The following is a 57671-nucleotide window of genomic DNA, read 5'->3' as shown; positions in this document are numbered from 1 at the left end:
CGACGGGCGATCCGAAAGGCGTCTGTCGAACACATCGCGGGGAGACGATCCACGCCTATCTGACGGTCGCCCACCAGGAGATCAGCGACGACGACGTCTACCTGTGGACGCTGCCGATGTTCCACGCCAACGGCTGGGGCCACATCTTCGCCGTCACTGGAATCGGTGCGACCCACGTCTGTACGCGCGGCATCGACGCCGCAGAGATCTTCGAGACGGTCCGCGAGGAGCACGTCTCGTACATGTGCGGCGCGCCGACGGTGTTGAACATGCTGGTCGACTACTACATCGAACACGAACCCGAGACGACTGGCGACGCCCCGGTCCGACTCGCGACCGCCGGCAGCGCGCCGCCGGAGGCGACGATCCGAACCGTCGAAGACGAGTTCGGCTGGTATCTGAAACACGTCTACGGGGCGACCGAGACGGGACCGCTGATCACGACCTCCGACGCCGGACGACTCTTCGAGGCAGACAGCGACGATCGGTTCCGAATCAAGAAACGGCAGGGGTTGGCCTTCTTGGGAACCGAGATCAGAGTCGTCGACGAGGACGGCAACGATATCCCGAGAGACGACGAAACGCTCGGCGAGGTCGTCGTCCGTGGCAACCAGATCATGGAAAAATACTGGGGCAAACCCGACGCCACCGAGGAGGCGTTCACCGACCGTATCGAGGGCTACTACCACACTGGCGATCTCGCGACGATCGACGAACACGGCATGATCGCGATCCAGGACCGCAAAAAGGACATCATCATCTCCGGCGGCGAGAACATCTCGAGTATCGAACTCGAGGACACGCTGTTCGACCACCCCGAGGTCTCGGACGTGGCGGTGATCCCAGCACCGAGCGAGAAATGGGGCGAGACGCCGAAGGCGTTCGTCGTCCCGACGAGTGGCGATCCCGACGAGCCGGGAGTCTCCGAAGAGGACCTCGTCGCCTTTACCCGTGACAACCTCGCGGGCTACAAGACGGTCCACCGGATCGAGTTCGTCGCGGAGTTGCCGACGACGGCGACAGGGAAAGTCCAGAAGTACGAACTCCGAGAGGAGGAGTGGGAAGACGAAGACCAGATGGTCGGGCAGGGATAACGACGCTTCCAGCGAGCGGCTGATACGGTTTCGGTCCCGATGTACCGGTTGGATCACAGGACGGATCGCGATCCCGCCGGAGCTGGCATACAGCAGACAGTATGAATCCGTCGACGACAGAGCTCCGGTTCGGAGGGGGCCGTCGAGGCGTGGCAACGGCTCACGACGCAAAAAACTGTAAACAGTTATCCGACTGGGGGCTCAATCCCCCCACAAGATGGCCAAGGACGTCAAGCCCACCCGCAAGAACCTGATGGAGATCGAGGATCGGATCGAACTCTCCGAGCGCGGGCATGGCACCTTAGAGAAGAAACGGGACGGGCTGATTATGGAGTTTATGGACATCCTGGACAAAGCCCAGGACGTTCGCGGTGACTTAGCCGACGACTACAACGCAGCCCAGAAGAAAATTAACATGGCGCGAGCCATGGAAGGCGACGTCGCCGTTCGCGGGGCCGCCGCTGCACTGCAAGAACACCCCGAGATCACCACCGAGTCGAAAAACATCATGGGCGTCGTCGTCCCGCAGATCGAGTCCTCGAGAGTCTCGAAGAGCTTAGATCAGCGTGGCTACGGGATCATGGGCACCTCTGCCCGCATCGACGAAGCCGCCGAAGCCTACGAAGACCTCTTGGAAAGCATCATCCTCGCCGCCGAAGTCGAGACGGCGATGAAGAAGATGCTCAAAGAGATCGAGACCACCAAGCGCCGTGTCAACGCACTCGAGTTCAAACTCCTGCCCGACCTCTACGAGAACCAGGAGTACATCGAGCAGAAACTTGAGGAACAGGAACGCGAGGAGACGTTCCGTCTGAAGAAGATCAAAGAGAAGAAAGAACAACAGGAGAAAGCAGAGCGGGAGGCTGAAGCAGAAGCCGCCGAGGCCGAGGAGGCCGACGAGTCGGAACTCGAACAGGCACCCGCTGGCGACGACTGAGCACGTCTGCGACCGACGATGGCCTGTTCAGAGTGTGGAACGTCGACGATCGTCTTTTCGGTCCCCGAATCGTACCGACAGTATACGCCGGCGAACGCGACAGTCACAACGTTCTGTCCGCGCTGTCTCACCGTCGAGGCAGCCGAGTCGGCCGAGCCCGCCGCCGAGCCGGATTTCACGCGCGTCAGTGATGCGTTTCCGACGACGGCGAGCGCCGCGGTCCCACTGGCGCTTGCACTGGGGCTGTGTTCCTCGCTTGCGACCAACCGATCGGCGATCGAGACGCTGCTCGAGGACGTCGAGCGGGCGGGAACGGACCCGCTGTTGGTCCTCGATCGACTCAGTGCTACTCCCACGGTGGAGCCAGCGATCGACCTCGAGCGACGACGACACCAACTCGAGCAGCTACTGTATTGAGTTCGCGACGACGACTCGAGCCATGGCTGTTCGGTTGGTGAAAACGTGTGTGGGCACGATGCCCGAGAATCGAACGCGGGGTTACTTCGCGGTCGGGGTGACGCTGTCGCTGACGGCCTGTTTGACCTGCAGTGCGGCGCTTGCAGCGAGGCCACGGGCGACCTCGTCGCGTTCGGCAGCAGTGATGACTTCTTCGGCCGCTGGGACTTCGTCGACGTCCGGGGTAAAGCCAGCGCTGACGGCGTGGCCGATCGGCGGTCGGACAGCGACGGTGACCTGTGGACCGGTCAGCCCACTGGAGATATCGGAGTCGACGACGTATTCGTCGGGGAGGAACTCTCGCGTACGGGCAGCGATTCGCGAGACATCACGGTGAAGCAGACGTTTCTGTGCCCGCGAGAGGTCCGGAACGTCCGCCGCGGCACGCTGACCAGCACCCGTTTCTCCCGGCAGCCCTGCGTACGGCGTATTTCCGTTCATGAGAAGTGTGTACCCGGACCAATGGGCTGGCGGGTAAAAAGGATTCGCCTTCGGACAATTCGGACAGACCGACTTGTCACTGATTAACAAATCGGGTCGCTGTCGCCGTACACCGCCAGCACGAGCGCTGTTGTGTACGTTCCCGACTCGGCCTGCTCGCTCTCGACGACGACGTTCGGGTCGGTGAACGTCCAGTCGCGCAGTTCCTGACCCGCGCGCAGTCCCTCGTGAACGCGCCGGTCGACGTCCGTGGCGTCAGTCTCACCCGCGACCTCGTAGAACAGCCCCGGCCCGTCGTCGACGGACTGTGACCACGCGAGCGCCGCGGATACCTGTCCCGGGCCGGCCGTGGTGGCTCGAGCCTCGACGACGGTCAGCCGTTCGCCGGCAGGGCCGAGGTTGGGTGCGGTACCGACGGCTTCGACGGCAGTTGCCGCTGGAATCACGGAGGAGACGGAGACGAGGTTGTAGTTTTCGACACCAGCCGCTGCGAGTGCAGCGTCGTACGAGGCCATTTCGGTCGGCGCAGATGCCGATCCCCAGACGACTCGAATCTGACTCATGTCCGTGTTCGGGGACGGACAGCGTAAGGCGTTGCGATCCGGCTGAAAAACCCGTCAGTAGCCCTACTGGTAGAAGTAGCCGGCCGAGGAGACCACGTCGCTCGAGTCGTCGTTTTCGATTTTCTCTAGGGCCTCGAGGAAGTCCTCGTGGTGGACCTCGTCACGGTCGTCGCGGATAGCAAACATGCCGGCTTCGGTGGCGAGGCTTTCGATTTCGGCCCCGGAGTAGCCTTCGGTCTCTTCAGATAGTGCCTCGAAGTCGACGTCGTCGTCGACGTTCATGCCGCGGGTGTGAATCTGGAGGATCTGCTCGCGACCGTCGCGGTCGGGTTCGGGCACCTCGATGAGGCGGTCGAACCGGCCGGGGCGGAGGATCGCGCGATCGAGCATGTCGAAACGGTTCGTGGCGGCGATGATACGGATCTCGCCACGGGCCTCGAAGCCGTCCATCTCACTGAGGAGTTGCATCATCGTCCGCTGGACCTCGGCGTCGCCGGAGGTTTTCGACTCCGTCCGCGTGGTCGCGATCGCGTCGATCTCGTCGATGAAGATGATCGCCGGCTGGCGTTCGCGGGCCATCTCGAAGAGGTCGCGGACGAGCCGGGAGCCTTCGCCGATGAACTTGCGGACGAGTTCCGAGCCAGCCATCTTGATGAACGTGGCGTCGGTCTCGTGGGCGACAGCTTTGGCGAGCATCGTCTTCCCGGTCCCCGGTGGCCCGTACAGCAACACGCCGCTTGGGGGCTCGATACCGACTTCGTCGAACAGTTCGGGTTCGGCAAGCGGCTGTTCGACGGCCTCGCGAACTTCACGAACCTGCTCGTCGATCCCGCCGATATCGGCGTAGGTGACCGCCGGCTTCTCGGTGATCTCCATCGACTGTGCACGCGCGTCAGTCTCGGCGTCGAGAATCGTCTGGATCGCAAACGAGTCGTTGACGGCGACGCGATCACCGGCGCTGACTTCCTCGAGAATGCGCGGCGAGACGTCGGTGAGCACCTCCTGGTTGTTGCCGTGTTGTTTGACGATTACCTCGTCGTTCTCGAGGACGTCCTCGACGGTGGCGATGTACAGCGAGGAGCTTTTGAGCGCCTCGTTTTCGCGCTCGATGCGGTCGGCACGCTCGCGGAGTTGTTGGCGGCGTTCGTCGGCCGCCTCGAGTTGGTCGGAGAGCTGTTCGTTGACGTCCACGAGATCGGCAAAGTGCCCGCGGAGCGCCTCGAGCCGCTCATCGTCGGGAAGATCGGGGTCGATATCGCGGTGAGGTCGGTCTGGAATAGACGGGCTTCGAGACATCCTGACGTACGCTCGTAAGTCCCCCACGATAAATGTGCCTTTGGGTCGCGGACGGTTTTCGCGTGCTACTCGAGCAGCGCGTCCATCTCCTCGAGTCGCTGGCCGTAGGTCTCGAGCGCCCGGTCGATCGGTTCGGACGTGCTCATGTCGACGCCGGCGATCTGGAGGAGTTCGAGGGGATACTCGCGGGAGCCACGGCGGAGGAACTCGAGGTAGTCCTCGGCCGCATCCCGGTCCGGCTCGCCGCCGGCGCCGTTGGGCAGAATTTCGTCGACGATGGCCAGCGCGGCGGAGATCCCGGTCGCATACTGGTAGACGTAAAACGCCCGATAGAAGTGGGGAATACGCATCCACTCAGTGGCGATGCGGTCGTCGATGGCTGCTGGCTCGTAATACTCCGTTTTGAGCCCCTGATACAGCTCGTCGAGTCGGTCGGCCGTCAGCGGCTCGCCCGCTTCCTCGAGTTCGTGGGCTTTGTGTTCGAACTCCGCAAAGAGCGTCTGCCGATACAGCGTCGAGCGGACGCGTTCTGCGAACTCGTTTAAGACGTGTTTGCGGAACTCGGGGTCGTCGACGGTCTCGAGTAAGTGATTCGTCAACAGGGCTTCGTTGACCGTGCTGGCGACTTCGGCGACGAAAATCTCGTAGCCGGAGTAGATAAACGGCTGTTCGTCTTTCGTGAGCTCCGAGTGCATCGAGTGGCCGAGTTCGTGGGCCAACGTGTACATCGAGGAGATGTCGTCCTGATAGTTCATCAGGATGAACGGCTGGGTGTCGTAGGTGCCACCGGAGTAGGCCCCGGACTGTTTGCCCTCGTTCTCGTAGACGTCGACCCACTGGGAGTCGAGTCCCTCGGCGACGCGTGATTGATACGTCTCGCCCAGCGGCTCGAGCGCGTCGACGACGTACTCGGTCGCCTGCTCGTAGTCGACCTCGGGGCCTTCGTCACCGGTCAGGGGCATGTAGATGTCCCACATCTGAAGCTCGTCGACCTCGAGCGCCTGTTGTTTGAGTTCGGCGTGGCGGTGGAGCTTATCGAGGTTGTCGTGGACGGTGTCGACGAGCGTGTCGTAGACGTCGACGGGGACGTTGGGACCGTCGAGAGCGGCTTCGCGGGCGGTGTCGTAGTTTCGCGCCTGTGCCGTCTTGACGTCGGCTTTGACGCTGTTTTTGTAGGTGGACGCGACCGTGTTCCGGACCGACGCCCACTCGTCGAAGTACTCCTCGTAGACCTGTTGGCGAAACTCCCGGTCGGGGCGTTTGAGCAGGTTGACGAAGTTACTCTGTGTGATTTCGACGGCCTCACCGTCTCGCGGCTCCTCGACGGTGGGGAACTCCATATCGGCGTTCGAGAGCATCGTGTAGACTTCTCCCGTTGCACCCGTGACCTCGCTCAGATCGGCGAGCAGTTCCTCGACTTCCGCCGAGCGGGTGTGGGGTTTCATCCGGAGGACGTCGTCGATGTAGTGGTCGTAGGTCTCGAGGGCGGGTTCGGCCTCGACCATCGTCTCGAACGCCTCGCGGGTCAGTTCCTGAATCTCGGGTTCGATGAAGGAGGCTGCAGACTGGGTGTCAGCCGCAAGCGACTGCGAGCGAGCAGTCAGCGCCTGATACTCCTGATTCGTCGTGTCTTCGTCGCGGCGCATTCGGGCGTAGGCGGCGACCGTCGACACCTCGCGCATGATCTCGTCGCGTAACTCGAGCACGGCGAGAAGCGTTTCGGCGTCGTCGATGACCTGTCCCTCGTAGGCAGCAAGTTCGTCGACGCGCTCGGCGACCGACTCATAGGCGGCCTGCCAGTCGTCGTCGGTCGCGTAGATGCTCTCGAGGGCCCAGGTATACTCCTCGTCGATCTCGGAGCGTTCGGGAACGGAACTCATACCACCGATTTCGGAACGAAGGTGGTAAAACGTGTCGAACACCGAAGATACCGGACAGCGGTACTGTCGCCGACCAGTGGCGGAGCCGAACCCACCCGTTCAGACGGTCTGCTGTATTGTCAGTACCGGTGGGACCGCGACCCGTTTGCAGTTACAGCAGTCCGTCTCAGAACGGGACGTCGTCTGAGATGTTTCGTGAGGTTCCCTCGGTTAGTCCGTCGAATCCGGTCGTCACCGAGACGTGGTCGATCTCGTCGATCTCACTCGGCAGTCGCCGTTGAATCGCCTGCGTCGTCATCGGGCTGACGCCACAGCCGCTGCAGGCTCCCGTGAGGTTGATCGAGACGTGTCGCTTCTCGAGGTCGACCTCGGTGATCGAGGAGTCGCCGCCGTGGGCCTGAATCTGGGGGAAGTTCCGCTGGAGGAACAGGGAGACGGCTTCTCTGACGGCGTCTTCCGAAGACTGCGTGTTGGCAGAGTCGTTCATGGGAACACGAACGGACTGGGACGATAAATCTCTGTTCACCGGTCAGTTGCGCAACTCGGCGTCGACGGCGGTTCGGACGGCGCGGGCGAACCCGAGCATCGCGATGAACGTACTCGCGAAAACGACCGTAACGAACAGAAAGACGCCGAGTCCGACCGCCCCGGCATTGGGATGGGAGAGCAACGGCGACGTCAGACGATACCCGAGGAACCCGAGTACGATCCCCGCGGCCACGTAGACCGATGCCCGCCAGTAGGCACCGTACTCTTCGGGTGACAGTTCCATGCGCTGAACAATTAGCTCTGACCGTAAAAACCGCTCGTCCACTTACTGGATGCCGTCGGCGACCTGCCCCGCGACCCGCGCACCGGTTCGATGGTCGATCCGCCGGGTCTCGAAAACCTCCCGTGCGCTCGAGGCAGCGTCCTCGTCGACCGTGAACTCGAGGCCCGGATAGTCGACATCGGCCAGCACGAGCGGCTCCGCCGGCGCGGGGGCGATCCCCTCGTGGCCGGGCAGTGGGTCGGGCGCGAACGCTCGCTCGATTTTCTCGAGCGAGGCCGCGCCGGTACTGACAGCTCGGGCGAGCGAGACGAGTCGCCGGACGAGTTCGCGGGCGAAGCCGCCGGCAGTGACGGTGACGACGAGATACTCGCCGTCGCGGGTCGCCGACAGCGTCGGCGAGCGCTCGGTGTTGTGATCGTCCGGCGTGAGGTTGTGAAAGTCGTGCGATCCCGACAGGGCCTCACAGGCGGCGTGGAATCGGTCGTCGTCGATCGCCCGGTCGACGCCACCCGGCGTTGTACTCGAGTCAGCCGCGCCCGGGGGGGCGTACAGGTGATACGTGTAGGTTCGCCGCGTAGCGTCGTGGGTGGCGTGAAACGAGTCGTCGACGTCGGCGAACGCCCAGGCGCGAACGGCGGCGGGCAGTTCGGCGTTGAGTGCCCGTGGCGTCAGCCACTCCGGTCCCTCGAGGGTGATCGTCTGGGCGAGCGCGGAGACGCCGGCGTCGGTTCGGCCGGCGGCAGCGTAGCCCGCCGGCTTGTCGGCGTCGGGGGCAAGGACCTCGAGCGAGCGAAGGGCATCGAAGATCGTGTCCTCGACGGTGGCGACGTCGGGCTGGCGCTGGAAGCCGTAGTAGCCGGTGCCGTCGTAGGCGATCCGAAAGGCGCGCATCGGTTCAGTTCCGTCGACGAGCGCGGCCGTGTTAGGGCCGTCGACTCGGCGGCACGAGGGGTCAGCGACTGTCGTCGACCGACGACAGGCTGAGTTCGTCCCAGTCACCCGGCAGGACTGGTCCCTCGAGCAGCGGATCGTTCGTCTCGGTCAACCACTCGCGTAGCTCCTCGCGGAGGCGGTCTCGAGTTGTCCCAAGGTCGGGGTCGGTGGGGCCATTCTCGGCGAGGAGATTGTCCTGTTCGAGCGGGTCGGCCTCGAGATCGTACAGCTCCTCGTAGGCTCGCTGGGTGCCATAACAGTCCTCGTGGACCTCGCGGCCGGCATCGCTGCAGTAGATGTCGGTCGTCAAATAGACCTCGGGGAGGTGCCAAAGATTGCGCACGTACTTCCAGCGCTCCGTTCTGATCGCCCGAGTCGGGTTGTATCGGTCGTGCCAGGTCATGCCAGCGAAGACACGATCACGCGGGTCGTAAGCGTCCGCACCCGCCCCGTCGACCAACAGTGGCGCGAGACTCCGGCCAACGATTCCGCCATCGTCGGCGTCGAGATCGGGTTCGGCCACGTCCGCAAACTCGAGCAGCGTCGAAAAGACGTCGACGTTGCTCACGAGGTCGTCGACGACGCGACCCGACTCGAGGACGCCCGGATACCGCGCCAGAAGCGCTGCCTCGATGCCGGGATCGAAACAGCTCCCTTTCGCCCGTGGCATGGCCAGCCCGTGTTCGGTCGTGAAGACGACGAGGGTGTCCTCGGCGAGCCCAGCGCGCTCGAGGGCGTCGAGGATCGTCCCGACGCCGTCGTCGATCGCCGACAACATCCCCTGCATCTCGGCGATATCCGACCGAATGCCGGGCCGGTCGGGGAGGAACTCGAGTGGATCGACCGTCTCGGGGGCGGGCGTTTCGTAGCGGTCGCCGTCGAAGCCGAACTCGCCGTCGTCCCCGACACGGTGGAGTTCGAAGAAGCCGACGGAGGCGAAAACGGGGTCGTCGTGGTCGCCCTCGGCGAGCATCCTCGCGAACGCGTCGGCAACGGTTCGCGCGCGCGCCGTTTCGTGGATCGACGGCGGCGTGTCCGCCGTCAGCGGCTGGTCGGTGTGGATACGGTCGTAGCCGAGTCTGTCGGGATACTCCGTGACGTGCTGGAGGCCGAACAGGTGGGTGTCGTAGCCGGCCTCGGCGAGCAGTTCGGGGAGGAGGCGCTCGTCGTCGTGTAGCTCCCAGTCGGCGTGTGCGAGCCCGAGCATCCCGTTCTGGTGTGGATGGCGACCCGTGAACAGACTCGAGCGACTAGGCGAACACTGCGGGGCGGTCACGAAGTGGCGGTCGAAGCGAACGCCGTCGGCCGCAAGGGCGTCGATCCGCGGCGTGTCGACGGCCGCGCCGTAACAGCCAACGTATTTCCCCAGATCGTGACAGTGGATGAGGACGATGTGTGGCGAGGGCATGACAACAGGCTACGGTGACGACGAGAGTAAGCGTTCGGACGAAAGCAAGCGGGAGAGTGTCTCTCGGCGACGACTGTCGGGCGATCGTTAGTCACCAGTTGAGTGATCCACCTGCATACTCCGGGCTGATGATCTTCCCGACGAGGGGCGGAGTTGTGCTATCCATGGCGGAATCCAACGGACACGAATCAGTGTCGGCTAACGGACGTGACCCGGAGTCACATTCGACTGTGCGGAACGTCGTGTGTGTCGTGCTCGATACCGCTCGAGCGAAAAGCACCGGCCCGGAGACAACCCCAACGATGACCCAGCTCGCGGCGGAGGGCACGACCTTCGAGAACGCCTTTGCAACGGCCCCGTGGACGCTGCCGTCTCACGCCTCGATCTTTACGGGAACGTATCCCTCCGAGCACGGCACCCACGGCGGACACACGTATCTCGACGACGACCTGCGGACGCTCCCCGAGGCGTTTGCCGACGCGGGGTATGAGACCGTCGGCGTCTCGAACAACACGTGGATCACCGAGGAGTTCGGCTTCGACCGCGGCTTCGACGAGTTGCGCAAGGGCTGGCAGTACGTCCAGTCCGACGCGGATATGGGGGCGGTCGTCCGTGGCGAGGACCTCCGAGAGAAACTGCAGGCCACGCGACGACGGCTTTTCGACGGCAACCCGATCGTCAACGCGGCGAACATCCTCTACAGCGAGCTGTTCCAGCCAGCCGGCGACGACGGGGCTGACCGATCGACGACCTGGATTCGCAACTGGCTCGAGGGACGAGACGACGACCGTCCCTTTTTCCTGTTCTGTAACTTCATCGAGCCACACGTCGAGTACGATCCCCCGAAAGCGTACGCCGAGCAGTTCCTCCCCGAGGACGCGAGCTACGAGGAGGCTGTCGCGATCAGACAGGACCCGCGGGCCTACGACTGCGAGGACTATACCCTCTCAGATCGTGAGTTCGCGCTACTTCGGGGCCTCTACCGGGCCGAACTGGCCTACGTCGACGACCAGCTCGCCGAGCTTCGGACGGCACTCGAGGACGCCGGTGAGTGGACGGACACCCTGTTCGTCGTCTGTGGCGACCACGGCGAACACGTCGGCGAGCACGGCTTTTTCGGCCACCAGTACAACCTCTATGACACGCTGCTCAACGTCCCGCTGGTCGTCCACGGCGGGCCGTTTACCGATGGCGGCCGCAGACGCGACCTCGTCCAGTTGCTCGATCTCCCCGCAACGCTGCTCGAGAGCGTCGGCATCGACGATTTGGCGCTGCTCGAGCAGGGATCGGGACGTTCGATTCATCCGCAGTCGGCGGCGGAGCCACGAGACGCCGTCTTCGCCGAGTACGTCGCTCCGCAGCCCTCGATCGAACGACTCGAGGCACGGTTCGGCGAGATTCCCGACCGCGTGCGGGCGTTCGACCGGCGACTGCGAGCCGTCCGCACGGCGAAGCACAAGTATGTCCGGGGTGACGACGGCTTCGAGCGTCTGCACGACATCGAGTCGGACCCGCTCGAGCACGTCGATATTGCGGCCGACGGCCCCGAACAGGTTCGAGCGCTCCGTGAGCGCCTCGAGGAGCGGTTCGAACCGCTCGCGGATGCCGAACCGGCGGCTGCCGTCGAGATGCGCGAGGGGACCAAAGAGCGACTCGCGGATCTCGGTTATCTGTAGCGGCGACCGGCGCGGGCGTGGTCACAGTTATTGTTCTCGAGGGTGGATGTCGCCGTGTGAGCGAGCAGCGAGCGGGAAGCGACCGCTGTCGCCTCTGTGGGACGACAGTCACCGAGACGGCTACGGAGACGCGAGACGACGGCCCGTTCTGTTCGAGGGGCTGTCGTGACATCGCCACGACGCTCGGCTACGGTGACGACGAACACGCCGATGTGGCCGTCACGGAACGGAGTGGCGACGCCGACGTGGAGAGCACGCGCACGTTTTTCCGGGTCGATGGGATGCACTCGGCGCTGTGTGAGGCGTATCTCGAGGCGGTCGCCGACGACATCGACGGCGTGTCGGACGCCGATGCGAGCTACGTCACGGAGGCCGTACGGGTCGACCACGATCCCGATCGCGTCTCGGCGGCGGCGCTCGAGGACGCCCTGACAACGACCGGCTACACGGCATACCGTCGCGAGGAGGCGACGGACGAGGCCACCGGCGATGACACGGCGGCCGACTCGAGTCGGACGCGGCGGTCCCGCGAGATGCAGGGGATGCGAAAGCGCCGTTCGGAAGACGTCCTCGAGGTTCGATACATCGTCGGGATCGTCTTCGGATCGTTTCTGCTGGTGCCGTACGTCACGGTGTTGTATCCGGCGTATCTCTCCGCGTACACCGACTACTGGCTGTTCGAGCGCTACGGCGAGACGTTCGCGAGTTTCGACGGGATGTTGTTCCTGCCGATTTTCCTCGTGGTGACCGGGGCCGTCCTCTATCTGACTGGGATGCCGCTGTTGCGCGGGGCGTACGTGAGCCTGACGCTCCGGCGGCCGAGTACACACCTGTTTGCGGCGCTCTCGATCATCGCTGCCTTCTGCTATGGGACGCTCTCGTTTGTCGTCGGCGACCCACGGATCTACTACGATCTGACGATCCTCATCGCAGCCACCGTCATGGCCGCGATCTTCTACGAGGAGACGGTCAAACGGACGGCGGTGAACCGACTCACCGACCTCACGGTCTCGCAGGTCGGAACGGCTCGCGTTCTCGAGGCCGACGGCTCGACCCGTGAGACGCCAGTCGAAGACGTCGCGGCCGATGATCGGCTGCTGGTTCGGGCGGGCGAGCGAATTCCGGTCGACGGGACGCTCGTCGACGGCGAGTGTACGGTCGACGAGGCGATCATCACGGGGGAGTCGCTCCCGATCTCGAAATCGACCGGCGATCCGGTCGTCGGCGGCTCGGTCGTGACAGGCAACGCCGCCGTCGTCGCCGTCGGCGAGCGAACGACGAGCAGCATCGAGCAGTTGACACGCATCGTCTGGAACATTCAGAGCGCCGACCACGGCGTCCAACACCGGGCAGACGCACTCGTCGGGCGACTGGTCTTGCCTGTCGTGGGGATCATCGTCGCCGTCGGACTGGGCTCAGTCTTGCTGGGCAACGGACTCCTGTTTACCACAACGGCCGTTCTGCTGGCCGTCATCGCCGTGAGTCCGTGGGCGCTCGCGCTTGCGACACCGTACTCGGTCGCCACCAACATCCGGGACGCACTCGAGGCCGGGATCGTCGTCTTCGACGAGAGCGTCTTCGAACGGCTCCGCGCGATCGACGTCGTCGTCTTCGACAAGACGGGGACGCTGACGACCGGCGAGATGACCGTCCTCGAGGCGGATGCGCCACGTGATCTCCTCGCGGCGGCCGGCGCGATCGAACGCCGTGGCGCACACCCCGCCGCCGCGGCGATCGAGACCGCCTTCGCCGACGGACTCGAGCGCGACCCGACACGGGCCGACGGCGGTGTCATGGACGAGGGCGCAGACGACGAGCGCGAGGGACAGATTCAGGCGTTCGAACGCCACGCGACCGGCGTCGAGGGGACCGTCGACGGCGAGCGAGTGCTCGTCGGCCATCCGGACCTCTTTCGCGACCACGGGTGGGTCGTCGAGGACGGCCTCGAGCAGCGTGTTTCGGCCGTTCGAGACGACGGTCACCTCCCCGTCGTCGTCGGGCGCGACGGCCACGCCGAAGGCGTCATCGTCGTCGGCGACGAACCACGCGAGGCGTGGGCACGGACGGTGACGGCGCTTTCCGACGCCGGTCTCGACGTCGTCGTCCTCACTGGTGACGACGACTCGGCGACAGCCCGGTTTCGGGCCCACTCGAGTGTCGACCACGTTTTCGCGAACGTCTCACCCACGGGGAAGACGGCGGCGATCGGACGGCTGCGGGCCGACAACCGCGTGGCGATGGTCGGCGACGGGACGAACGACGCGCCCGCGCTGTCCGCCGCGGATCTGGGCATCTCACTCGGTGGCGGGACGGCGCTCGCCGCCGATGCGGCCGATCTCGCGATCGTCGAAGACGACCTCGAGGCCGTCGAGCGCGCGTTCGAGCTCGCGCGTGGTGCCCGCGAACGGATCGTCCAGAACCTCTGGCTTGCGCTCGCCTACAACGCGGTCGTGATCCCACTCGCGCTGGCAGGGCTGTTGACCCCCGTTGTGACGACTGTGGCGCTGGCCGCAAGCGCCCTCTTGATCGTCGGCAACGCCTCGCGGTCGCTGCTCGAGGAGTAGTCCAGTTTCGAGACGGTCAGGGCAATGACGGCAGCATTTGATAGCACTCCATCACGAACCTAGCGTATGACCGTCCTCGAGAGTGTCGTCCGTCCGCCCGAGGGGGTCGTCCCGGTCGATCACACGGCTCGACTCCGCCGAGGTGGTCGCTGATGGCGCGTGTGCTCGTCGTCTACGGCTCGAGCGAGGGCCAGACGGCCTCGATCGCCGAACGGATCGGTGACGTCCTCGAGGCAGCGGGCCACGACGTCGTCGTCGTAAACACGAAACACCCGCCAGCGGAGCTCGATCCGGGGCGCTACGACGGCGTCATCGTCGGCGCATCGGTCCATATGGGGTCTCACCAGTCGTCCGTCGAATCGTTCGTCGACAAGCACAGCGAGGCCCTGAACCGCGTCCCGTCGGCGTTTTTCTCGGTCAGCCTGACGGCCGCACACCCGGACCCTGACGACCGCGAGCCGGCCCAAGAGATCCTCGAGGAGTTCCTCACGGAGGCGGATTGGGAACCGAACACCACGCTGCTGGTCGGCGGCGCGCTCAAATACAGCGAGTACGGCCTGTTGAAACGCGTCGTCATGCGCCGAATCGCGGGGAAAGCCGGCGGCGACACCGACACCGCACGCGATTACGAGTACACCGACTGGAACGAACTCGAGGCGTTCGTCGACGAGTTCACGACGTTGCTTCCCGACGCGCCCGAACAGCCCTGATCAGAGGCCACCGACCGAACTCGCGATGAGGAGTGTCACGACCAGCAAGGCGAGAACCGCCCCGACGGCCAGCGGGACGTTTTCCTGTGCCTTCTCGAGGACGGACATCTCGTCGTACTGTTCGCGAAACGCCTCGAGGTTGGCCTCGTCGGAGAAGTACTTCGTTTTGAACGCGAAGCGTTCGGTGACGGCACAGCCGTGACAGACCGGCTCGCCCTCGAGTCGCTCCGTTTCGATGTGGTCGTCACAGTTGATGCTCCCGCAGTTGGCACAGTAGGTGTAGGACTCGTTCGGGCCGGCGGTCTCGCAGTGAACACACCCATGAAGCTCGTTCGTCGTCGTCGCTCTCGAGGGGCCGGCGGCGTAGTAGCTGTACTCGTACTCGTAGGAACCGAGCGAGAGCAACGAGCGGACGTGCGGGACGTACACTGGGTCGATCTCCTGAACCGAGATATCCGAGTGGGCCGGCGTGCAGGTCTTCTCGTAGTCGACGTTGTTCCCGCCCGTGTAGTGGACCGTCGTTGTCTGTGCCTGCCGGAGGCGGTCGATCGCCCACTCCTTGTACGCGGTCTCGGTCTGCCCGAACCGCTTGCGCTCGACGCCGTCGAACGTCGCCTCGAGCGCCGCGTCCTCGAGGTCGATCCGGGGTGCCGTCGGTGTGGCGACGAGGTCTCGCAGATCACCGGTCGCCACCGCTGGCGCGTCACGGGCAGCGTGGACGACGAGGTCGTTCGTCTCGTCGATCCGGTGGATGACGCCGACTGAGGTTTCGAACGTCGCATCCGTCGTCGCACGGACAGTCACCATCGGCTCGAGTGAGACCGTCGTCTCCGGCGTGGGGATGGTCACGGCCTCGAGATTGTCGATCTCCCGGACGGCCTCGAAGACGGGGGCGTCCCGGCCAGCGGTGGGGTGGACCGGCTGGAGGGTTTCGGTACAGAGGATCTCGATCCGGCCGTTGTAGAGGTCCATGCCGATCTCCTCGCCGATCGCCCGGAGGTCCTGCCCGTCGAGGAGTTCGACGCCGCCGTCGCCGGCTCCCAGTTGGCGGGCGTACTCGCGGGCGGGGTCGGTGAATCGGCCGGTCGTCGCCACCATCCCGCGAACCGGGCCGTCGTAGTCGTAGGTCGCTGCCGCCGAGTGGAGTTTCTGGATCACCGGGCGGCTCACGGTGGCCGTGTGTTTGCACTCGACGACGACCGCCCGCCGGGTGCCGTCGACGACCTCCTCCATCAGGATGTCTCGGCCCTCGTCGGCCGTGCGCCGTGATTGACGGACGTTCTCGTAGCCGAGGTGTCGAAACACGTCCTCCATCAGGTCCTCGAACTCATAGCCCGAGAGGTCGTCGAGTATCGCCATCGCGTTCACGACCGACTACCGAGTCGACCGCCGATAGCGTTTCGACTCGAGACAGTCACGAGTTCCGACCGTCGGAACCCGTCGTCGCACCTGAACCGTCTTCAGCGTGTTCGTGGTCCGACGGATCTGCCGACCGATCCCGACGACCTCGAGTGAAGCGACGCCGAAGACCGACTTCGCGAGGCCGGCCCGAGGAGTAAGCGATCGACCGCTGGGAGGGCCTGTCGAAGCCCGCCAACCGCACGAATACGTGAACAGTGTCACTGCCCGTGTCAGTCAGTCTGAATACCAACTGTTTTCGCGCTCGTCGTTGCATCGTCCGCTATGGCTGACCGGTACGACGTGATCGTCCTCGGCGTCGGCGGCATGGGCAGCGCGACTGTCGCACACCTCGCTGAACGCGGTGTCGACGTACTTGGCCTCGAGCGCTACGACATCCCACACAGCTACGGCTCCTCACACGGGAACACCCGGATCATCCGGCTGGCCTACGCCGAACATCCCGCCTATGTCCCGCTGTTGGAACGGGCGTACGAACTGTGGGACAACCTCGAGGCCGACCACGATCGGCAGCTCCGCTACCGAACCGGCTCGATCGATGCCGGGCCGGCCGGCGACCCGCTCGTCGAGGGATCGAGACGTTCCTGTGAGGAACACGGCCTTACGTACGAACAGCTCTCGGGTGCGGAACTCGGCGAGCGATATCCGGGCTACGGGTTGCCCGAGGACTACGAAGCGATCTACCAGCCCGACGGCGGCTATCTCGTCCCTGAGCAATGTATCATCGCCCACGTCAACCGTGCCCACCGGGCAGGCGCGACGATCCGCGCTCGAGAACGCGTCGTCGACTGGCAGCCAACGGCCGACGGCGGCGTTCGCGTCGAAACCGATTACGACCGATACGAGGCGGACAAACTGGTGCTCACGGCGGGTTCCTGGGCGGCCCAGTTCGTCGACGCACTCGAAGGAGTCGCGGTCCCCGAACGGCAGGTCCTCGCGTGGCTCCAGCCCCACGAGCCCGACCTGTTCACGCCAGCGCGGTTCCCGGTCTGGAATCTGCAGGTTCCAGAGGGCCGTTACTACGGCTTCCCCGTCCACGACGTGCCGGGGTTCAAGTTCGGCCGCTACAACCATCGCGAAGAAACGGTCGATCCCGATGCCTTCGAGCGCGAACCCACACAGGCGGACGAACGACTGCTTCGGACGTTCGCCGAACAGTACTTTCCCGAGGGAGCCGGGCCGACGATGCGACTCCAGACGTGCCTGTTTACCAACACGCCTGACGATCACTTCGTCCTCGATACGCTGCCCGACCACCCACAAGTCGCCGTCGGCGCTGGCTTCTCGGGCCACGGGTTCAAATTCGCCAGCGTGATCGGCGAAATACTAGCTGATCTCGCACTCGAGGGGGAGACTGACCATCCGACCGACCTGTTCTCGCTGGATCGGTTCTGACGCGTCGACGCGCCGCTACAGCCACTCGATAATCTCGTCGGCGAACATCGACAGCGCTGCTTCTGTGTCGTCGTTTTGAATGCCGACGATTGCGTGATCGAGGCCGTACTCCTCGAGTCGCCGGAAGTAGTCTTGGAACCACTCGACGCCGGCGTGAAAGCCAAGGTGGAGTGGCTCCGGCTCCGCCGTTGGGTCGTCGGCCAACTCGACGCGGATCGCGATCGCGAACGGTTTCTCGCCCGCCGACTCGCGCCAGTCGACGAGGTAGTTCTGGAGGGTGCGCTCGGGCAGGTGATAGAACAGCCAGCCGTCGCCGTGGTCGGCGATCCACTCACGCGATTGGCGAGCGTGCCCCGTCGGCAACAGCGGAATCGTCTCCGTCGTCGGCTTTGGGACCACGTCGAGGTCGCCCTCGAGTCGGCCCCACTGGCCCTCGAGGTCCGGGAACTCCTCGCGCCAGACGGTTCGCATCGCTTCGACGGACTCACGGAACAGTTGCCCGCGGTCTTCGCGGTCGACGTCGAACGCCGGAAACTCGGGGTCCCGGTCCCCGGAGGCGACGCCGAGAACGAGTCGGCCATCCGAGAGTTGGTCGACCGTCGCCGCGGATTTCGCGACGTGGAGCGGGTGACGAAGCGTAAGCACGACACTCGAGGTGCCAAGTGCGATGTCGTCGGTGTGGGCAGCGACGTGGGAGAGCCACGGCCAGGTGTCGAACGTCTGGCCCGCGTCGCCGAACTTCGGCCAGTAGGTCGGGACGTCGCGGGTCCAGAGGCCGTCGAAGCCGACCGATTCGGCGTGCGTTGCGAGTCGCAGTTCCTCGGTGACGTCCGGCGTCGATCGGTTCGTCCCCGTCAGCGGAAAGCCAGCGCCGAACGTCAACCCCTCGTGGTCGAACAGCTGTCGGTAGCCGGCGTTTTCGTATCCAGTCGACATTCGAGTGCGCTATCGGACGCGGCCCTATGACACTGCCGTTGTCGGTTCGGTTTGCTGTCCCGGAACTGGTGGACTGCAGTTTGTCGGATTATCGTCGGTGTCGCCACCTGCGACCGATGAACGTGGCTGTCGCTCGAGCGGACACCGAAAAAGTGGAAAACCGATCGTCGCAGTGTGCCGATCAGTCGTCGGCGGGGGCAGCGCCGCTTGCGCCTTCGGCCTGTTCTTTCGTCCAGGCGAGTTTGCCACCGGCGGCGAGGATGTCGCGCTCGCGCTCGGAGGCGTCCAGCGTGGCGGTGTACTCTTCGCCACCGACGCGGACCGTGAACTCTTCTTGGCCGCTCGTGACGGCCTCGTAGACGTCGTCGACGATCTCGATCTCGTCGCCCTGATCGATCGACTCGTAGGTGTCCTCGTCGATCGTCAGCGGGACGATCCCGAAGTTAAAGAGGTTCGCGCGGTGGATGCGTGCGAAACTCTGTGCGAGGACACCCTCGATGCCGAGATACATCGGACAAAGCGCGGCGTGTTCGCGCGAGGAGCCCTGGCCGTAGTTCTCGCCGGCGACGAGGAAGCCGCCGTCGGCCTCGAGGGCGCGTTCGGCGAACGTCTCGTCGACACGCGAGAGCGTGAACTCGCTCAGTTTGGGGACGTTCGACCGGTACATCAGGATGTCCTGCGTTGCAGGAATGATGTGGTCGGTCGTGATGTTGTCCTCCATCTTGAGCAGCGCTTCGCCGGAGATATCGGTGCCGAGCTGGTCTTTCAGCGGGACATCGCCGATGTTCGGACCCTTGATGAGCTCGTCGTCGACGGCCTCGTCAGGGGCGATGAGGTCCGTCTTGGAGCCGTCGTACTCGTCGGGAAGCTCGACGCCGGGTGCCTCGAGGTCGCCGAGTTCGTCGGCGAGGTTGCGCGGATCGATGATTTCGCCCTTGAGCGCCGCGGCGGCCGCGACCTCTGGCGAACAGAGGTAGACGTTGTCGTCTTCGATACCCGAGCGACCCTCGAAGTTACGGTTGAAGGTTCGCAGCGAGACCGAATCGGAGGCAGGCACGTGGCCGATACCGATACAGGCACCACACGTGGCTTCCGAGAAGTTGACGCCAGCAGCCATCATCTCCGCGACCCAGCCCTCACGGGCGAGCATCTCGGAGGCCTGCTTGGAGCCGGGAGCGACGATCGTCTCGGTCTCCATCGAGGTCTCGCGACCCTCGAGCATCTTGGCGACGGGGAGGATGTCCTCGTAGCCACCGTTCGTACAGGAGCCGACCATGACCTGTTCGACGGACTCGCCTTCGACTTCGCTGACGGGAACGACCTTGTCCGGCATCGAGGGCTGTGCGATCAGCGGCTCGAGATCCGAAAGGTCGACGACGATCTCGTCGTCGTACTCGGCGTCGTCGTCGGGCTGGAGTTCGACGTACTCCTCGCCGCGGCCGACGCGCTCTAAGTAGTCCTGGGTCTGTTCATCGGTTGGGAAGATCGACGTCGTTGCGCCGAGTTCCGTTCCCATGTTGGTGATCGTCATCCGCTCGGGTGCGGTGAGCGTCTCGACGCCGGGGCCGGTGTACTCGAGGATCTTGCCGACGCCGCCTTTGACGGAGAGGCGACGGAGCAGCTCCAAGATGACATCTTTCGCGGTGGCCCACTCGGGGAGTTCGCCCTCGAGACGGACGCTGACGATTTCGGGCATCTCGATGTAGTAGGGTGCGCCACCCATCGCGACGGTGACGTCGATCCCGCCGGAACCGATGGCGAGTTCACCGATTCCACCGGGCGTTGGGGTGTGGCTGTCAGAGCCAAGCAGCGTCTTCCCGGGGGCTGCGAAGTTCTCGCGGTGGACGTTGTGACAGATACCGTTGCCGGGGCGAGAGAAATGAGCGCCATATGTGCCGGCAGCGGAGCGGAGGAAACGGTGGTCGTCCGTGTTCTTGAAGTCGAACTGGTAGGTCTGGTGGTCACAGTACTGGGCCGCGATTTCGGTCTGGACCTCGTCCAGTCCCATCGCTTCGAACTGGAGCCAGACCATCGTCCCGGTCGTGTCCTGGGTAAGTACCTGGTCGATCTCGATTCCGATCTCCTCGCCGGTCTCGAGTTCGCCCTCGACTAAGTGGTCGTCGAGAATCTTCTCGGTGAGAGTCTGTCCCATAGCACTACGAAATGCGCCGTCCGTCCTGATAAATCCAGCGTGTTCCTACGAGGAAGCGGCCGTTTCGAGTGTACCCGGGGAAAAGTCTCCGCGTTTCGAGTAATTATTGCCATCGGCGTGGACACCCGTACGGGAAACAGTGCATCCGCTCGACGAGTCGAAAAACTGGACTGTTCATCGAGTTGATTGTGACGCGTACACGTCCCGAACGGGCCGTGATGAACGGATACCCTTTTCTCTCCGCCGCGGTGTTCTCCGTACATGTTCCGTTCCGGTGCGTTCGTTGCCGACCACGTTTCGCCGACGGCTGTCGAACAGGTACAGCCCAACGGCGTCGACCTCACGTTAGACGTCGTTTTCGAGCAACTCGAGCCGGGGCGTATCGGTCGCGACGGCAAAGAGATCGGCGACCGTATCGCGCGCCCACTCGAGGAACTCGAGCAGAAAGACCCCGATACCTTCTATCTGCCCGAAGGGGCCTACGTCGCCCGCTACGATGAGCGGATTCGGATTCCTGAGGGTCACATTGGCTTCGTCTACCCGCGCTCGTCGCTGATGCGTAACTCGTGTATGTTGAATACGGCCGTCTGGGACGCGGGTTACGAGGGCCGCGGCGAGGGGCTGTTGCAGGTCCACCACGACATCGAGATTGAACGCGGAGCCCGGATCGCCCAACTGGTCCTCGCCGAGGCCGACCACGAGGACGTCTACGACGGCAGTTATCAGGGCGAAAACCTCGAGTAGTCCCACAAACCACCGGGTCGCGTACTGTTTTGGTCGTTCCCGTCGGACGTTCGAACGATGATGGCGACCACACACGTCTTCGCCGGGCTCGCTGTCGTTGCCCCGATCGCTTACGCCGTCCCCGAGTTTACAATGGCGCTTGCGGTCGGGGCGATCCTCGGCGGGCTTGCTCCGGATTTCGATCTCGTCGCTGTCCATCGACGGACGCTCCATTTCCCGCTCAGTGGGCTCGCGGTGGTCGTCCCAGCGGTCGGCATCGCGGTCAGTGTTCCCTCGAGTCTCACCGTTGGGCTTGCGGCGTTCGCCGTCGCCGCCTGGCTCCACGCCGCGAGCGACGCCATCGGCGGCGGCCCCGAGATGGACCCGTGGAACGACCGAAGCGAGCGAGCCGTCTACGACCACGTTCGCGGGCGGTGGATTCGGCCGCGGCGATGGGTTCGCTACGACGGCGCGCCCGAAGACGCCGCACTCGCGGTCGTCCTTGCCGTCCCCGCGGTGCTCGTCTTCGATGGGTGGGTCAGCGCCGTGGTCCTCGGCGGCGTCGCCGTGTCGCTCGTGTACGCACTCTTTCGCCGGGAGCTGGTCGCATGGGTCCCCGACTGGCTCGAGTGAGCGACCGCGGCGGCTGGTCGGCGGTGAGTCGGAACGCTGATACGCCATCTCTCCAAGGGACTCGGTATGGTTGATACGTTCGTGGCCCAGACGATCCATCTGATATTCGCTGCCCTCTGGGCTGGCAGCGTCTGTTACGTCGCAGCGGTCGTCTTACCACTCGCCCGCGATGGCGCGTTCAATACGACGAAGCCCCTCGAGGTCATCTCGGGGAAGCTCACGATGCTTTCGCGCGTGAGCGCACTGGTCTTGCTGGTGACCGGCGGGCATCTCGCAGGTACGGGATACACCGCAGAGCGTCTGTTTAATACGACCAACGGACAGCTCGTGCTCGTGATGGTCGCGCTGTGGGCGATCCTCGCTGGGCTCATCGAAGTCGGTGCGAAGCGCTTCGAGGCGGGACTCAACGGGAAGAAACTGCGCGAACCGGCGGGCGACGCCTTGCCGCTGTACCGCGCAGCAGCGGTCGTCTCCATCGCGTTGCTCGTCGTTGCTGGCCTGATCACGACGAACGTCGCGCGGCTCATGTAGGCCGGCCACTACCCCGTGTTCAGTTCCCCAACTGACATTTCGGAAGCGCACATTCTTACGAAAGATACTTAGTCAGTTACTGTAACGTACTCCCATGATGATCAGGGGAAAAGAACTGGCGCTGTCGGCACTCGCAGTCGGGGCGGCTGCAGCTGTCGGCTATGCACTTCGCTCGAGCCAGCAGGCCGACCGCGCCGCACGGTCGAAAGCCGACCTCGGCGCACGGATCGTCGACCACGACGAGATCCCAGCGGAGGCCACCATCGTCGACGGTACCTCTCGCCGACTGCGCGAGATCCCCGGTGCACGGCGTGCGATCGACCGCGCCGTTCGTAACAACGCCCACGACGAGTGGGAACACGTCACCATCGAGCACGATGGTGCCTGGTCCGTCGTCGACTCCATCCGTGGCTCGCTGCCGTATCACGACGGCGACCGAACCGAGTACAACGGTGTCTACGTCCACTCCGGCGACCGAATCGTCGTCCTCGATGCGATCGGCTGGGCGCGACTCGAGGAGCCGATTCAGTAGTCCCGACACACTGTCTTCGAATCACCTGCGTCGGCGACCACTGCGATCCGCTCGTCCGTTCTCGACGGTCGCCGCTCCCGCAGTCAGCGTGAGCCACAAATCACAACCACTACTTCTCACCCCCGCCGAGTGACGCCCATGGAACTAGGCGTAATCGGACTCGGACGTATGGGACAGATCGTCGTCGACCGCACTCTCGAGGCAGGCCACGACGTCGTCGCCTTCGACCTCGAGCCGGAGGCCGTCGCGACGGCCGCCGACGCGGGTGCAGAGCCGGCTGACTCGGTTGCCGACCTCGTTGACCGACTCGGCGACGACAAACACATTTGGCTGATGGTCCCGGCAGGCGGGGCCGTCGACGCGACGCTCGAGGAACTCGAGGACCACCTCGACGAGGACGACGTGGTCGTCGACGGCGGCAACTCCTACTTCGAGGACTCCGTCCGGCGGGCCGAGAGCACGCCGGCAGCGTATCTCGACTGCGGGACCTCGGGTGGCCCCGCGGGCGCACATCTGGGCTTCTCGCTGATGGTCGGCGGTCCCGAATGGGCCTACGACGAACTCACTCCCGTCTTCGACGCCGTCGCGACCGGTCCCGACGGCCACGAGCGCATGGGCCCTGCAGGCTCGGGCCACTACGTGAAGATGGTTCACAACGGCGTCGAGTACGCGCTGATGCAGACCTACGGCGAAGGGTTCGAACTGCTCCACGAGGGCCGCTACGATCTCGACCTCGAGTCGGTCGCCTCGGTCTGGAACAACGGCGCGGTGATCCGCTCGTGGCTGCTCGAACTCTGTGAGGAGGCGTTCCGCGAGGAAGGAACCGATCTTGGCGACGTCGCAGATCGCATCGAAGGCGGCTCGACGGGGACCTGGACCGTCCAAGAAGGCCTCGAGCAAGAAGTGCCCCTGCCGCTGATCTACACCGCGCTCGGCGAACGGTTTGGCTCTCGAGCCGACGACGGTCGCTTCTCGCGGCGGCTGGCGAACCGACTCCGGTACGGCTTCGGTCGCCACGAGGTCCCACGCCGGGAGTAAGACGTCGGTCGCACATTCGCGACCGATCTTCGACTGTCCGACACACGGCGGCGACGAGACGCTCACCGCTCACGAGACGGTAAGTGTTGACTCGGACAGACAATACCGCCCCGTGTCTCGAGGAGACGATACTGTCGGTGTTGTTCGGAACGTCCACTGACGCGGCCGATATCACGGGTACGAACTGTGTTTTTGCCTGTCCAACCCGTGGTGGAATATTGGGGTATTTTCTTTACTCCCGATATCGAGGTCCCCAATGATGCACTCTGATCACTCGACGACAGTGACGGCTGTAGACGAGCAACGGCCAAGTATGGCCGTCGTCTCTCTTGTCGCAGCGGTAACCGACACGGATCCACTCGAACTCGAGCCACTCTACAATGCGGTCGATCCTGAAGCACTCGACTCCCTCTGTGCCGCCGGGAATAGCGTCTCCACGCTCTCGTTCGAGTATGCGGGTTATACGGTCGTCGTCGAACAGTCCGCTGCTGGCGTCGAACTCTCGCTCGAGCCAATCACGATCGACGGCGAGACCACTCGCGGCGTTGCTGATTCCGGGCGATCGGCGTAAGGCTGGTTTTGAAACACTGTCGGACACTCGTCAGCGCCAGACGTGACAGTCGGGCGTCCGCTCGACGGACCACACAGCCCTACTCACAGACTTCTTCGTCGTACTCGCGCTCGAGCGTAAGCACGATATCCCACTGCCCCGACATCATCAGCGCCTCGTTCTCGACTCGAATGTAGTATCCGTTTCACAGTTCGACTCCGCACCCGTCTCGGAGGAGCCATCACTCTCATCGCCAAGACAGCCAGCGGTCGCGACGATGCCAGCAGTTCCGATACTCCGAAGCACGGTTCGGCGTGTTTCCATACACGGTTTTTCAGAACATCGAGAAAAACCATCCGAGTTGAATTTCAATATCCAATATATTGAAAATCTTTTTCTAAATACAGTCTTTTTATCGTGTTTTTACACACTTCATGCACTAGTACAGATCCCCGGAGTGGACACAGTCGGGCTGCGACCACCGTCATCAAACTGATGTATGACACGGAAACCACAACCGTGTTGGCCCTGCTCTCGCGAGTAGGGCTCGATGACGAACGCGTCGGAAAGACGAGCGACGCTGTGGGTGATTCTGGCATCGGCAACGTTGACGGTGATGGCTGGGGCGATCCTCGGTCCGATCGTGCCGGCGATCCAGTCGAGCCTCGGGGTGTCGGAGTCGAACGCCGGCCTCATCATCACGACTCATGGCGCGCTTATCGTTCTCGTCAGCCCGATCGCGGGAGCGCTCATCGATCGGATCGGGCCCCGTCGCCCCTTTATCGTCGGTCTCCTGCTGTACGCGGTCGGCGGCGGGGCCGGGCTGGTCGTCGATTCGTTCGGGCCGCTGCTCGCCTCGAGGGCGGTGCTGGGCGTCGGCGTCGCTTTCGTCTACACCGGGATCACGGTGCTTATCTACCAACTCTACGAGGGCCAGCGAATGGAGCGAGCGCTAGGGCTGCGAAGCAGCGCCAACAGCGTCGGCGCGGTAATCTGGCCGCTGGTTGGCGGTGCGCTCGGCACCCTCTCGTGGCAGGCCCCCTTCGGCGTCTATCTGGTCGCGCTCCCGCTCGGATTACTCGCGATCGCGACCGTTCCCGAGACGGGGGTTCGAGAGACCAGCGCGAAGACGGACACGAAAAGCGGCCTCGCTGGAGTTCTCGCCGTCTTTCGACGCCGTCCCGGGCTTCTGTCGGTCTACCTGCTGTACTTCGGGGCGAACGTCCTGCTCTACAGCATCGTCGTGTTCTATCCGCAGCTACTGGCCGGACTGGGGATCACCTCTTCGCTGTCGATCAGCCTCTATCTCGCCGCCAACGGACTCGCCGGCGGTGTCTCGGCGGCGGTCTACGATCGCCTTATCGAACGGACGAGTCGCCACGCGCTCGTCGCGACGGCGCTTGGCCTCTGGCTCGTCGCGTTTACGGGTGCGACCGTCGCGGAATCAGCGCTAACAGCAGTCCCGTCGGTGGTCGCGTTCGGGCTTGGGCTCGGGCTGGTCTTCCCGTCGGCCTTTGCCTGGATCGAGGCGCTCGCCCCGGCCGGGCGACAGGGACAGTTCAGCTCGTATCTCGCGTCGGCAGGCTATACAGGACAGTTCCTCTCCCCGGTACTGTTCGGCCCGCTGGTCCCGCTGTTCGGCGTTCGCGGGGTGTTCGCCGCGGCGGCGACGGCAGCCATGCTCGGCCTCGTCGCGCTCGTGTCCGTTCGCGGACGGTGAAATCAGACGATCTCCCGAAGCGCCCAGACGTCCTCGGCCGGCTCGAGTCGATGTGGTTCTGCCCCTCGAGCAGTCAGAATCCCGGTGTGATACAGCATCGCCTTTAGCTGGAAGACCGTCGGCGAGTGATAGACGGTGCCGTCCTCGAGCGCCGCGCGCCGAAGCGCGCCGTCTTCGGTCAACACCCGCCGTCGAACGGCCTCGTCGCCCCGAATGAATAGCTCGACGGTGAACGTCGGATGGAGTTCGTGCATGTGGACGACCAGCTCGACCAGCGACGGCTCCGGGTTCATGTCGTCGTGCATCGTCTGAAGCTCCGTCACGAGCAACTCTGTCGCGGGATACTCGAACAGGACGCGGCGAGCCAGTCGCCCCCACGCCGGCGCGACGTCGATGAAGCGTTTCGACGACCGATACCAGTTCTCGAACTCTGTGAGTGCCGTCTCGACGGAGCCGTACTGTGCTATCGCGAACCGGACGACCTCCTGCCCAAGTGACGTTAACTCCGGGACGGGGCCGGGGTCGATCAATCCGAGAAAGGCAGCGCCGCGTCTGGCATCGTCGGCCGCACCGACGACCTTGTACGCCGAGAGCAACGTTTCAGTGTCCCCGGCTGCGTACTGTGCGAGCGGATAGCCGAGATAGTTCTTCGGATGGTTCAGCCCGAACGAGGCGTCGGTGACACCCTGTGCCCCGGCCTGAAACCGCAGCGCCGTCGCCTCACTCGAGGTCCGATTACCGACGACACGGGGGACCTCGAGGGCGTCGACCTCGCCCGACGCAGCGACGCCGAGGACGCCGACGTTCAGCTCACGCGCGAGGGTGCGATCGGTTTCCGAAATCGCGGCCGTCGGCGCGGCGAGATACGCCGCGTTCGCCTCGTGAAGCCGGTCGTAGGCCTGGACGATTCCGCGTTGGGTGTCGACGCCGCCGCTCGTCTCTCCTTTCGCTTCGATAGCGATCAGCGGCGGCTCGTCACCGAGTCGGTCGACCGCCAAGAGGTCTGACTCGAGGGCGCGCACGCCGACGAGATCCGGGTAGCCGCCACCGATCTGGACGTGGTTAAAGGGGGCGAGGCGATCCCGAACGGCCGGATCGACGGGCTGGCCGGGGAGCCACTCAGCTTTCGAGAACTGTGTGTCGGCGACCACGTAGGACGGCGAGTCGTTGTCGGCCCGGCTCGAAAAGAGCCGTCGCTTGGTGTGGGCCAACACCTGTGGTTCCGACAGCGGCCGTGCCGCGGTGCTCATGTCTCTCGATTCGAGACCGCAGTCAAGAATGTTCTGGCAGCATGACGAGTCAGACGAAGGATACGTTCGACCGGGACCGGTCTGGTGCTCACTCCGTCGCGTCAGTCGGTGAGTGCTCGAGTGCGTCCGACTCGCCGAGCAGAGCGACTGCCATCCGGCCGGCGACGTAGGCGAACGCGCTCGAGAGGTGAAAGAAAGCGAGTCCGAGAACGCCACCGAGCAGGACTGCCAGCGCCGCCTCCGGAAGCGTGTCGATCGTCCAGACGATCGGCTGGTCGTTGACCGTGAAGAACTCCTCTGTGTGCGGATACCGAAACGGGACGGCGAGCAACGAAAACGCGGTGACGAACACAAAAAGCAGGACGATCGTGACGAACCCGAGCCAGAACTTCACCATGAGAAAGCCCAGCCCTCGCCAGGTCGACGGGGCATCGAAGTACGCTCTGAGCGTCGCCCACGGGCCGTTCGTCGCCGACGTGTCGACGTCGTCAGCCGGTCTAAGGTCGACAGCCAGCAAGGCGTTTGCGAGCCATCGTTCGAACCCCGCAAGCAGTCGAGCGCCGATGACGGTAGTAACTAACAGGACGATGCCGACGCCGACCATGGAGAGGATCGTCCCAAACCCGAACCCGAGCAGAAACAGCATCGAGTACACCATCGCAAGCGGGAACGCGATTCCCAGGTAACAGAGATTTTTGTACGTCTGTCGGTCGACAACGACGCCGACGATACCGCCGATCGAAGAGCCGCTGTCGTCTCCCGTGCGTTCTGATGGAGCCATCCTGAAGCGGCGTTCTCACAGCAGTCCTAAATGGACTGGGGACCAGTTACAGGACCAGAAGTTGCCCCGGCCGAAGCGACTCCCACTCGAGTGTGAGGACAACACCGACGATCCAGGGCACCGAGCCTCAGCCGGACGGCAGCGGGAGCCGCTGAGAGCCCGTACACGACCCAGCCGCCACATCGCGTGCCTGCGCTGGCCTGTTAGCCACCACCGTACTCGTCGAGCCACGACTGTACCGTCCCCTGCAGGGCACCGGTAGTACTCCCGATATTCAGGATTTGGTAGCCCGATTCGGCCTTCTCGTTGACGTCGTCCATTCCGAAGCCGAGCCCGCCGAGCGGGACGTCGGCCTCGAGTGCGGCCTCCCGAATCCGGTCGACGTGCTCTTCGACCGCCTCGTGGGTCGGCTCCCCGGGATGACCCGTCGAGACGGCGAGGTCGAGCGGACCGGCGAAGACGAACCCCAGTTCGGGCACCGCGAGGATGTCGTCGATGTTGTCGACCGCCGTCGGATTCTCGATTGTCACGCCGAGGACGATTTCGTCGTCTTCGGTGCCGGCGTAGTCGTCGGCCGTCCCCCAGCGACTCGCACGGGGACTCGCAAAGCCGCGTCTTCCGGGCTCGCCGTCGTACTCGAACCGGGAGGCCTCGAGTGCCTGCCGGACCTCGTCGGCCGTCTCGATCCGTGAGACGAACAGCGAGCGGACGCCGGCGTCGAGCGCCTTGCGGATCATCCCCGGGTCGGGTTCGGGCAGTCGAACGAGGAGTTCGGTCTCGGTTACGTCTGCGGCCCGAAGCAGGGCCTCGAGTCGGTCGCCGTCCCACGGACTCGGGCCGGCGTGCTCGAGGTCGATCCAGACGAAATCCAGCCCGAGCTCGCCGTAGAACTCGACGAGCGTCGGATTGTACGTGTTCTCGAGGATGCCGAGTGCGACGGCGTCGTCTTCGAGTGATGGTCGAAGCCGGTTACTGCGGGGAGTGGTCGGCATAGTCGACGGACCAGCAGAGCCGTAATAAAGCTTCGCGGTGAGCCAGCACCGTCGGCTCGAGCGGTCGGCACCGATAGTCGGCCTCTATCGAGACACGATCGGCGACCGAAGGACGCTACCGGGTCTCGTATCGCAGCATGGTTCCGGCGAGGACGACGACGAGTGCACCGGCCGACAGCATCACCAGCCCGGGGACGAACGACCCTGTCACGTCGTGGAAGACACCGATCAGCATCGGGCCGAAGAAGCCACCGATCTCGCCGACGGCGAAGATGAAGCCGACCGCCGTCCCGGTCAACCGCGCTCCGATCCCCTCGAGTGCCGGCGGAATCGCCCGGACGAGCGGTGAGACGCCGCCGATCCCGAACCCGGCGAAGACGATTCCGACGACGGCACCGCCCACGCCACCCACGATCAGTCCGACAACGCCGAGAAACGCGACAGTGCCACAGCTCATTAGCGCGAGTCGCCGAGCAGTGAACCGATCGGCAAGTGTGGGCACGACCAACACGCCGACGACGTAGGCACCGATCAGCAGGCTCGTGGCCTGCCCGGCCACGGCAGCCGAGAACCCGCGTGACTCGAGCACTGTCGGCAACCACCCTTGCAGGCCGTGGTGTAACAGCAGGTACATCGTCCCGATGACGACGACCAGTCGGAGCTCACGGTGGGAAAGCACCAGCCGCAGGTCGTCGACGACCGACTCGAGGGAAAACGCGTCGGTGGCAGCCATTTGGCCGTCGATGTCGACACGCCACGTAACGAACAGCCAACAGAGGCCGTAGCCGACGGCGACGACGCCACTCCAGAAAAACAGCGGCCGCCAGCCGCCGAGCCACGGCCCCAACACCGGGCGGCCGACCGCGAAGACGAGCGCAGAGCCCGCCGAGGCCCCGATGAGATAGATCGCCGACGGGCGACCGGTCGCCTCGGGCGGGAACAACACGCCGACCAACTTCGGGAGGCCGAACGTAATGGCGGTCGCGCCGACACCAAGCAGGAGCGTCGCGGCAAGCAGCGACGGAAAGTCGCCGGCCGTGCTTCGAACGATCTGGGCGACGCCGTAGATCAGCACACCGACAGCGAGGCTTCGGCCAGGCCCGACTCGGTCGACGGCGAGCCCGGAAAGCAGCGCAAGCGGGATGTACGTCAGCGGCACGGCTCCGGCAAGCACACCAGCCTGTGTACTCGAGAGGTCGAGATCCGCAATAATCGTCGAGAGAAACGCCGGCAGCGAGAACCAGACGAACATGAGGCAGGTGTAGCTCCCCGCGGCGAGGACGACGAGAGCGTACGCCTGCCGGTGACCACCGGTACCATGACCCATGCATCGGAGTGTGTGCTGGCACACCGAGTAGGTTGCTATATGGGTCGATACGACCGGATAGCACACCGATCGCGTGTCGGCGTGTGAGCGGACATGCAGTGACCGCCAGTGGCGATCATCACTGCACCCACGTGGGAATTATACGCTGAACAGGCGCAATACCACGCCCTTCAGGGCGTGGATACGCGCCGTCAATTGATGCAACAATCCACCGCCTGTTGCATGGCCGGATATTCTATACTGAATCGGTTCTATTATGCTTTCGGAGTTCATAACTGGTTATGAGGCCAGAATCCGATGCGAATCCACCGAACATTCGAGGCGTCGATCACGAACCCACGGCAGGTGAGTGACGACCTCGATCAACTCGGACGGGCTGCATCGAAGCTCTGGAACGTCGGTCGCTACTATGCACAAGAGCAGTGGGACGAAACGGGCGAGATCCCCGATGACGGGGAACTCAAATCCGAACTCAAAGGTCACGAACGCTACACGGACCTTCATTCTCAATCCAGTCAGCGCGTTCTCGAAGAACTCGCTGAAGCGTTCAACGGCTGGTTCACAAAGCGTCGGAACGGCGATAGCCGTGCCCGACCGCCCGGCTACCGCAAGCGCGGTGATTCCCACCCGCGTTCTACTGTGTCGTTCAAGGCGGCTGGCTTCAAGCAGGATGCACAGTTCACCCGCGTTCGCCTCTCGAAAGGACGCAACCTGAAGGAGCACCGCTCGGACTTCGTGCTGTGCGAGTACGAGCTACGTCCCGATGTAGACCTCTCCGAATGGGACATCCAACAGGTTCGGACCGTCCACAAGTACGACGAGTGGCGACTCCACTTCGTCTGCCGAAAGTCGATTGATCCCGACCCACCGGGAGACGAGACTGCCGGGATCGACCTCGGTATCTCGAACGTTGCCGCGCTTTCGTTCGGCGGTGAATCGATCCTCTTCCCCGGTAACGCGCTGAAAGAGGACGAATACTACTTCGGACGAAAGAAAGCGAAGTGCGACGACAGCCGTTCGAACGAGCGGCTTCGGTTGGACCGGAAGCGCACGGAACGCCGAACCCACTTTTTGCACACCCTCTCAAAACACATCGTTTCGGAGTGCGTCGAGAGGGACGTCGGGACGATCGTCATCGGTGACCTCGGCGGTATCCGAGACGACGATACCGGCGAGTCCCGAAACTGGGGCAAACACGGCAATCTCGACCTTCACGGATGGGCGTTTGACCGCTTCACGTCGATGCTCGAGTACAAGGCGGAAGCTGAAGGTATCGACCTAACGGTTGAGTCCGAACGCGATACGTCAAAGACGTGTTCGGCCTGCGAAACGAAGGACGGAACCCAGCGTGTTGAACGCGGGTTGTACGTTTGCGAGGAGTGCGATACGGTGGCGAACGCAGACGTGAACGGTGCGGAGAACATCCGGCGAAAAGTAACTCCGAGTCCTTCTGAGGATAGGAGTAACGGCTGGTTGGCACAGCCTACAGTCCATCTGTTCGATCGTAACGAGGGCCGTTTCGCCCCGCGAGAACAGGTCGTGGACTGTAAACCGTAATATCCCAACGGCAGTCGGGATTCCACGTCGTTTACGGCGTGGTGGATGTCAAGTCGGTCGTAGCCGTAGGTGGTGTATCCGGCGGAAGTGACAACCAGTGACATGCACCAACTGCGGAGCGACAGAGTACCCAATCGAACGCTATCACGTCCATCTGTCCACAGGCCAAGTCGTCGAGTTTACGCTCTGTGAAGGGTGTCGCCACAAGTTCGTCACTGCAGAGTGGGTCGAGGCTGTGGTTTAACGTAGCTGAGCCACGGCAGTATACAGTGGTATGGGGGGTACACCAACCGAGCGTGCGAGCGCGGAGGGACACCCTGTCAACGGGAGTCCACTCCCGGAGTTCGTCGACTGGCTGTTCGGGGCCATCATCGCGCTGAGCGGATTGCTCCTGGTCGTCGGCGGAAGCGTGCTCGTGTTCCTCGTCGACAGAGCGCTTCTCGCGGAGGGAATTGAAGACGAAAGCGTCACGGTCACTGTCGGCACAACCGAACTCACCGACGCCGAGTCGCTGACGGTCGCCGACGCTGTCGTCTCGTGGCTAGGGCCGGGGCTGCTCCTGACCGGCGGCGGGCTGGTTCTGTTCGCGATCGGATACGTCGTCGTGAGACACCGCGCTCACCGTCGAGTCCGGGCAGGTGAGTCCGTCGACTCGTTCGGGACGGTTGCCGTTCTCGGTGCCGTGACCACTGTCGTTCTCTCGTTCGTTCCCGTCTCGCCCGCGTTTGGCGGCGCGCTTGCGGGTTACTTAGAGCGGGGCGAGTCTGATCGGACGGTCAGCGTCGGAGCGCTCGCAGGGCTCTTGCCCATGCTCCCACTCCTGCTGATTCTCCTGTTCGTGTTTGGCGGTCTACTGTCCGGACTACTCGCCATCGGGCAGGCCGGAAACGCGGTCGTCATCGGAGCCACACTACTCTTTTCGGGACTGCTCATCGCAACCGTCGGTGCCGGCCTCGGCGCTCTCGGCGGGTACGTCGGTGGCCGGCTCGCAGAACGTCGAGGAGAGACCAGCTGACTCCCCCGCAGTTCGCCTCCCGTCACACATTCACGATGCGTTCCGCCGACGCTCACACGGAGACGACGTCGCCGAGTTCGGGCGCACTCGCGTCGATTCCATCGGCTCGCAACTCCTCGGCGAACGCCTCACAGCGGTCGCCGTGGTTGATCAAGACCGGACTGTCGCGGTAGGACTCGAGGAACTCGAAAAGGCCGTCTCGGTCCGCGTGGGCAGAAAAATCGTACTGCTCGACCTGCGCGCTGACGGGCATCACTCGGCCGTCGATCTCGGCGCTGCCGGTCTCGAGCAGATCACGGCCGGGCGTCCCCTCAACCTGATACCCTGTCATCGCGATCTTGTTCGCCGGATTTCGCCGGATTTCGGGAATGTAGGTCATCGCCGGCCCACCCGAAAGCATCCCGCTGGTGGTGATGATCGCGGCTTTCTGATCGACGATCCGTTTTCGCTGACCGTCGCGGCCGGTGACGAAGCGAGCGTGTGAGATCGCCCGCCGAAACGCCTCGCCGTCGCGGACGTAGCTGGGATACTGACGCAACATCTCGGTGACCTGTGTCCCCATCCCATCGACGTAACACGGGATGTCGTGGGCCGCACAGACGAGCATTAGTTCCTGTGTTCGGCCGATCGCAAACGCCGGAACGACGACCGTGCCACCGTCCCACAGCGTCGTCTCGACGCTTTCGACAAAGCGCTGCTCGACGGTGGCTCGAGGCTCGTGGTCGACGTCGGAGTACGTACTCTCACAGAGGACGATATCGGCGTCAGGCCGTGCGGTGGTCCCCGCGACCAGTCGCTGTCCGACCACAGGGTCGGCGTGTCCGTTCGCCTCGCTCGAGGCAGCGTCGATGTGGAAATCGCCCGTATAGAGCAGCCGCGTCTCCCCGTCGTCGACGAGCACGTGAGCGCTGCCCGGAATGTGGCCAGCGTTGTAGAACGTGATCTCGTGGCCGGCGGCCTCGAACGGCTCTCGATAATCGTGGGTCTCCGAGACCTGCGTGACGCGTTTGAGATCGGGCTCGGTAAACGGGCAGTTGTACGAGCCGCCGTGCAGTTTCAGCGTGTCTCGAGCGAGCGTGCGCGCGAGTTCGGCCGTCGGCGGAGTCCAGTGGATCGGCGGTCGCCCATCACCGGAGAGGAGGGTCGGAATCGTCCCGACGTGGTCGAGATGGCCGTGTGAGACGACGACCGCCTCAGGGTCAGGCGTCTCGAGGGGAAACTGGGGCGGGTTGGCGGTCAGCATCCCGAAATCGAGCAACAGCGCGTCGTTAACGAGGATCGCGCTACGCCCGACCTCGCGGGCACCGCCGAGAAATCGAATGTCCATTACCGACGCTGCGTCCTCGAGCCGCTTTCCTCCATCGTTTCCGATCGTTCGGCCGGCGAAATATGACACGGACGGCGGCGGACGGCCGATCACCGAAAAGGAATAGGGTGGGCTACGTCAAACAGACGCATAGATGAGCACCTCACTGGACGAGCGGGATGTCAAGATCATCTTCACGATCGCCGAACAGGAAACCGATAACACGGAAGTCATCCACGAGAAAACAGGGATTCCGAAATCGACGGTCCACTATCGCTTGCAGAGTCTCAAAGAAGAGGGCGTCATCACGAACGAACTGTACGAACTCGACCTCGAGAAAGTCGGTCTCGGCATCACCATCATCTCCGAAATCTGGGCGGAGTTCGGCGAGGGCTATCACGAGCGCGTCGGCGAACAGCTCGCCGATATCGAGGGCGTCAATCAGGTCTATTTTACGATGGGGGAGACGGATTTCGTCGTCATCGGGCGGCTCACCTCGCGGGATATGGTCGAAGACCTCGTCGACGACTACGAGTCAATCGACGAAATTCGTCGCACGAGTTCGAAGTTCGTCATCTCGACGATCAAGACAAACACGGGGATCGGAACGCTTCGCGATTACAGCCAGCAGTCGCTGCTCAATTTTCACCAGTTGCCCGCTGACGACAAGTAGACGCATCGAACGCCGGTGTACAGTCAGTGCGACCACACCCCGGCGAAGTCACAGGCGGCCTCGAGTGTGAGACCGTCTCGAGGCGTTTGAGTGGGTTATTCGTAGGCGGCGATACCGGTCAGATCCTCGCCGAGGATGAGGGTGTGGATGTCGTGGGTTCCCTCGTAGGTGTAGACCGTCTCGAGGTTGGCCATGTGGCGCATCGGCGAGTAGTCGGTCGTGATCCCGTTTCCACCGAGCATTTCGCGGGCGACGCGGGACTGGTCGCGGGCCATGCGGACGTTGTTGCGTTTGGCCATCGAGACGTGCTGTGGCCGCAACTCGCCGCGTTCTTTGAGCTCCGTCAGCCGGTGGATGAGCAGCTGGGCGAGGGTGATCTGGGTGGCCATCTCCGCGAGTTTCTGCTGTTGGAGCTGGAAGCGACCGATCGGGCCGCCGAACTGCTCGCGGTCCGTCGCGTACTGGCGGGCCGTCTCGAAACAGTTTCGAGCGGCACCGACTGCGCCCCACGCGATGCCGAAGCGTGCCTGCGTGAGACACGACAGCGGGCCTTTCATGCCCGAAACGCCGGGAAGGACGTTCTCCTCGGGGACGTGGACGTCGTTCAGGCCGATCTCGCCCGTGATCGAGGCGCGAAGCGACAGCTTCTCGGTGATCTTGTTCGTGCTGACGCCGTCGCGATCGGTCTCGACGAGGAATCCGCGAACCGGCGTATCGTCGCTCGAGCGATCACGCGCCCAGACGATCGCAACGTCGGCGATGGGGGAGTTCGTGATCCACGTCTTCGAGCCGTTGAGCACGTAGCCGTCGGCGTCGCGTTCGGCGTACGTCTCCATCGCCGTGGGGTTCGAGCCGTGTTCGGGTTCGGTGAGGCCGAAACAGCCGACGGCCTCGCCAGCGCCGAGTTTCGGCAGCCACTCCTCTTTTTGCTCCTCGCTGCCGTAGGCGTGGATCGGGTACATCACGAGTGCGCCCTGCACCGATGCCATCGACCGCAGGCCGGAATCGCAGGCCTCGAGTTCCTGCATCAACAGGCCGTAGGCCGTCTCGGAAACGTTCGGCGAGCCGTAGCCCTCGAGGTTGGGCGCGTAAAAGCCCATCTCGCCCATCTTGGGGATTAGCTCTTTTGGGAACGTGCCGTTTTCGAAGTGGTCGCCGATGTCCGGGCGAACCTGTTCGTCGACGAACTCGCGTGCCGTATCGCGGATCAGTCGTTCTTCGTCGGTAAGCTCTGCCTCGAGGTCGAGATAGTCGAGCATTAGTGTGAATCCTCCGTCGTCGCACGAACGCCCTCACAGAGGACGTCCATGCCGAATTCCGCCTGTTCGTGGGTGAGAACGAGCGGCGGGATGAGCCGCAACACGTTCCCGTGTCGGCCGGCGCTCCAGACGAGGACGCCGTTTTCGTAACAGTACTCCTGAATCGCCTTGACGATGTCGGCATCGGGGTTGCCGTCGGCGTCCTCGAACTCGACGCCGACGAACAGGCCCTTCCCGCGCACGTCGACGATCTCCGGGGTCGTCTCCGCGACTTCGGCGATCCGGTCTCGAAGGTAGCCGCCGAGTTCCGTCGCGTGTGCGAGCAGGTCGTGCGATTCGATGTACTCGATCGCACGTAGCCCGCCGACCATCGCGGGTGCGTTGCCGCGGAACGTGCCGACGTGGCCGCCCGGCCCCCACGTGTCGAACTTCTCGTGGTAGAGCATCGCACCGATCGGGAGGCCAGTGCCGCCGAGTGCTTTCGCCATCGTGATCGCGTCCGGCGTCACGTCGAAGTGGTCCGTAGCGAACCACTCGCCGGTGCGGCCCAGTCCGGTCTGGATCTCGTCGACGATCAACATCGCGTCGTTGTCGTCCGCGATGTCACGAAGTCCCTGCAGGAAACCGTTCGGCGGTACGATGACGCCACCCTCGCCCTGAATCGGTTCGACCCAGATACCGGCCGGCGTCTCGTGGCCGCCGTAAGGGGCCTCGAACTTCCGTTTGACGGCGTCGAGACAGCGCTCGCAGGCGTCCTGACTCCCGACGCCCGCGTTGCGGGTCGGGTACGGGACGTGGACGGTATCCGCGAGCAGCGGCCCGTAGCCCTTCTTGTACTTCTTGCCCGCCGTGAGGCTGAGCGCGCCTGCGGTCGTCCCGTGATAGGACCCCTCGAAGCCGAGCAGCCCGTGGCGGCCCGTGTTGTGTTTGGCGAGTTTGATCGAGCCCTCGATCGCGTCGCTCCCGCTCGGACCGCCGAAGACGACGTTACTCGAGCCAGCCAGCCCGCCGGGGGCGATCTCTCGAAGCTTGTCGATGAGGTCGAGTCGCGCCTCGGTCGGGAAATCAACCGTGTGGGCGACCGACTCGAGTTGGTCTTGCGTTCCCTCGAGAACGTACGGATTCGAGTGCCCGACGTTCAAGACGCCGATCCCGGCGAAGAAGTCGAGGAACGTGTTGCCGTCGACGTCACGAACCGTCGCGCCGCGAGCTTCCTCGAGGGCGATCGGGATCCGTTTGGGATACGCAACGGCGCTGCTGTCGATCTCTGCTTGTCGGTCGAGGAGCCTCCGTGAGTTCGGTCCAGGAACCTCGTCGACCGATGGTTCCATCGCGAAGTGAAGGTCGTCGATTGGCGGGCCTACAGCCATACCATACTATTTCCATCACCACATATATATTTGATGCGAAATCTCACGTGGTTTGCGTTAGACAGCAATAATCTAAGATAGTGCACAGATGTTGGATCTAATCCAACAGTATGGGGTGATGGGGTACGAGCAGACATGGGAGGGGACCGGAAAGAGACCAGCCGCAGTTCCCAATCGGCGGCGGGTCGCAGATCGATCACGGTAGTGGGACGGAGACTCGAGTCAACCAGATACTATGTTCGATGTCAATTACAGTCATGGTTTGGATTAACATTTGTGTTTACTGCCCGAATAGTAGAGACGGCGTCCAAATAGCTGCCATTCCTACAAGATTCTACATTACAATAGGATCTAATCCATCATATTGTTCAATTCTTGCTGAATATACAACACTTGCGAAAGATACATTAAGGGTCGTATTTATGGCCCATACGGTAACGAAAGTCAAGGGCCAACAATGTCAGAGACAACACAGAGCGGATTGGAAAAAGCGTTGAGTAGCAAAGAGATGCTGATCCTGTCGTTCGGTGCGATGATCGGCTGGGGATGGATCATCCTCGCCGGCGACTGGATCAATGAAGGTGGCCCAATGGGTGCGATCACCGCGTTCGTCGCGGGTGGGATCGTTGTCGGGGTCGTCGCAATTATTTACAGCGAACTGGCGTCGTCGATGCCGCTGGTCGGTGGTGAGCACGTCTACAGCCTTCGTGCGCTGGGCCCGATCGGGTCGTTCGTCTGCACGTGGGCGATCATCTTCGGGTACGTTACGGTGGCCGCCTTCGAAGCCGTTGCCTTGCCGTCCGCGATGGCGTTTATCGTCCCCGGCTTCGATGCGATTCCACTCTGGAACGTCGCCGGAGAACCGGTGTACGCCACCTGGATCATCGTCGGCGTGCTGGGAACGATCGGAATCACGTACCTGAACTACATCGGCATTCGAATCGCCGCCCAGTTCCAGATCATCATGACCGTCGTCATCGCGTTCGCCGGTCTCGTGTTGATCGCCGGCGCGGTGACCAGCGGCCAGCCATCGCCCGATCCGTCCTTCGGTGCGGGTACAGCCGGCATCTTCGCCGTCGTGTTGATGACGCCGTTCATGTTCGTCGGGTTCGACGTTATTCCACAGTCGGCGGAGGAGGCCGACATCCCAGCCCGTACGCTGGGACTGTTGATCATGCTGTCGGTTGGTATGGCGGCTCTCTTCTATATGGCCGTCATCTGGGGCTCGAGTCGCGCCCTTCCAGGGGCGGAACTCGTCGATAGCTCGCTGCCCGCCGCTCAGGCGATGGAAGTCCTGTTCGACAGCACAGTCGCGGGGCAGTTGATGGCACTCGCGGGCATTGCGGGTATCATGACGAGTTGGAACGCGTTCATCATCGGCGGTAGTCGCGCGCTCTTCGCACTCGCCGAGTCGGGAATGATTCCGGAATGGCTCGGGAAGGTCCATCCGGAGTACAACACCCCAAGCAACGCGATTCTGTTCATCGGCGGTCTGTCGGTAATTGCGCCGTTTTTCGGCGAACAGATGCTCACGTGGATCGTCAACGCCGGTGGACTGGGCATCGTCATCGCCTGGTTCCTCGTCGTCGTCTCGTTTCTGGTGTTGCGCTACCGTGAGCCCGAGATGGAGCGGCCGTACAAGGTTCCGGCCGGCCCTGTCATCGGTATCGTCGCGTTCGTGGCGACAGCGATCTTCATCACGCTCTACCTGCCCGGCGGCCAGTCTGCGCTCGTCTGGCCCTACGAGTGGCTCATCGTCCTCGGCTGGTGTATCCTCGGCGTCGTCTTCTATGCCCTCTCGGGCGAGAAATCGGTCGAGACATCCGAGGAAGTCGTCCAGCGAATCGAAGCGCTAGACGACGACTGACGGCGACCGGCGTCTTCATCGGTTTCGAAATCACAGTTTTCCAGCACAGTTTCGCTCGAGTGCGCCCACGCCTCAGACGGGCTGGTGTAACGAGCGAGACCTGTTCCGAGAGCCGAGCCGTGTGTCGATTTCCGACACACGAGTCGCTCGAGACGGCTCGAGAAGCCGTCCCGTGAGGGGGAGACGCATGCGCTGCCGGCAGTTGGCAACCCTTAAGATTGGCTCGCGGTTACACCGCTGTAGCATGAAAGTGGTCGTTTCTATCGGCGGCAGCGTGCTCGTCCCCGAACCCGGAGCGGATCGGGTTGCCGAACACGCCGCCGTCATCGAAGACCTCGTTGAGGACGGCTGCCGCGTCGGTGCCGTCGTCGGGGGTGGCGGTGTTGCACGTGAGTATATCGGTGCCGCTCGTAATCTCGGGGCGAACGAAATCGAACTCGATCAACTGGGGATCGATGTCACGAGACTCAATGCACGGCTGCTGATCACCGCATTGAACGAAGATTCGGTGACTGCGCCGGCAACGGACTACGACGAAGCCGGCGAGGCGCTTCGCCGAGGCGACGTCTGTGTCATGGGCGGCGTCGCGCCGGCCCAGACCACCGACGCCGTCGGCGCTGCGCTTGCCGAGTACGTCGACGCCGACCTGCTCGTCTACGCGACGAGCGTGCCGGGGGTCTACAGCGATGATCCGAACGAAAACGACGATGCGACGAAGTTCACGGAACTCTCCGCTACGGAACTCGTCGACGTCATCGCCGACCTCGAGATGAACGCTGGAGCCTCGTCCCCGGTCGACCTGCTGGCGGCGAAAGTCATCCAGCGCTCGGGAATGCGAACGATCGTCCTCGACGGCACCGACCCCGAGCGGATCTCGCGTGCGGTTCGATACGGCGACCACGAAGGAACCGACATTATCCCGGAGGGTGCGGGCGAGGAGCCGACCTACTGGGCACAGAACGAAGATGAGTAACGACGACGCTTCGGAGTCGCCAGCCGACCGGGACGTCGCCAGTCCCTACACCCTCCAGCAGGAAGACGACGACGCACGCCACGCCTTCTGGGCGGATACCGTCGCGGATCGAGTCGAGGAGCGCGTGGCCGACCGTCGGAAGGCCACGGACGGGACGAGCGGGAAGGAACGATCCGCGAGCGAGGACCCCGACGACCCGATCGTCATCAAAGGCGGGATCTCGCCGTCGGGCGTCCCTCATCTCGGGAACGTCAACGAGATCATGCGCGGCTACTACGTCGCCGAAGTCCTGCGCGAGCGCGGCCACGACGTCCGGCAGGTCTTCACCGCCGACGACCGCGACCCGCTGCGTGGACTCCCGCGAACGCTCTGTGACCTCGAGGGGAATCTCGTCGACCTCGGCGAGGTCGATGCCGGCGCGCTCGGCCGCAATCTCGGTGCGCCCTACACCGACATTCCGGACCCCTTCGGCTGCTGTGACTCCTACGGCGACCACTTCTCGACGATCATCCAGCACAGCGCGGACGCACTCGACGTCCCGATCGAACTGCTCTCGAACACGGAGCTGTACGAAGACGGCGCGTTCGACGACGTGACCCGATTCGTCCTCGAGAATCAGGATCGCGCCCGCGAGGTCCTCGCCGCGTATCAGGACAAAGTCGACGCGGACTACGTCCCGTTCAACCCCATCTGTGCGGAGTGTGGCAAGGTCACCGAGACCGTGACTGGCGTCGATCTGGACGCTGAACCGCCGACCGTCGAGTACGAGTGTACCGATATGGACGCCGGCGACCAGACGATTAACGGCTGTGGCCACGAGGGTACGGCGACCCTGCGCGAGGGCAAGATGCCCTGGCGCTTCGAGTGGCCCGCCCAGTGGCAGGTCCTCGGCGTTGATTTCGAGCCCTTCGGCAAGGACCACGCCGAAGGCTCATGGCCGAGTGGCCAAGACGTTGCACGCAACGTCCTCGAGATCGAGCCACCCGTCCCGATGGTCTACGAGTGGTTCACCCTCGACGGCGAGCCGTTTTCGTCCTCGGCAGGAAACGTTATTCTCGTCTCGGACGTGCTCGAACTCCTCGAGCCGGAGGTCCTGCGCTACTTCTTCGCGAAGGACCCGTCGAAGGCTCGAGACTTCAGCATCGAGCGCCTCGACCAGCTGGTCGACGAGTTCGACCGCCTCGAGGCGATCTACTTCGACGAGATCGACGCCAGCGACGACGAGACGGCGTTCGCAAAACGGGTGTACCCGCTCGTGGTCGAGGAGCCACGTGAGGAGCGCATCCGACTGCCGTACACCTTCGCTGCCGTGTTGGGGATGACCGACGACCCCGACCTGCGCGAGGAGATTGCCCGCCGAGAGGGGCACATCCCCGAGGACGCCCCCGAGTGGGCGGTCGAAGGGGCGCTCAAACGCGTCGAACAGGCCAGAAACTGGGCCCGACGGACCGAAAACGAGTTCGATTACGAACTCAAACGGAGCGCGATTCCGGATCACGACTTCGACGACGCGACCGAAGCGGCGCTCGCTGACCTCGCGGACTTCATCGAGGCGGGCCACGACGCCGAGGAAATCCAGGGGGAAATCTACGAGACGGCGCGACGACACGACGTCGACGTCGGCGACTTCTTCAGTGCGGGCTACCGGCTCTTTTTCGACGAAGAGCAGGGGCCGAAGCTCGGCCCGTTCCTCGCGAAAGTCGACCGAGGGTTCGTCGTCGCCCGACTGCGTCGGGAGCAGTAACACGAGCCGCTCGCCCCGGCAGTTGGTCGACTCGATAGACAAAAGCCCTTTGAGAACGCCTCCCCGAGATAGGAGCGATGGATCACGGTTTCCCCGCTGTCGTCTCGGTTCCCGAACTCTTCGGCTCTGAGTTGGCGACGTGGGCTTTCATTGGCCTGCTCGTCTACTGGTTCGGGGTTATCGCACTTCGGAGAGCTGATCTCTTACCGGAGTACGTCGGAACCCAGGGCCCGATTCTCACCTTCCATACGAAACGCGGCCGTGAGTTCCTCGACTGGCTCTCGGGTCCGAAACGGTTCTGGCGTGCGTGGGCGAACCTCGGCGTCGGCATCGCAATCATCGTGATGGTGGCCATGTTCGTCCTCCTCCTCCTTGCAGCGATCTCTGCGGTCACTTCCCCACAGCCGACCGGCTCGTCCGTCCAGCAACCCCGTAACGTCGTCCCGTTCCCCGGTGTCAACGACTTCCTGCCGTTGTCCGCGACACCTGGGATCGCCGTTGGGCTCCTCGTCGGACTCGTCGTCCACGAGGGCGGTCACGGCCTGCTCTGTCGTGTCGAGGACATCGGCATCAAGTCGATGGGTGTCGCGATGCTCGCGATCATCCCCTTCGGCGCGTTCGTCGAACCCGAGCAAGAAAGCAGTCAGAACGCCTCGAGAGGCGGACAGACTCGAATGTTCGCCGCCGGGGTCATGAACAATTTCGCGGTCACGCTGCTCGTGTTCGCGATCCTCTTTGGACCGATCGCCGGCGCGATCGCCGTCGCACCCGGCGCTGCGGTCGGCGGCGTTGCCCCGAACTCCTCGGCCGATGCCGCGGGGATCGAACCCAACGATCGGATCACCGCCGTCGATGGCGAGGCCGTCGAGACGAACGACGATCTCGCCGACCGACTCGAGGCCGCAGACGGTGAGCAGGTCGAACTCGAGCGCAACGGCGAGCAGAGCGTGATGGTCGATCGCTCGCTGCTGGTTACGGCTGCGATGGACAACGGCCCGGCTGGCGTCGAAGCCGGTGACACGGTCGTCGCCGTCAACGGCCAGCAGGTCGCGACCGAACGCAGTTTCTTCGAGGCCGTCGGCGACGACGAGCGCGTGACACTGACGATCGAGAACGCGGCCGGTGAGCAGGACGACCGCGAGGTGCCGATCGGTGCTGCCGTCGACGTCAGCGACGACGGGCCGCTCGAGGCCGCAACCGGGCCGACGAACGAGACGTTCGTCATCACCGCGTTCGACGGCGAGCGCACGCACACCTACGCGGACCTCAGTGCGTTGCTCGAGGAGAGCGAGGCCGGCGATGAGGTGACGGTGGCGGGCTACTTCGGCGACGACCGCCAGGAGTACGAGGTAACGCTTACCGAGCATCCACGTGAAGACAGCGGCTTCCTCGGAATCCTTGCCGAACCCGGCATCTCCGGCTTCGAAATCAGCGATATCGGCGTGCAGCTCTATCCGGCCGCGGAGTATCTGTCGATCCTCGGCGGCGACGGCGGGAACGGCGGCGGCGCGACCGACTCGTTCTTCGGCAAAATCGGACTGGCAATTTTCCTCCCGGTCATCGGCGTCATCGGGCTTTTACCGTTCAACTTCGCCGGGTTCACCGGCGGTGTCGAAAACTTCTACGAGGTGCAGGGCTCGCTCGCCGCACTCGGGGACAGTACGGTGTTCATCATCGCGAACCTGCTGTTCTGGACCGGCTGGATCAACGTTCAGCTCGGGTTTTTCAACTGCATTCCGGCGTTCCCACTCGACGGCGGCCACATCCTACGGACGAGTACCGAGGCCGTCGTCTCGAGACTGCCCATCGAGGCGACCCGCGGCCACGTCCGAACGGTGACGACAACCATCGGGGTGACGATGCTCGTCAGCTTCCTGACGATGCTGTTCGTCCCGTTCTTGCTCTAAGCTGCGGTGGATGCCGACGAACGCTCACGTCGTGCTGTCGGCCTTCCCGTCATATGACCCGCTACAGGCTGCTACGGTGGGATACCTCGAGTTCGATATCGGCTCGAAACCCGATGCTTCTTAGCATCTGCGTTCGAACCGGCACGTATGGAACGACGACAGCCGCCACAGACCGAAGAGGGCTGGTACGTCCTGCACGACTTCCGGTCGATCGACTGGGATGCATGGCGTAACGCACCCGACCGTCGCCGCGAACGGGCGATCGAGGAGGGACGCGAGTACCTCTCGGCCGCCGAAGCCGTCGCGGACGCCGACGAGGGCGACTCGGCGACGTTCACCGTCCTCGGACATAAGGCCGACTTGCTCGTCCTCCACCTGCGGCCGACGCTCGGCGACATCGATGCGCTCGAGCGACAGTTCGAACACACGGCACTCGCCGAGTTCACCGAGCGCGCCGACTCGTATCTGTCGGTGACGGAGGTCTCGGGCTACATGTCTCAGGAGTACTTCGAGGACGACGAGACCGCAGACGCCGGAATCGCCAACTACATCGAGTCCCGACTCAAACCCGAGATTCCGGACACTGACTTCCTCAGTTTCTACCCGATGAGCAAGCGTCGAGGTCCCGATCACAACTGGTACGAACTGCCGTTCGACGAGCGCGCCGACTATCTCTCGAACCACGGCGAGATCGGCAAAGACTACGCCGGCCGCGTCACGCAGATCATCTCCGGCAGCGTCGGCCTCGACGACTACGAGTGGGGGATCACGCTCTTTGGCGACGATCCGACCGACGTCAAGGAACTGCTCTACGAGATGCGCTTTGACCCCTCGAGTTCGCGCTTTGCCGAGTTCGGCCGCTTCCTCTCGGCCCGCCGGATCGACTCGAGCGACCTCGGGGCGTTTCTCGCCGGCAAGCGAGTGCCACAGGACGACGCTGACAGCGCCCACGGCCATCCACACGGCCACGGCGAGTCCGGCGATCACGGGCACGCTCACGGTGACTCCGGCGGCCACCACGGTGACTCCGGCGGCCACCACAGCGGCTCCGAGGACGACGACGTCCGGAGTGAACTCGAGGAGATGGGTGTCTACGCGGGCAAACCACACGGCGAGGACGTCCACGCGGTCGTGCTCTACTCGGCGGCCGACGCCGAGGAACTGTTCGAGGAGGTCGATGGAATGCGGACGAACTTCGACCACTACGATACACACGTCAAGACCGCCGTCTACGAGTCCGAAACGGGAGCTGACGACGCGGAGGCGGCGATCGTCAGTCTCTGGGAGACCGAACGGGCCGCGAACACGGCCGCCGGCTTCCTCGCCGAACTCCCCGACATCGTCCGACAGGCAGGCGACGACGAGGACGACTCGTGGGGCACGATGGGGATGTTCTACACCGTAAAACCCGACCACCGGGGCGACTTCACCGGCGCGTTCGACGACGCCGCGGCCTTGCTCGCCGACATGGACGGCCACCGCAAGACCGACCTGCTGGCAAACTGTGAGGACGAAAACGATATGTTCATCGCCAGCCGCTGGGACTCCCGTGAAGACGCCATGCAGTTCTTCCGCAGCGACGCGTTCTCGGAGGCCGTCGAGTTCGGTCGCGACATTCTGACCGACCGACCACGACACGTCTTCCTCGCTTAAGCGAGGCTCGCTGTCCGGTTCCGATCGACTCGTTTCATACTGTCGGACAGCACGATTCGAAGATCGGTCGCGAAGTCGCGGCCGACATCTCACTGACGGCTGTCCGACAGTAACAGTGTCCGGCGACAGATCGTCGCTCGAGTGAGCGTGGGGCGATTACAGTTCGTCGTAGAAGAAGTAGCCAGCGACGCCTGCAAGCCCCAGTGCGAGCGTAATATACGGCCAGTTGCCGGCATCGGTGTCGGTCAACGCAGCGTGTGCAGTGATGAAGACCGCAAAACCGATATGGGCGACGAGCGTCGCGGCGAGAAATCCAGCGAGATCCATCACCCGGGAGATTCGACGTTGTCGTAATAGCCGTTTCGAACTCGCCCGGGAAAACTACTCGACGCTGCGCCACGAAGCGTCTCATCGTGAAGCGCCGTGCGTTCCTTAGCGGTGGCGTGGCGATGACAGTCGCCGGGTGTGCGACTCGTCTCGGACTCGCCGATCGCGTCGAGGTCGTCCAGAAGTACGTCCGCGCCCACCCCCGCGAGACGGCCGACCCGATCGACGTGGCTGTGAGACGGTACGATCCGGACACGGGCCCGTACTATCACGACGACCTCCACGAGTCACTGGCTGGTGAGCTCGGCCCCGACGACCCCCTCGAGATCACCGACGCGCTCGCCGCACGCCTCCAAGCCGAGTTCGAGATCGTCGAGTACCGGATTCGCGGCTGTGACGTCGACGACGGCGACTGTCGGCATACGACGCTCGTCCGGGAGGATTTCAACGCCCTCGAGGCCGGGGATATCGCCGACCTCGTCTACCGAAGCTCGGGTGCCGGACTCGTCTCAGTGTCTGACTCGCCGTAGACCGACGAGTGATACTGGCGAACAGCACGAGTTGACGATCGGGCGCGCGACTGCGGCCGATCCCCGAGGACGGCCGCGACTTCGCGACCGACGTCTCACTGACTGCTGTCCGATAGTATTAGAAGTCGTGATCAGGGTCGTCTTCGACCTGTCGTTTCATCGACTCGCGGCGGGATTTGGCGTCACGACCGGTCGCCTCGAGCAGGAAGCTGTTTTTCGCGTCGACGGCTTCACCGGCGGCCTCGAGTTCGTCCGGACCGAGTTCGGTGGGGTCACGCTCGTAGAACTCGACGCCGAGTTTGTCCTTTTTGCCGGAGTACTCGACGGTTCCAGCGACGACCTTTTCGAAGACGGGGTTGTCGGGTTCGCCGATGACGTAGAGTTCGCTCCCCTTGTACTCCTCGGTCTCAGTGATCGGGCCGAAGTAGTCCTCGATCGTCGATTCCATATCGGGAATTCGCTCCTCGAGATACTCGCCGCGGCGCATTTTGTACTCCTTCATGGATTGGTGATACACGGCGGACTGTTTACCTCTTTTCATACCGACGCAGCCGACAAACGGGGTTTGAGTAGGGTGGTGACGCCGCACACGTGTCTCACATTTCGAGAGACGATGTGGCTGTGCCTCGAGGCAAGCGACCCGTCGGAACCGAATAGGAATGACTCTTGTCGCGACTGGCCGTCAGTGCACACCCGCAGACATGGCAACTGTGCGACTGGTAGATAACTCGGCTCAGCGATCACCATACTGGCGCTCTCGGTTGCCGAGATAGCCCTTTCGACAGTCGGGACAGATATCGCCGGTGCGCAGCGAGGTTCGGTTGTCGGCCGCGACGTACTCACACCGCGGACAGTACAGTTCCGTTGGCCCGGCGTCCTGTGTGGTATTGCTTTCGCCGGGGACCGGCGCGGACCCCGCCCGCTCGATTCCACTTCCAGCGTCGGTCTCCGTCCCCGCCTCGGCGTCTGCGTCGGACTGTGTGTCAGCCGTTGGCGGCTCGGTCGTGACCGTTCTGGCGTCCGCTGCTGCAGCCGACTCGCCCAGTGGCCCGGAGTCGCTCCCGGAATCGTTCTCGAGGACGATTCCGTCATCCGTCACGTCGGCGTCGAGACGCTCGGCGTCGGTCTCGGTGGCCGCATCGGCTGCAGTGTGTTCGGGCTCGTCGTCCGGCCATCCCGCCGGCTCGTTTTCGGCTCCGAGCGGTGGGCCGACGTCTTCTGAGTCCGGCCACTCGCCGTGTTCGCGGTCACGAGTGGGTTGGGACTCCGTGTCGTCCGATAAGATTTCACCGTCGTCGGTCACCGGCTCACCGTGTTCGTCGGTCGGGATCTCGAGCGCATCCTCGTCGTCGGCGGCCGTGTTCGCGGGCGGCGCTTCGGGGTCGGTCTCGTCGTCGACGTCACTGTCAGCGTCGATAAACTCGGCATCAGCGTCAGCATCGGCGTCGATGAACTCGGCATCGTCCTCGTCGTCGTGGAGTTCCGTCGACGCATCGGCTTCGGGGGCCACATCGGGTGGTGTTTCGACAGCGTCGGCAGTCGTGTCTGGCTCGGGTTCTTCCTCGGTGGCGCGTGAGTCGGCGGCCGCCTCCATGGAGAGACTCGTTATCTCGGTGTTCTCGCTGATGACGTTGCGCTCGCCACAGCGGACACACTCTTCGTACTCCTGGACGGTGACGACGACTTCACTGCCCCGTTCTTCGCGCTCGCGTTCGACATCGGCCTCACCGTAGTCGTGTCCGAGCAGCGAACATCGCAGGACCATTGTCTCACCGTTCCCAGTCATCGCATAAAAAACGTACTGCCTGTCGGAACGTCTTCGTGACAGCACACTACGTTGTTGTCCCCGAACGGCCGGTTCCGTTGTCGGCCACCGGAAAAACGGCAAACGTCAAATCCCCGGTCGTTGAATACGTAGACGGATGAGAGCAAAGCGGGAGTTTCGGGATCGGGAATCGACTGAGGTGGCGGTCCTCGACGAACTCGTCGACCGGACCGAAGACGGGATGACCGTCTTCGAACTCCGTGCCGCTGTCGAAGTCGATATCGACGACTTAGAGCGTGCCCTCTCGACGCTCAAACAGGACGATCTGATCGTCGTCGAGTCGGATCACACCGAGACCGTCATCAAACCCGACGAACGGGTCGTCCCCGAAATTCCGACCGACGAGGACGACGAGCAGTCGATCAGCGAGTGGCTTCGCGAGCGGTTGCCGTTTTGAATCGAAACGCCTGAGGGGGTCAGGCCCGAGGGAGAAGGCATGAGCGTCATCGAGTCCATTCACGCCGACCACGGCGCGACGTTCGGCGAGCGCGACGGGCGAACGATCGTCGAACACTTCGGCCGACCCGAGCGAACACATCTCGCGGTCCGCAACGGCGTCGGCTTACTCGAGTGCGCCTACGGCGTCGTCGTCATCGAGGGCGAGGATCGCCTCGAGTACGTCGACAACGTCGTCTCGAATCGCGTCCCCGCCGAGGACGGACAGGGCTGTTATGCGCTCGTTCTCGATCCACAGGGCGGGATCGAGGTGGAACTCTACGTCTACAACGCCGGCGAGCGACTGTTGCTGTTTACGCCGCCAGCCGAAGCCGAACCGCTGGCAGAAGAGTGGGGAGAGAAAGTCTTCATCCAAGACGTCGACATCCGAGTCGCAACCGACGACTACGCGATCTTCGGGATTCACGGCCCCAACGCGACAGAAAAGATCGCCAGCGTCCTCAACGGTGCCGCCTCGCCCGACGAGCGCTACTCGTTCGTCCGCGGGACGATGGGCGACGAAGGCGTCTCCGTCATCCGCACCGACGCCCTCACCGGCGAGGAGAGCTACGAGGTGATCTGTGCGGCCAACGACGCCGAAGCCGTCTACGACACCCTTCTGAATCAGGGGTTGAACGCCGCCCCCTTCGGCTACCGAACCTTCGAGAGTCTCGCGCTCGAGGCCGGCTCACCGCTCTTTGAAACCGAACTCGAGGGAACGCTCCCGAACGTCCTCGGCCTGCGAGCCGCACTGGACTTCGAGAAGGGCTGTTACGTCGGACAGGAGGTCGTCTCCCGCGTCGAGAACCGCGGCCAGCCCAGTCGGAAACTCGTCGGTCTGACGCTCGAGGCGGACGACGCCGCGGTCCCTGAATCCGGCGCAGCCGTTTTCGATGGCGATGCGTCCGTCGGCGAGGTTACGCGCGCCGGCGAGAGTCCGTCGCTCGAGTCGGTTATCGCGCTCGCACTCGTCGACTACGGCCTCGAAAGCGAGGCGCTGACGGTTCGTGTTGGCGGCGAGGAGGTGCCCGCCACCGTCACCGCGTTGCCGTTCGTCGAGGGCTCGGATCGGTCGGGGCGACTGCCAGCATACCAGTAGCTCGACAGCGAGACGCCGTTCCCCACCACGACCGGCCTCCCGCAGTATTATTGGCAGCACCATGGTCGGTCCTGTATGCGCTATCTGGAGGTAACGGTCCCCGAAGGGAAACGACAGGCCGTCATCGACATTCTCGAGGACGAAGGTATCGAATACGTCGTCAGCGACGAAACCAGTGGTCGGGGGTACACCGCTGTCGTCCGATTTCCGATCCCGACCCGAGCCGTCGAACCGGTGCTCGATCGACTCAGGCAAGCCGGGATCAGCGAGGATGCAAGCGTCGTCGTGATCGACGCCGAGACGGTGATCTCCGAGGAGTTTTCGACGCTCCGAGAACAGTACAGCCACGGCGGGCAAGCAGGGGCACGCACCTCGAGGCAAGTCCTGCGAACGAAAGCCGACGAACTCACGCCGCCGTTTCCGATCTACGCCGTCATGTTGCTCATCAGCGCCGTCGTCGCCACTGCCGGCCTCCTAGCTGATTCCCCAGCGGTCGTGATCGGGGCAATGGTGATTGCGCCGCTGCTCGGACCCGCACTCGCGGCCAACGTCGGCATCGTCACGGGCGACAAGCGGCTCAAATCGACCGGCTTTAGCTACCAGATCGTCGGGGTCACGATGGTGATCGTCGCTTCGATCGCCCTCGCGGCGCTCGCTCGGCTCGCGGGACTCGAGCCGGCGGGCGTCGACATCGTCGTCGCCACCGAACTCCAAGAGCGAGTCGCGCCGAACCTGTTCTCGCTCGCGGTCGCACTCGGGGCCGGGATCGCCGGCATTCTGAGTCTCACGCGGGGGTTTTCGGAGGCGATCGTCGGTGTGATGATCGCTGCCGCGTTGATCCCGCCGTCGGCTGCAGTTGGCATCACCGTCGCCTGGGGGATGTACGGCGCGGCGACCGGGGCCGCCGTGCTCGTGATCGTCAACGTCCTCTCGATCAACCTCGCCGCGCTGGCGACCCTGTGGATCGCCGGCTACCGCCCGCAGGGGTTGTTCGAGGTGTCACCGACCCGGACGCCGACGTACACCTACGCGGCGATCTTCGGGATCGCGCTGCTGGTGTTGGCGGCCCCGTTAGCTGGCATCACCCTGTTTGACTTTCACACGACTGAACTCGAGTCGGTTGCCGAGGAGGAAGCTGAGACGGTGCTCGCCGACCCACAGTACGAGACCCGCGAGGTCGACGATGTCGTGGTCGAACTCGACGGCAACTACCCGATCCAGTCGGTCGATCGGATCGTCATCACGGTCACTGGACAGACACCCGGACCGGAACCGGGACTCGCCGAACGGCTCCACGCGGCGATCAGCCAGCATAGCGAGGAATCACTGGTCGTCGAGGTTCAGTACGTCGTCGCCGAGCAACACGGCGACACTGGTGACTGATCCCGATCCGTCGCGCGCTCGTCACGTCGATGCGGTGGACCGTCGCGTCTGCAGTAAAACTGGTTTATCATCACTGGCGGCATAGCTCATATCATGGCACAAGTTGGCAAACATCCGGGTGAGAAAGCGCTCGCCGAGCTCCCGGGCGGTGCGGTCCGGTCGTTCGAGACGGGGGTTGGCGGCGACGTGATCCTTCCAGCAGATCCGGAGTACGAACGGGAGCGACAGGTCTGGAACGGGATGATCGACAAGTATCCGGCGATCATCGCCCGCTGTGCCGGCACTGCCGATGTCGTTTCGGCGGTGACGTTCGCCCGCGAGCAGGACCTGCCGCTTGCGGTTCGGTGCGGCGGCCACAACGTCGCCGGGACAGCCGTCTGTGACGGCGGGCTCGTCGTCGACCTCTCGCCGATGCACGGCGTGCGCGTCGACCGTGAGCGACGGACCGTTCGCGTCGAGGGTGGCGCGACGCTCGGCGATGTCGATCGCGAAACACAGCTGTTCGGGCTGGCGACGGCGCTTGGAGCCGTCTCGGAGACGGGTGTCGCGGGGCTCACACTCAACGGCGGCTACGGCCACCTGAGTCGCCAGTACGGGCTCGCGATGGACAACCTGCGAAGCGTCGACGTCGTGACCGCCGACGGGCAGGTTCACACCGCCAGCGCCGACCGAAACGAAGAGCTGTTCTGGGGGCTTCGCGGCGGTGGCGGCACGCTCGGTGTTGTCACGTCCTTCGAGTTCGACCTCCACGAGGTCGGCCCCGAGGTGGACGCCTTTTTCGTCTGGTTCCACGCCGAGGAGATAGCCGACGTGATGGCTCGATTCCTCGAGTGGACCGACGACGCGCCACGGGAGGCGGGTGTGCTCGTGTTCACCGCGCACGTCCCCGACCTCGAGGAGTTCCCCGAGGAGATGTGGGGTGAGCCAGCCGTCGCAATGCTCGGGACGGCTCGTGGCGACCTCGAGGCCGACGGCGTCTTCGAGCCGCTACGCTCGAGTGCGACGCCGATCGCTGATCTCAGCGGGCCGATGGAATACGCCGACCTGCAGTCGATGCTCGACGAGGACTACCCCGACGGGCTGCGTTACTACTGGAAGTCGATCTTCCTGACCGACGTTACCGACGAGGTCGTCGACATCATGGATCGGTACACTGAGTCAGCACCGTCGGCGCTCTCGACGATCGACCTCTGGCATCTCGGTGGCGCAGTTGCCGAGGTGCCACAGGACGCGACCGCGTTCTGGCACCGGGACAAGCCGTACATGCTCAACTTCGAGGCCAACTGGGAGGACGAAGCCGACGACGACGCGAACGTCGCCTGGGGACGCGACGGGATCGCCGACGCGGCGGCGCTGGATGTTGCGTCGGGAAGCTACGGCAACTTTCCGGGGATGAACGAAGACCCTGCCAAACTACGCTTTGGCGACAACTACGAGCGACTGCTCGAGATCAAATCGAAGTACGATCCCGAAAACCTGTTCGGAACGATCACCCCGTCAGCCGGCAACGGCGACGACACCTGACTCCGTCAGTCCCCGTGGCAGCCTCAGTCGGCCTCCGCCGCTGGCCGATAGCGCCGACTCACGACTTTCCAACGGCCCCGCCGGAACAGCCAGTAGGTGATCCCGCCGGGGACGGCCGTCTCGAGCAGCAAGGCGAGATAGAGGCCGCCAATTCCCAGCGGCGTGACGAGTCCCAGCGCGGCCGCCGGGAGCGCAAAGGCGTACCGGCCGACGAGCGAGGCGACGAACGGCAGGCGCGTATCGCCGGCACCGAGCAACGCGCCCGCGGCAGCGCCGTCGATCCCGAAGCCGATCGAACTGACCGCGCCAACGGCGACGAACGTGGCCGCCAGCGCGAGTTCCTCGCTCCCGGAGACGAACAGGCTCGCGATCGGTTCGGCGAAGACGACGACCAGCACGGCCAACACGGTGTAACAGACGATGGCGAGTCGGATGATCGCCGCGCCGTACGCGCCGGCTTCGTCCTCGTCGCCTGCGCCGAGGTGTTGGCCCACGAGCGAACTCGCGGCCAGCGAGAGCCCCCAGTTGACGCCGTTGATCAGGCTCCGAACCCGACGGCCGACCTCGAGGGCGGTGACGACAACCGGGCCGAAGGTGGCGGCGATCCACAACAGCGGGAAGACGACGATCCCCTGTGCCAGTCGACGGCCGATCTCCGGCGCCGAGATTTCGACCACTTGGCGCAACAGCGTCGGCTCGAGCCACGAGCCCGAAAGCGTCACTGGAACCGGGCTGGGTTCCATCCCGAGGACGCCGTAAGACCGTCCGAGCATCCCCCACGCGAGGACGAGCGTGACAAAGCCCGTCGAGACGGAGGTCCCGATCGCTGCGCCGGCGACGCCGAGCCCGAAGCCGAAGATGAGCGTCGCACTGAGAACGATGTTGAGCACGGCCCCGCCGGCGCGGGCGACCATCTCGGTGAACGTGTCGCCGACGCCCGTATAGGTTCGACTGGCGACCAGATTGAGCAGTTCGAACAGGACAGCCGGTGCGACGTAAACGAGGTAGGTGCTCCCGTGGGCGAGCGACGCCGGTCCGGCACCGAACAGCCCGATCAACGACTCGGCAAAGAGGGCGAAAACGGCCGCAATGGGAATCGCGAGTGCAACGGTGAGCAGGATGCTCTGTTTCACGACGAGCGTGGCCCGCTCGGTCTGCTCGCCGCCGTAGTTCTGTGAGACGAGACTGACGGTCCCGCCGGCCAGTCCGAGCCCGAGCATCGTCACGATCTCCCAGAACGCGAGCGCAAAGGCAAGCCCTGCCGTGCCAGCCGTTCCGACGGCGATGCCGACCATCGCGAGGTCGGCCGTCTGCTTGGACATGATCGCAAAGCCGGTGACGATCCGTGGCCACGCGAGGTCGACCGTCGGCCGAAACCGCTCGCTGTCGATGATGCCGAGTCGCTCGAGTGTCTCGGCGAGGAACGCGACGGCTGCCGCCTGCCGGCCTGTCATCGACCAGGCGTTTCGAGTGCGGCGGCTTCGGTCTGTCGACTGTGCTCGGCGATCACGATGGTCGCAGCCTCGAGAGCATCGCCTTGAGATGGGCCGGCGAGAGGAGTGAGGTTGGCCGGTCCATGTGGACGCCGATTTCGCCTGACAGCGCGTTGAGGCCGACTCGCTGGACGGGTTCGGGCAACGAGTAGGCTCGCCGGAGGGAGTGGCCGAGCGTCATCTCGCGCTCTAAGTCGTCGCGCCACGCGCGTTCGTAGGCGGCGAGTGTGGCGGGCCGGTCGGGGTTGATCTCGCGGGCGGCGTGGTCGGCACAGGTCATCCCATACAGGATGCCGCCGCCGGTGAAGGGTTTCGTCTGAGCAGCCGCATCGCCGATGAGAAACGCACGACGGCTCGTGACGCGGCTGGGTGGCCCGATTGGGATCGCGCCCGAGCAGCGGTGGGCAACGTCGATCTCGTAGCCGTCGATCAGTTCCTCGAAATGTTTGGTGACCTGGACGCCCGGCGGGGCTGCGAGCCCGTACTCGACACCAGCCTCGCCGCGGGGGATGCGCCACGCGAAGAACGTCGGCGCGGTCAGGTGAACGTCGACGAAGTTCTCGTGGTCGACCTCATCGGAGAAGGCAAGCACGCCGTGGAGGAGTTCGTCGGGTTCGGGCAGCGACAGCGACTCACGAACGCGCGATCGAGGGCCGTCACAGCCGGCCAGCATCTTCCCCTCGAACTCGAGGACGCCGTCGGGGCCGTTGACGACGACAGCGACGTGGTCGTCGTGTTCAGTTACGTCCGTAACGGTATGTTCTTCGCGGACGTCTGCGCCCGCCTCCCGAGCGAGGTCAGCGAGGTGGCGATCTAAGCCGACGCGGTCGATGACGTTCGAAGCGACCTCGTCTTTATAAAAGGGGTAAGCGGCGCTGTGTGGCCCGCCGACGTGAAATCGCGCGCCGTAAATCTCGTTCTGGAACAGTTCCTCGCGTGCCCCCTCGCCAGTGAACTGCCAGATGTCCGTACTCACGTGGCCCGAACAGGCCAGTGGCGTCCCCACCGTTCCCTTCTCGAGTGCGAGCACGTCGTACCCCTGTTCGGCGGCCCGTCGCGAGAAGCGCGCCCCGGCCGGGCCGACGCCCACGACGACGAAATCGTACATGTTCGTCACGTACTCGGCGGGCAGTAAATAGCTTCTCGAGATTCGCTCGCTGGGAGCCAACGACCGGCGACGGTAAAACGGGCCGCTCTGTGAACAGGTATTGTTTTGTGAATTGTCCGTCCTCAATGGAGTGTGAACGCGAGACCAGTAGCGTCCATAGTGGATGGTGTGAGATGATCGCTGGCGTGTCAACCGGCGCGCTGGTCGTTTTCGGACTCATCGCCGTCGCGCTCGTCCTGTTCGTCAGCGAAGCGATCCCGACTGACGTGACAGCGATCGGGATCATCGTCGCGCTGGCCGTCCTCGAGCCGGTGACCGGCGTCGGCTACCGATCGGCGATTTCGGGGTTTGCGAGCACCGCAACCATCACGATCGTCGCGATGTACATGCTCAGCGCAGGAATCCAGCGGACTGGGCTGGTCCAGCGACTCGGCCTCTGGCTCGCTCGGTTTACGCGCGGCAGTGAGACGCGAGCGTTAGCGGCGACGATCGCCACGACGGGGCCGCTTGCAGGCGTGATCAACAACACGCCCGTGGTCGCAGTCTTCATCCCGATGATCTCCGAACTCGCCGAGAAGACGGGTATCTCGCCGTCGAAACTGCTCTTGCCGCTGTCGTATGCGGCGATCCTCGGTGGCACCCTGACGCTCATCGGGACGTCGACGAACCTGCTCGCCAGCGAGTTCGCTGTCGACCTGCTCGGGCGCGACCCGATCGGCATGTTCGAGTTCACGCTGCTCGGGCTCGTCATCCTATCCGTCGGCTTGGCGTATCTCATGACCGTCGGCCGGTGGCTGACGCCCGCACGAATCCCTGTCGACGCGGATCTCGTCGAGGAGTTCGACCTCGAGGACCACCTTACCCACGTTCGCGTCGGCTCGAACTCGGCGGCGGTCGGCAACACTGTCGGCGACCTCGAGGCACGAACTGAGGCGAACGTTCGGATTCTGCAGCTTCGCCGCGAATCCGACCTCGAGCCGGCTGCGACAGCACAGGTCCTCGAGTACGACGACGGCGACGGACCCGACACGACGGCTGATACCGACGAGCACGACCAGCAGCTACAGCGGGCCGGCGATCTCGACGCCGAGCCCGCTGCGCTCGATACAGCAGAGACACTCGAGCGCGACCAGCGCCAGGACGCAGCTGAATCCTACGTTGCAGTTAGAACCGACCAGCGCATCCGGGAAGACGACGTACTCACGATCCATGGCACCTTGCAGGCGGTCAACCAGTTCGTCGCGAATCAGGGACTCCACCAGCTCGTCCGCAGGCCAGTGACCGACGAGACGTTCGACGAGTCGACCAGCGAGGACCTGCTCGCGAAGGCGATCGTGCCGGACAAATCCTCGTTCGTGGGCGAAACCCTCGCCGAAACCCGACTCCGTGAACTCTACGGGACGACCGTGCTCGCGATCCGTCACGACGGCGAGTTGCTCCGAACCGAGCTCGGCGACCACCGGCTCGAGGCCGGTGACGTCCTTCTGGTTCAGACGATCCCCAGTTCGATCCGCTATTTCACCGACTCGAGCGACCTCGTCGTCATCGAAGAGGACGCCTTCGACTGGCTACTCGAGGACGATGTCGACGACCTCGCGCCGCTGTCGCCGAAGACCCCAATCATGATCGCGATCATGGCGGGGGTGGTCGGGACGGCCGCACTCGGGGGTGCCCCCATCGTGATCAGCGCACTCGCCGGCGTCTTCCTCATGGTCGTCACCGGCTGTCTCTCGATCGGCGACGCCTACGACGCCGTCTCCTGGAACGTCATCTTCCTGCTCGCCGGCGTGATCCCGCTCGGTGTCGCCCTCGAGGCCACCGGCGGCTCACAGCTCATCGCCGCCGGGCTGGTGTCGACGGCGAGCTATCTCCCGCTCGTTCTCGTCCTGTTGTTGTTTTCGGTCGTGACAGGAC

The 57671-nt window shown here is 63.9% G+C and carries 51 protein-coding genes (2 of these 51 cut by a window edge); 28 read left to right on the top strand and 23 right to left on the bottom strand.

Annotated features, from left to right (window positions below; translation table 11 throughout):
- From C495_RS09185 to C495_RS09175, 3 genes are all read left to right on the top strand, one after another.
- Positions 1–1094, top strand: partial view of a long-chain-fatty-acid--CoA ligase gene (locus C495_RS09185; protein WP_008162184.1) — the 3' portion only. The gene continues 520 nt to the left of window position 1, outside the view; only the last 1094 of its 1614 coding nucleotides appear in the window; the start codon falls outside the window, past its left edge; its stop codon occupies positions 1092–1094.
- A gap of 217 nt (positions 1095–1311) precedes the next feature.
- The gene (locus C495_RS09180; RefSeq protein ID WP_008162181.1) at positions 1312–2031 is read left to right on the top strand and encodes a V-type ATP synthase subunit D; all 720 of its coding nucleotides are present in this window, start codon (positions 1312–1314) and stop codon (positions 2029–2031) included.
- Between the two features lie 18 nt (positions 2032–2049).
- The gene (locus tag C495_RS09175) at positions 2050–2448 is read left to right on the top strand and encodes a DUF6276 family protein (RefSeq protein ID WP_008162179.1); all 399 of its coding nucleotides are present in this window, start codon (positions 2050–2052) and stop codon (positions 2446–2448) included.
- 81 nt (positions 2449–2529) lie between these two features.
- Here the strand turns inward: C495_RS09175 and C495_RS09170 are convergent, their stop codons facing one another.
- From C495_RS09170 to C495_RS09135, 8 genes are all read right to left on the bottom strand, one after another.
- A complete protein-coding gene (locus tag C495_RS09170; RefSeq protein ID WP_008162177.1) occupies positions 2530–2928 on the bottom strand; it encodes a DUF5811 family protein in 399 nt (132 codons plus the stop codon).
- An 83-nt stretch (positions 2929–3011) separates the two neighbouring features.
- Positions 3012–3491 (bottom strand): pyruvoyl-dependent arginine decarboxylase, encoded by a 480-nt coding sequence (locus C495_RS09165; protein WP_008162176.1) that lies wholly within the window; start codon positions 3489–3491, stop codon positions 3012–3014.
- 63 nt (positions 3492–3554) lie between these two features.
- Positions 3555–4787 carry a proteasome-activating nucleotidase Pan2 gene (gene pan2, locus C495_RS09160; RefSeq protein WP_008162175.1) on the bottom strand — a complete coding sequence of 411 codons (1233 nt, stop codon included), beginning with the start codon at positions 4785–4787 and terminating at the stop codon, positions 3555–3557.
- Positions 4788–4852: 65 nt separating this feature from the next.
- Complete coding sequence (gene pepF / locus C495_RS09155) at positions 4853–6667, bottom strand: oligoendopeptidase F (protein ID WP_008162174.1); 1815 nt, start codon at positions 6665–6667, stop codon at positions 4853–4855.
- A gap of 166 nt (positions 6668–6833) precedes the next feature.
- On the bottom strand, positions 6834–7154 hold the full coding sequence (locus tag C495_RS09150) for a NifU family protein (protein ID WP_008162173.1): 321 nt from the start codon (positions 7152–7154) through the stop codon (positions 6834–6836).
- Positions 7155–7196: 42 nt separating this feature from the next.
- A complete protein-coding gene (locus tag C495_RS09145; protein ID WP_008162172.1) occupies positions 7197–7439 on the bottom strand; it encodes a hypothetical protein in 243 nt (80 codons plus the stop codon).
- Positions 7440–7481: 42 nt separating this feature from the next.
- Positions 7482–8330, bottom strand: coding sequence for a tRNA pseudouridine(38-40) synthase TruA (truA, locus tag C495_RS09140; protein WP_049890237.1), 849 nt, complete (start codon positions 8328–8330; stop codon positions 7482–7484).
- A gap of 61 nt (positions 8331–8391) precedes the next feature.
- Entirely contained in the window at positions 8392–9780 is a 1389-nt protein-coding gene (locus C495_RS09135; RefSeq protein WP_008162170.1) for a sulfatase family protein, read from the bottom strand.
- Positions 9781–9944: 164 nt separating this feature from the next.
- Here C495_RS09135 and C495_RS09130 point away from each other — a divergent pair, with 164 nt between their 5' ends.
- The 3 genes from C495_RS09130 to C495_RS09120 all read left to right on the top strand — a co-directional run bounded on the left by C495_RS09130 (position 9945) and on the right by C495_RS09120 (position 14730).
- Positions 9945–11456, top strand: a complete 1512-nt coding sequence (locus C495_RS09130) for a sulfatase (RefSeq protein ID WP_169330515.1) — start codon at positions 9945–9947, stop codon at positions 11454–11456.
- A 56-nt stretch (positions 11457–11512) separates the two neighbouring features.
- Positions 11513–14020 carry a heavy metal translocating P-type ATPase gene (locus C495_RS09125; protein WP_008162168.1) on the top strand — a complete coding sequence of 836 codons (2508 nt, stop codon included), beginning with the start codon at positions 11513–11515 and terminating at the stop codon, positions 14018–14020.
- Between the two features lie 152 nt (positions 14021–14172).
- On the top strand, positions 14173–14730 hold the full coding sequence (locus C495_RS09120; protein ID WP_008162167.1) for a flavodoxin domain-containing protein: 558 nt from the start codon (positions 14173–14175) through the stop codon (positions 14728–14730).
- Here the strand turns inward: C495_RS09120 and C495_RS09115 are convergent, their stop codons facing one another.
- A complete protein-coding gene (locus C495_RS09115; RefSeq protein ID WP_049890236.1) occupies positions 14731–16089 on the bottom strand; it encodes a restriction endonuclease in 1359 nt (452 codons plus the stop codon).
- 324 nt (positions 16090–16413) lie between these two features.
- Here C495_RS09115 and solA point away from each other — a divergent pair, with 324 nt between their 5' ends.
- Complete coding sequence (solA, locus tag C495_RS09105) at positions 16414–17544, top strand: N-methyl-L-tryptophan oxidase (protein WP_008162164.1); 1131 nt, start codon at positions 16414–16416, stop codon at positions 17542–17544.
- A 15-nt stretch (positions 17545–17559) separates the two neighbouring features.
- Here solA and C495_RS09100 read toward each other — a convergent pair whose 3' ends face one another.
- Both C495_RS09100 and C495_RS09095 read right to left on the bottom strand, forming a co-directional pair.
- Positions 17560–18480: an LLM class oxidoreductase gene (locus C495_RS09100; RefSeq protein WP_008162162.1), complete on the bottom strand. Its 921-nt coding sequence runs from the start codon at positions 18478–18480 to the stop codon at positions 17560–17562.
- 181 nt (positions 18481–18661) lie between these two features.
- On the bottom strand, positions 18662–20632 hold the full coding sequence (locus C495_RS09095; protein ID WP_008162160.1) for an aconitate hydratase: 1971 nt from the start codon (positions 20630–20632) through the stop codon (positions 18662–18664).
- Between the two features lie 261 nt (positions 20633–20893).
- On the opposite strand from C495_RS09095, the gene C495_RS09090 reads away from it, so the two are divergent.
- The 7 genes from C495_RS09090 to C495_RS09060 all read left to right on the top strand — a co-directional run bounded on the left by C495_RS09090 (position 20894) and on the right by C495_RS09060 (position 26359).
- A complete protein-coding gene (locus tag C495_RS09090; protein ID WP_008162159.1) occupies positions 20894–21376 on the top strand; it encodes a deoxyuridine 5'-triphosphate nucleotidohydrolase in 483 nt (160 codons plus the stop codon).
- 57 nt (positions 21377–21433) lie between these two features.
- Complete coding sequence (locus tag C495_RS09085) at positions 21434–21988, top strand: metal-dependent hydrolase (protein WP_008162157.1); 555 nt, start codon at positions 21434–21436, stop codon at positions 21986–21988.
- 66 nt (positions 21989–22054) lie between these two features.
- Entirely contained in the window at positions 22055–22519 is a 465-nt protein-coding gene (locus C495_RS09080; protein WP_008162155.1) for a hypothetical protein, read from the top strand.
- A 94-nt stretch (positions 22520–22613) separates the two neighbouring features.
- On the top strand, positions 22614–23051 hold the full coding sequence (locus C495_RS09075; RefSeq protein WP_008162153.1) for a hypothetical protein: 438 nt from the start codon (positions 22614–22616) through the stop codon (positions 23049–23051).
- Positions 23052–23189: 138 nt separating this feature from the next.
- The gene (gene gnd, locus C495_RS09070; RefSeq protein ID WP_008162152.1) at positions 23190–24089 is read left to right on the top strand and encodes a phosphogluconate dehydrogenase (NAD(+)-dependent, decarboxylating); all 900 of its coding nucleotides are present in this window, start codon (positions 23190–23192) and stop codon (positions 24087–24089) included.
- A gap of 256 nt (positions 24090–24345) precedes the next feature.
- Positions 24346–24660 (top strand): HalOD1 output domain-containing protein, encoded by a 315-nt coding sequence (locus C495_RS09065; protein WP_338036872.1) that lies wholly within the window; start codon positions 24346–24348, stop codon positions 24658–24660.
- Positions 24661–25189: 529 nt separating this feature from the next.
- Complete coding sequence (locus C495_RS09060) at positions 25190–26359, top strand: MFS transporter (protein WP_008162150.1); 1170 nt, start codon at positions 25190–25192, stop codon at positions 26357–26359.
- A gap of 2 nt (positions 26360–26361) precedes the next feature.
- On the opposite strand, the gene C495_RS09055 is transcribed toward C495_RS09060, so the two are convergent.
- From C495_RS09055 to C495_RS09040, 4 genes are all read right to left on the bottom strand, one after another.
- Entirely contained in the window at positions 26362–27609 is a 1248-nt protein-coding gene (locus C495_RS09055; RefSeq protein ID WP_008162149.1) for a hypothetical protein, read from the bottom strand.
- 88 nt (positions 27610–27697) lie between these two features.
- On the bottom strand, positions 27698–28390 hold the full coding sequence (locus C495_RS09050; protein WP_008162148.1) for a sensor domain-containing protein: 693 nt from the start codon (positions 28388–28390) through the stop codon (positions 27698–27700).
- Between the two features lie 203 nt (positions 28391–28593).
- On the bottom strand, positions 28594–29382 hold the full coding sequence (locus tag C495_RS09045; RefSeq protein ID WP_008162147.1) for an HpcH/HpaI aldolase family protein: 789 nt from the start codon (positions 29380–29382) through the stop codon (positions 28594–28596).
- 115 nt (positions 29383–29497) lie between these two features.
- Entirely contained in the window at positions 29498–30709 is a 1212-nt protein-coding gene (locus tag C495_RS09040; protein WP_008162146.1) for an MFS transporter, read from the bottom strand.
- A gap of 297 nt (positions 30710–31006) precedes the next feature.
- Between C495_RS09040 and C495_RS09035 the strand changes: the two genes are divergently transcribed.
- Entirely contained in the window at positions 31007–32266 is a 1260-nt protein-coding gene (locus C495_RS09035; RefSeq protein ID WP_008162141.1) for an RNA-guided endonuclease InsQ/TnpB family protein, read from the top strand.
- A 274-nt stretch (positions 32267–32540) separates the two neighbouring features.
- On the top strand, positions 32541–33281 hold the full coding sequence (locus tag C495_RS09030; protein WP_008162139.1) for a DUF5518 domain-containing protein: 741 nt from the start codon (positions 32541–32543) through the stop codon (positions 33279–33281).
- 52 nt (positions 33282–33333) lie between these two features.
- Here C495_RS09030 and C495_RS09025 read toward each other — a convergent pair whose 3' ends face one another.
- A complete protein-coding gene (locus tag C495_RS09025) occupies positions 33334–34608 on the bottom strand; it encodes an MBL fold metallo-hydrolase (RefSeq protein WP_008162137.1) in 1275 nt (424 codons plus the stop codon).
- Positions 34609–34741: 133 nt separating this feature from the next.
- On the opposite strand from C495_RS09025, the gene C495_RS09020 reads away from it, so the two are divergent.
- Complete coding sequence (locus C495_RS09020; protein WP_008162135.1) at positions 34742–35260, top strand: Lrp/AsnC family transcriptional regulator; 519 nt, start codon at positions 34742–34744, stop codon at positions 35258–35260.
- A 95-nt stretch (positions 35261–35355) separates the two neighbouring features.
- Here the strand turns inward: C495_RS09020 and C495_RS09015 are convergent, their stop codons facing one another.
- Together C495_RS09015 and C495_RS09010 are read right to left on the bottom strand one after the other, a co-directional pair.
- Positions 35356–36519, bottom strand: a complete 1164-nt coding sequence (locus C495_RS09015; RefSeq protein ID WP_008162133.1) for an acyl-CoA dehydrogenase family protein — start codon at positions 36517–36519, stop codon at positions 35356–35358.
- Entirely contained in the window at positions 36519–37889 is a 1371-nt protein-coding gene (locus tag C495_RS09010; protein WP_049890234.1) for an aspartate aminotransferase family protein, read from the bottom strand. The genes C495_RS09015 and C495_RS09010 overlap by 1 nt, the downstream gene beginning before the upstream one ends.
- Before the next feature lie 457 nt (positions 37890–38346).
- Between C495_RS09010 and C495_RS09005 the strand changes: the two genes are divergently transcribed.
- From C495_RS09005 to C495_RS08985, 5 genes are all read left to right on the top strand, one after another.
- A complete protein-coding gene (locus C495_RS09005) occupies positions 38347–39756 on the top strand; it encodes an APC family permease (RefSeq protein WP_008162128.1) in 1410 nt (469 codons plus the stop codon).
- 244 nt (positions 39757–40000) lie between these two features.
- A complete protein-coding gene (gene pyrH / locus C495_RS09000; RefSeq protein WP_008162127.1) occupies positions 40001–40729 on the top strand; it encodes a UMP kinase in 729 nt (242 codons plus the stop codon).
- Complete coding sequence (lysS, locus tag C495_RS08995) at positions 40722–42473, top strand: lysine--tRNA ligase (protein ID WP_008162126.1); 1752 nt, start codon at positions 40722–40724, stop codon at positions 42471–42473. Before pyrH ends, lysS begins: the two co-directional genes overlap by 8 nt.
- 77 nt (positions 42474–42550) lie before the next feature.
- On the top strand, positions 42551–44380 hold the full coding sequence (locus C495_RS08990) for a site-2 protease family protein (RefSeq protein WP_008162125.1): 1830 nt from the start codon (positions 42551–42553) through the stop codon (positions 44378–44380).
- Between the two features lie 147 nt (positions 44381–44527).
- On the top strand, positions 44528–46033 hold the full coding sequence (locus C495_RS08985) for a heme-binding protein (RefSeq protein ID WP_008162124.1): 1506 nt from the start codon (positions 44528–44530) through the stop codon (positions 46031–46033).
- Positions 46034–46189: 156 nt separating this feature from the next.
- Here the strand turns inward: C495_RS08985 and C495_RS18085 are convergent, their stop codons facing one another.
- Positions 46190–46360: a hypothetical protein gene (locus C495_RS18085; protein WP_008162122.1), complete on the bottom strand. Its 171-nt coding sequence runs from the start codon at positions 46358–46360 to the stop codon at positions 46190–46192.
- 122 nt (positions 46361–46482) lie between these two features.
- Here C495_RS18085 and C495_RS08980 point away from each other — a divergent pair, with 122 nt between their 5' ends.
- Positions 46483–46890, top strand: coding sequence for a hypothetical protein (locus C495_RS08980; RefSeq protein WP_008162121.1), 408 nt, complete (start codon positions 46483–46485; stop codon positions 46888–46890).
- A gap of 118 nt (positions 46891–47008) precedes the next feature.
- Here the strand turns inward: C495_RS08980 and C495_RS08975 are convergent, their stop codons facing one another.
- Positions 47009–47392: a DUF5611 family protein gene (locus C495_RS08975; protein ID WP_008162120.1), complete on the bottom strand. Its 384-nt coding sequence runs from the start codon at positions 47390–47392 to the stop codon at positions 47009–47011.
- A 231-nt stretch (positions 47393–47623) separates the two neighbouring features.
- On the bottom strand, positions 47624–48655 hold the full coding sequence (locus C495_RS08970) for a DUF7093 family protein (protein WP_008162118.1): 1032 nt from the start codon (positions 48653–48655) through the stop codon (positions 47624–47626).
- Positions 48656–48812: 157 nt separating this feature from the next.
- Between C495_RS08970 and C495_RS08965 the strand changes: the two genes are divergently transcribed.
- From C495_RS08965 to C495_RS08950, 4 genes are all read left to right on the top strand, one after another.
- Entirely contained in the window at positions 48813–49112 is a 300-nt protein-coding gene (locus C495_RS08965) for a DUF6432 family protein (RefSeq protein WP_049890232.1), read from the top strand.
- Positions 49113–49151: 39 nt separating this feature from the next.
- Positions 49152–50249 carry a CAF17-like 4Fe-4S cluster assembly/insertion protein YgfZ gene (ygfZ, locus tag C495_RS08960; protein WP_008162114.1) on the top strand — a complete coding sequence of 366 codons (1098 nt, stop codon included), beginning with the start codon at positions 49152–49154 and terminating at the stop codon, positions 50247–50249.
- Positions 50250–50324: 75 nt separating this feature from the next.
- Positions 50325–51632, top strand: coding sequence for a TIGR00341 family protein (locus C495_RS08955; RefSeq protein WP_008162113.1), 1308 nt, complete (start codon positions 50325–50327; stop codon positions 51630–51632).
- 93 nt (positions 51633–51725) lie between these two features.
- Positions 51726–53156 carry an FAD-binding oxidoreductase gene (locus C495_RS08950; RefSeq protein WP_008162112.1) on the top strand — a complete coding sequence of 477 codons (1431 nt, stop codon included), beginning with the start codon at positions 51726–51728 and terminating at the stop codon, positions 53154–53156.
- 23 nt (positions 53157–53179) lie between these two features.
- Here the strand turns inward: C495_RS08950 and C495_RS08945 are convergent, their stop codons facing one another.
- Together C495_RS08945 and C495_RS08940 are read right to left on the bottom strand one after the other, a co-directional pair.
- Positions 53180–54610: an MATE family efflux transporter gene (locus tag C495_RS08945; RefSeq protein ID WP_008162111.1), complete on the bottom strand. Its 1431-nt coding sequence runs from the start codon at positions 54608–54610 to the stop codon at positions 53180–53182.
- 52 nt (positions 54611–54662) lie between these two features.
- Complete coding sequence (locus tag C495_RS08940) at positions 54663–55757, bottom strand: geranylgeranyl reductase family protein (RefSeq protein ID WP_008162110.1); 1095 nt, start codon at positions 55755–55757, stop codon at positions 54663–54665.
- A gap of 125 nt (positions 55758–55882) precedes the next feature.
- Here C495_RS08940 and C495_RS08935 point away from each other — a divergent pair, with 125 nt between their 5' ends.
- Positions 55883–57671, top strand: the 5' portion of a protein-coding gene (locus tag C495_RS08935; RefSeq protein WP_008162109.1) for an SLC13 family permease. 281 nt of this gene lie beyond the right edge of the window; the window shows 1789 of its 2070 coding nt (coding positions 1–1789); its start codon is at positions 55883–55885; its stop codon lies off the right edge, out of view.

It is taken from the genome of Natronorubrum sulfidifaciens JCM 14089, assembly GCF_000337735.1.
GTDB classification, from domain to species: Archaea; Halobacteriota; Halobacteria; order Halobacteriales; family Natrialbaceae; genus Natronorubrum; species Natronorubrum sulfidifaciens.
This window is presented reverse-complemented; position numbering and strand designations above follow the sequence as displayed.

Coding starts and splice junctions, on each gene's coding strand:
- C495_RS09045 (WP_008162147.1), bottom strand. CDS start 29,382: ATGCCGACCACTCCCCGCAGTAACCGGCTTCGACCATCACTCGAAGAC.
- C495_RS09040 (WP_008162146.1), bottom strand. CDS start 30,709: ATGGGTCATGGTACCGGTGGTCACCGGCAGGCGTACGCTCTCGTCGTC.
- C495_RS08955 (WP_008162113.1), top strand. CDS start 50,325: ATGCGCTATCTGGAGGTAACGGTCCCCGAAGGGAAACGACAGGCCGTC.
- C495_RS09080 (WP_008162155.1), top strand. CDS start 22,055: ATGGTTGATACGTTCGTGGCCCAGACGATCCATCTGATATTCGCTGCC.
- C495_RS08985 (WP_008162124.1), top strand. CDS start 44,528: ATGGAACGACGACAGCCGCCACAGACCGAAGAGGGCTGGTACGTCCTG.
- C495_RS09100 (WP_008162162.1), bottom strand. CDS start 18,480: ATGTCGACTGGATACGAAAACGCCGGCTACCGACAGCTGTTCGACCAC.
- C495_RS08990 (WP_008162125.1), top strand. CDS start 42,551: ATGGATCACGGTTTCCCCGCTGTCGTCTCGGTTCCCGAACTCTTCGGC.
- C495_RS09135 (WP_008162170.1), bottom strand. CDS start 9,780: ATGCCCTCGCCACACATCGTCCTCATCCACTGTCACGATCTGGGGAAA.
- C495_RS09095 (WP_008162160.1), bottom strand. CDS start 20,632: ATGGGACAGACTCTCACCGAGAAGATTCTCGACGACCACTTAGTCGAG.
- lysS (WP_008162126.1), top strand. CDS start 40,722: ATGAGTAACGACGACGCTTCGGAGTCGCCAGCCGACCGGGACGTCGCC.
- pyrH (WP_008162127.1), top strand. CDS start 40,001: ATGAAAGTGGTCGTTTCTATCGGCGGCAGCGTGCTCGTCCCCGAACCC.
- C495_RS08940 (WP_008162110.1), bottom strand. CDS start 55,757: ATGTACGATTTCGTCGTCGTGGGCGTCGGCCCGGCCGGGGCGCGCTTC.
- C495_RS08945 (WP_008162111.1), bottom strand. CDS start 54,610: ATGACAGGCCGGCAGGCGGCAGCCGTCGCGTTCCTCGCCGAGACACTC.
- C495_RS09120 (WP_008162167.1), top strand. CDS start 14,173: ATGGCGCGTGTGCTCGTCGTCTACGGCTCGAGCGAGGGCCAGACGGCC.
- C495_RS09035 (WP_008162141.1), top strand. CDS start 31,007: ATGCGAATCCACCGAACATTCGAGGCGTCGATCACGAACCCACGGCAG.
- C495_RS09130 (WP_169330515.1), top strand. CDS start 9,945: ATGGCGGAATCCAACGGACACGAATCAGTGTCGGCTAACGGACGTGAC.
- C495_RS09055 (WP_008162149.1), bottom strand. CDS start 27,609: ATGAGCACCGCGGCACGGCCGCTGTCGGAACCACAGGTGTTGGCCCAC.
- C495_RS09165 (WP_008162176.1), bottom strand. CDS start 3,491: ATGAGTCAGATTCGAGTCGTCTGGGGATCGGCATCTGCGCCGACCGAA.
- ygfZ (WP_008162114.1), top strand. CDS start 49,152: ATGAGCGTCATCGAGTCCATTCACGCCGACCACGGCGCGACGTTCGGC.
- C495_RS09005 (WP_008162128.1), top strand. CDS start 38,347: ATGTCAGAGACAACACAGAGCGGATTGGAAAAAGCGTTGAGTAGCAAA.
- C495_RS08980 (WP_008162121.1), top strand. CDS start 46,483: ATGACAGTCGCCGGGTGTGCGACTCGTCTCGGACTCGCCGATCGCGTC.
- C495_RS09050 (WP_008162148.1), bottom strand. CDS start 28,390: ATGGCTCCATCAGAACGCACGGGAGACGACAGCGGCTCTTCGATCGGC.
- C495_RS09150 (WP_008162173.1), bottom strand. CDS start 7,154: ATGAACGACTCTGCCAACACGCAGTCTTCGGAAGACGCCGTCAGAGAA.
- C495_RS09020 (WP_008162135.1), top strand. CDS start 34,742: ATGAGCACCTCACTGGACGAGCGGGATGTCAAGATCATCTTCACGATC.
- C495_RS09145 (WP_008162172.1), bottom strand. CDS start 7,439: ATGGAACTGTCACCCGAAGAGTACGGTGCCTACTGGCGGGCATCGGTC.
- pepF (WP_008162174.1), bottom strand. CDS start 6,667: ATGAGTTCCGTTCCCGAACGCTCCGAGATCGACGAGGAGTATACCTGG.
- C495_RS09090 (WP_008162159.1), top strand. CDS start 20,894: ATGTTCCGTTCCGGTGCGTTCGTTGCCGACCACGTTTCGCCGACGGCT.
- C495_RS08975 (WP_008162120.1), bottom strand. CDS start 47,392: ATGAAGGAGTACAAAATGCGCCGCGGCGAGTATCTCGAGGAGCGAATT.
- C495_RS08965 (WP_049890232.1), top strand. CDS start 48,813: ATGAGAGCAAAGCGGGAGTTTCGGGATCGGGAATCGACTGAGGTGGCG.
- truA (WP_049890237.1), bottom strand. CDS start 8,330: ATGCGCGCCTTTCGGATCGCCTACGACGGCACCGGCTACTACGGCTTC.
- C495_RS09065 (WP_338036872.1), top strand. CDS start 24,346: ATGATGCACTCTGATCACTCGACGACAGTGACGGCTGTAGACGAGCAA.
- C495_RS09180 (WP_008162181.1), top strand. CDS start 1,312: ATGGCCAAGGACGTCAAGCCCACCCGCAAGAACCTGATGGAGATCGAG.
- C495_RS09025 (WP_008162137.1), bottom strand. CDS start 34,608: ATGGACATTCGATTTCTCGGCGGTGCCCGCGAGGTCGGGCGTAGCGCG.
- C495_RS09030 (WP_008162139.1), top strand. CDS start 32,541: ATGGGGGGTACACCAACCGAGCGTGCGAGCGCGGAGGGACACCCTGTC.
- C495_RS08950 (WP_008162112.1), top strand. CDS start 51,726: ATGGCACAAGTTGGCAAACATCCGGGTGAGAAAGCGCTCGCCGAGCTC.
- C495_RS09170 (WP_008162177.1), bottom strand. CDS start 2,928: ATGAACGGAAATACGCCGTACGCAGGGCTGCCGGGAGAAACGGGTGCT.
- C495_RS09060 (WP_008162150.1), top strand. CDS start 25,190: ATGACGAACGCGTCGGAAAGACGAGCGACGCTGTGGGTGATTCTGGCA.
- pan2 (WP_008162175.1), bottom strand. CDS start 4,787: ATGTCTCGAAGCCCGTCTATTCCAGACCGACCTCACCGCGATATCGAC.
- C495_RS09075 (WP_008162153.1), top strand. CDS start 22,614: ATGATGATCAGGGGAAAAGAACTGGCGCTGTCGGCACTCGCAGTCGGG.
- C495_RS09015 (WP_008162133.1), bottom strand. CDS start 36,519: ATGCTCGACTATCTCGACCTCGAGGCAGAGCTTACCGACGAAGAACGA.
- C495_RS09175 (WP_008162179.1), top strand. CDS start 2,050: ATGGCCTGTTCAGAGTGTGGAACGTCGACGATCGTCTTTTCGGTCCCC.
- solA (WP_008162164.1), top strand. CDS start 16,414: ATGGCTGACCGGTACGACGTGATCGTCCTCGGCGTCGGCGGCATGGGC.
- gnd (WP_008162152.1), top strand. CDS start 23,190: ATGGAACTAGGCGTAATCGGACTCGGACGTATGGGACAGATCGTCGTC.
- C495_RS09010 (WP_049890234.1), bottom strand. CDS start 37,889: ATGGCTGTAGGCCCGCCAATCGACGACCTTCACTTCGCGATGGAACCA.
- C495_RS09115 (WP_049890236.1), bottom strand. CDS start 16,089: ATGGCGATACTCGACGACCTCTCGGGCTATGAGTTCGAGGACCTGATG.
- C495_RS09085 (WP_008162157.1), top strand. CDS start 21,434: ATGATGGCGACCACACACGTCTTCGCCGGGCTCGCTGTCGTTGCCCCG.
- C495_RS18085 (WP_008162122.1), bottom strand. CDS start 46,360: ATGGATCTCGCTGGATTTCTCGCCGCGACGCTCGTCGCCCATATCGGT.
- C495_RS08970 (WP_008162118.1), bottom strand. CDS start 48,655: ATGGTCCTGCGATGTTCGCTGCTCGGACACGACTACGGTGAGGCCGAT.